This window comes from Streptomyces durhamensis (genome assembly GCF_000725475.1).
In the GTDB taxonomy this organism is placed as follows: Bacteria; Actinomycetota; Actinomycetes; order Streptomycetales; family Streptomycetaceae; genus Streptomyces; species Streptomyces filipinensis.
This window is the reverse complement of record NZ_JNXR01000010.1, coordinates 1-54,487: the sequence shown is the minus strand read 5'-3', so window position 1 is coordinate 54,487 and position 54,487 is coordinate 1. Positions and strand designations below refer to the sequence as shown.

At 70.8% G+C, this 54,487-nt stretch carries 58 protein-coding genes and 5 pseudogenes (1 of these 63 cut by a window edge); 38 read left to right on the top strand and 25 right to left on the bottom strand.

Annotation, left to right across the window (positions count from 1 at the left end; genetic code table 11):
• Nucleotides 1-1,354, top strand: partial view of a sigma-70 family RNA polymerase sigma factor gene (locus IO33_RS0116270; protein ID WP_031165310.1) — the 3' portion only. The gene continues 296 nt to the left of window position 1, outside the view; only the last 1,354 of its 1,650 coding nucleotides appear in the window; the start codon falls outside the window, past its left edge; the stop codon is at nt 1,352-1,354.
• A 136-nt stretch (nt 1,355-1,490) separates the two neighbouring features.
• On the opposite strand, the gene IO33_RS0116265 is transcribed toward IO33_RS0116270, so the two are convergent.
• On the bottom strand, nt 1,491-2,081 hold the full coding sequence (locus IO33_RS0116265; protein ID WP_031165308.1) for a cysteine hydrolase family protein: 591 nt from the start codon (nt 2,079-2,081) through the stop codon (nt 1,491-1,493).
• 237 nt (nt 2,082-2,318) lie between these two features.
• Between IO33_RS0116265 and IO33_RS0116260 the strand changes: the two genes are divergently transcribed.
• Entirely contained in the window at nt 2,319-2,564 is a 246-nt protein-coding gene (locus IO33_RS0116260; RefSeq protein WP_157857864.1) for a hypothetical protein, read from the top strand.
• Nucleotides 2,565-2,870: 306 nt separating this feature from the next.
• On the opposite strand, the gene IO33_RS0116255 is transcribed toward IO33_RS0116260, so the two are convergent.
• From IO33_RS0116255 to IO33_RS0116235, 5 genes are all read right to left on the bottom strand, one after another.
• Nucleotides 2,871-3,827 (bottom strand): CPBP family intramembrane glutamic endopeptidase, encoded by a 957-nt coding sequence (locus IO33_RS0116255; protein WP_209438865.1) that lies wholly within the window; start codon nt 3,825-3,827, stop codon nt 2,871-2,873.
• Between the two features lie 154 nt (nt 3,828-3,981).
• Nucleotides 3,982-4,869 carry a phytoene/squalene synthase family protein gene (locus IO33_RS0116250; protein ID WP_031165300.1) on the bottom strand — a complete coding sequence of 296 codons (888 nt, stop codon included), beginning with the start codon at nt 4,867-4,869 and terminating at the stop codon, nt 3,982-3,984.
• Between the two features lie 92 nt (nt 4,870-4,961).
• A complete protein-coding gene (locus IO33_RS51195; RefSeq protein ID WP_167349453.1) occupies nt 4,962-5,138 on the bottom strand; it encodes a S1 domain-containing protein in 177 nt (58 codons plus the stop codon).
• Nucleotides 5,139-5,312: 174 nt separating this feature from the next.
• Nucleotides 5,313-5,774, bottom strand: a complete 462-nt coding sequence (locus tag IO33_RS0116240) for an SRPBCC family protein (protein WP_031165297.1) — start codon at nt 5,772-5,774, stop codon at nt 5,313-5,315.
• 226 nt (nt 5,775-6,000) lie between these two features.
• The gene (locus tag IO33_RS0116235; RefSeq protein WP_031165295.1) at nt 6,001-6,621 is read right to left on the bottom strand and encodes a cysteine hydrolase family protein; all 621 of its coding nucleotides are present in this window, start codon (nt 6,619-6,621) and stop codon (nt 6,001-6,003) included.
• Between the two features lie 445 nt (nt 6,622-7,066).
• Here IO33_RS0116235 and IO33_RS51710 point away from each other — a divergent pair, with 445 nt between their 5' ends.
• A complete protein-coding gene (locus IO33_RS51710) occupies nt 7,067-7,420 on the top strand; it encodes a hypothetical protein (protein ID WP_209438864.1) in 354 nt (117 codons plus the stop codon).
• Nucleotides 7,421-7,501: 81 nt separating this feature from the next.
• Here IO33_RS51710 and IO33_RS0116225 read toward each other — a convergent pair whose 3' ends face one another.
• From IO33_RS0116225 to IO33_RS50440, 3 genes are all read right to left on the bottom strand, one after another.
• Entirely contained in the window at nt 7,502-9,406 is a 1,905-nt protein-coding gene (locus tag IO33_RS0116225; RefSeq protein WP_031165293.1) for a glycosyltransferase family 39 protein, read from the bottom strand.
• A 565-nt stretch (nt 9,407-9,971) separates the two neighbouring features.
• The gene (locus IO33_RS0116220; RefSeq protein ID WP_245235807.1) at nt 9,972-11,309 is read right to left on the bottom strand and encodes an alpha/beta hydrolase family protein; all 1,338 of its coding nucleotides are present in this window, start codon (nt 11,307-11,309) and stop codon (nt 9,972-9,974) included.
• Nucleotides 11,310-11,462: 153 nt separating this feature from the next.
• Nucleotides 11,463-11,645 (bottom strand): hypothetical protein, encoded by a 183-nt coding sequence (locus tag IO33_RS50440; protein ID WP_157857863.1) that lies wholly within the window; start codon nt 11,643-11,645, stop codon nt 11,463-11,465.
• A gap of 249 nt (nt 11,646-11,894) precedes the next feature.
• Here IO33_RS50440 and IO33_RS44200 point away from each other — a divergent pair.
• The 3 genes and pseudogenes from IO33_RS44200 (at nt 11,895) to IO33_RS0116190 (ending at nt 14,826) form a co-directional block, all read left to right on the top strand.
• Nucleotides 11,895-13,108: pseudogene (locus IO33_RS44200) on the top strand (phosphatase PAP2 family protein).
• Between the two features lie 1,078 nt (nt 13,109-14,186).
• Complete coding sequence (locus IO33_RS0116195) at nt 14,187-14,498, top strand: hypothetical protein (RefSeq protein WP_031165284.1); 312 nt, start codon at nt 14,187-14,189, stop codon at nt 14,496-14,498.
• Between the two features lie 64 nt (nt 14,499-14,562).
• Nucleotides 14,563-14,826, top strand: a complete 264-nt coding sequence (locus IO33_RS0116190; RefSeq protein ID WP_031165281.1) for a hypothetical protein — start codon at nt 14,563-14,565, stop codon at nt 14,824-14,826.
• Between the two features lie 106 nt (nt 14,827-14,932).
• Here IO33_RS0116190 and IO33_RS0116185 read toward each other — a convergent pair whose 3' ends face one another.
• The 3 genes from IO33_RS0116185 to IO33_RS0116175 are packed head-to-tail and all read right to left on the bottom strand — an operon-like array spanning nt 14,933 to nt 17,142.
• Nucleotides 14,933-16,078: an RNA polymerase sigma factor gene (locus tag IO33_RS0116185; protein WP_031165280.1), complete on the bottom strand. Its 1,146-nt coding sequence runs from the start codon at nt 16,076-16,078 to the stop codon at nt 14,933-14,935.
• 8 nt (nt 16,079-16,086) lie between these two features.
• The gene (locus IO33_RS0116180) at nt 16,087-16,494 is read right to left on the bottom strand and encodes a YciI family protein (protein ID WP_031165278.1); all 408 of its coding nucleotides are present in this window, start codon (nt 16,492-16,494) and stop codon (nt 16,087-16,089) included.
• Nucleotides 16,495-16,536: 42 nt separating this feature from the next.
• Nucleotides 16,537-17,142 (bottom strand): GNAT family N-acetyltransferase, encoded by a 606-nt coding sequence (locus IO33_RS0116175; RefSeq protein WP_051926797.1) that lies wholly within the window; start codon nt 17,140-17,142, stop codon nt 16,537-16,539.
• 161 nt (nt 17,143-17,303) lie between these two features.
• Between IO33_RS0116175 and IO33_RS0116170 the strand changes: the two genes are divergently transcribed.
• Both IO33_RS0116170 and IO33_RS0116165 read left to right on the top strand, forming a co-directional pair.
• Nucleotides 17,304-17,732, top strand: a complete 429-nt coding sequence (locus IO33_RS0116170) for a hypothetical protein (RefSeq protein WP_031165274.1) — start codon at nt 17,304-17,306, stop codon at nt 17,730-17,732.
• Between the two features lie 159 nt (nt 17,733-17,891).
• Nucleotides 17,892-18,581: a DUF998 domain-containing protein gene (locus IO33_RS0116165; protein WP_051926795.1), complete on the top strand. Its 690-nt coding sequence runs from the start codon at nt 17,892-17,894 to the stop codon at nt 18,579-18,581.
• Between the two features lie 76 nt (nt 18,582-18,657).
• Here the strand turns inward: IO33_RS0116165 and IO33_RS0116160 are convergent, their stop codons facing one another.
• Nucleotides 18,658-18,858: an ArsR family transcriptional regulator gene (locus IO33_RS0116160; RefSeq protein WP_078963696.1), complete on the bottom strand. Its 201-nt coding sequence runs from the start codon at nt 18,856-18,858 to the stop codon at nt 18,658-18,660.
• 28 nt (nt 18,859-18,886) lie between these two features.
• Between IO33_RS0116160 and IO33_RS44195 the strand changes: the two are divergent.
• The 3 genes and pseudogenes from IO33_RS44195 to IO33_RS0116145 form a co-directional block, all read left to right on the top strand.
• A pseudogene (locus IO33_RS44195) lies at nt 18,887-19,134 on the top strand (mycothiol transferase); the annotation flags it as partial.
• Between the two features lie 265 nt (nt 19,135-19,399).
• Complete coding sequence (locus IO33_RS0116150; protein ID WP_051926793.1) at nt 19,400-20,326, top strand: oxidoreductase; 927 nt, start codon at nt 19,400-19,402, stop codon at nt 20,324-20,326.
• A 327-nt stretch (nt 20,327-20,653) separates the two neighbouring features.
• Nucleotides 20,654-21,517 (top strand): alpha/beta fold hydrolase, encoded by an 864-nt coding sequence (locus IO33_RS0116145; RefSeq protein WP_031165267.1) that lies wholly within the window; start codon nt 20,654-20,656, stop codon nt 21,515-21,517.
• A 228-nt stretch (nt 21,518-21,745) separates the two neighbouring features.
• On the opposite strand, the gene IO33_RS52435 is transcribed toward IO33_RS0116145, so the two are convergent.
• Entirely contained in the window at nt 21,746-22,003 is a 258-nt protein-coding gene (locus tag IO33_RS52435; RefSeq protein WP_245235806.1) for a divergent polysaccharide deacetylase family protein, read from the bottom strand.
• Between the two features lie 630 nt (nt 22,004-22,633).
• Here IO33_RS52435 and IO33_RS0116135 point away from each other — a divergent pair.
• The 3 genes and pseudogenes from IO33_RS0116135 to IO33_RS0116125 form a co-directional block, all read left to right on the top strand.
• Entirely contained in the window at nt 22,634-23,431 is a 798-nt protein-coding gene (locus IO33_RS0116135) for a GNAT family N-acetyltransferase (protein WP_031165264.1), read from the top strand.
• A 119-nt stretch (nt 23,432-23,550) separates the two neighbouring features.
• On the top strand, nt 23,551-23,775 hold the full coding sequence (gene infA / locus IO33_RS0116130; protein WP_031165262.1) for a translation initiation factor IF-1: 225 nt from the start codon (nt 23,551-23,553) through the stop codon (nt 23,773-23,775).
• A 59-nt stretch (nt 23,776-23,834) separates the two neighbouring features.
• A pseudogene (locus tag IO33_RS0116125) lies at nt 23,835-24,170 on the top strand (phosphoketolase family protein); the annotation flags it as partial.
• A 109-nt stretch (nt 24,171-24,279) separates the two neighbouring features.
• Here the strand turns inward: IO33_RS0116125 and IO33_RS0116120 are convergent.
• Nucleotides 24,280-24,741, bottom strand: a complete 462-nt coding sequence (locus tag IO33_RS0116120) for a pyridoxamine 5'-phosphate oxidase family protein (protein WP_031165257.1) — start codon at nt 24,739-24,741, stop codon at nt 24,280-24,282.
• 187 nt (nt 24,742-24,928) lie between these two features.
• Nucleotides 24,929-25,612 (bottom strand): ArsR/SmtB family transcription factor, encoded by a 684-nt coding sequence (locus IO33_RS0116115; protein WP_245235805.1) that lies wholly within the window; start codon nt 25,610-25,612, stop codon nt 24,929-24,931.
• A gap of 362 nt (nt 25,613-25,974) precedes the next feature.
• Here IO33_RS0116115 and IO33_RS0116110 point away from each other — a divergent pair, with 362 nt between their 5' ends.
• On the top strand, nt 25,975-26,328 hold the full coding sequence (locus IO33_RS0116110; RefSeq protein WP_031165253.1) for a hypothetical protein: 354 nt from the start codon (nt 25,975-25,977) through the stop codon (nt 26,326-26,328).
• Between the two features lie 258 nt (nt 26,329-26,586).
• Here IO33_RS0116110 and IO33_RS0116105 read toward each other — a convergent pair whose 3' ends face one another.
• On the bottom strand, nt 26,587-27,285 hold the full coding sequence (locus IO33_RS0116105; RefSeq protein ID WP_031165251.1) for a CBS domain-containing protein: 699 nt from the start codon (nt 27,283-27,285) through the stop codon (nt 26,587-26,589).
• Between the two features lie 215 nt (nt 27,286-27,500).
• Between IO33_RS0116105 and IO33_RS0116100 the strand changes: the two genes are divergently transcribed.
• The gene (locus IO33_RS0116100; RefSeq protein WP_031165249.1) at nt 27,501-28,406 is read left to right on the top strand and encodes a universal stress protein; all 906 of its coding nucleotides are present in this window, start codon (nt 27,501-27,503) and stop codon (nt 28,404-28,406) included.
• 25 nt (nt 28,407-28,431) lie between these two features.
• A pseudogene (locus IO33_RS46635) lies at nt 28,432-29,011 on the top strand (universal stress protein).
• Nucleotides 29,012-29,100: 89 nt separating this feature from the next.
• Here IO33_RS46635 and IO33_RS0116090 read toward each other — a convergent pair.
• A complete protein-coding gene (locus IO33_RS0116090) occupies nt 29,101-29,673 on the bottom strand; it encodes an Rv1733c family protein (protein WP_031165245.1) in 573 nt (190 codons plus the stop codon).
• Between the two features lie 231 nt (nt 29,674-29,904).
• Here IO33_RS0116090 and IO33_RS0116085 point away from each other — a divergent pair, with 231 nt between their 5' ends.
• The 5 genes from IO33_RS0116085 to IO33_RS0116065 all read left to right on the top strand — a co-directional run bounded on the left by IO33_RS0116085 (nt 29,905) and on the right by IO33_RS0116065 (nt 34,457).
• On the top strand, nt 29,905-30,975 hold the full coding sequence (locus IO33_RS0116085; RefSeq protein WP_031165243.1) for a zinc-dependent alcohol dehydrogenase family protein: 1,071 nt from the start codon (nt 29,905-29,907) through the stop codon (nt 30,973-30,975).
• Nucleotides 30,976-31,133: 158 nt separating this feature from the next.
• Nucleotides 31,134-31,427 (top strand): BON domain-containing protein, encoded by a 294-nt coding sequence (locus IO33_RS44185; protein WP_245235804.1) that lies wholly within the window; start codon nt 31,134-31,136, stop codon nt 31,425-31,427.
• 341 nt (nt 31,428-31,768) lie between these two features.
• Nucleotides 31,769-33,319 (top strand): hypothetical protein, encoded by a 1,551-nt coding sequence (locus IO33_RS0116075; RefSeq protein WP_051926788.1) that lies wholly within the window; start codon nt 31,769-31,771, stop codon nt 33,317-33,319.
• Nucleotides 33,316-34,035 (top strand): hypothetical protein, encoded by a 720-nt coding sequence (locus tag IO33_RS50435; RefSeq protein WP_157857861.1) that lies wholly within the window; start codon nt 33,316-33,318, stop codon nt 34,033-34,035. Before IO33_RS0116075 ends, IO33_RS50435 begins: the two co-directional genes overlap by 4 nt.
• Entirely contained in the window at nt 34,032-34,457 is a 426-nt protein-coding gene (locus IO33_RS0116065) for a hypothetical protein (RefSeq protein ID WP_031165236.1), read from the top strand. Before IO33_RS50435 ends, IO33_RS0116065 begins: the two co-directional genes overlap by 4 nt.
• Before the next feature lie 195 nt (nt 34,458-34,652).
• Here the strand turns inward: IO33_RS0116065 and IO33_RS0116060 are convergent, their stop codons facing one another.
• Entirely contained in the window at nt 34,653-35,363 is a 711-nt protein-coding gene (locus tag IO33_RS0116060; RefSeq protein WP_031165234.1) for a hypothetical protein, read from the bottom strand.
• 474 nt (nt 35,364-35,837) lie between these two features.
• On the opposite strand from IO33_RS0116060, the gene IO33_RS0116055 reads away from it, so the two are divergent.
• The 3 genes from IO33_RS0116055 (at nt 35,838) to IO33_RS50425 (ending at nt 36,995) form a co-directional block, all read left to right on the top strand.
• Nucleotides 35,838-36,218 carry a hypothetical protein gene (locus IO33_RS0116055; protein WP_031165232.1) on the top strand — a complete coding sequence of 127 codons (381 nt, stop codon included), beginning with the start codon at nt 35,838-35,840 and terminating at the stop codon, nt 36,216-36,218.
• A gap of 258 nt (nt 36,219-36,476) precedes the next feature.
• Nucleotides 36,477-36,626 carry a hypothetical protein gene (locus IO33_RS50430; RefSeq protein WP_157857860.1) on the top strand — a complete coding sequence of 50 codons (150 nt, stop codon included), beginning with the start codon at nt 36,477-36,479 and terminating at the stop codon, nt 36,624-36,626.
• Nucleotides 36,627-36,836: 210 nt separating this feature from the next.
• Nucleotides 36,837-36,995, top strand: a complete 159-nt coding sequence (locus tag IO33_RS50425; RefSeq protein ID WP_157857859.1) for a hypothetical protein — start codon at nt 36,837-36,839, stop codon at nt 36,993-36,995.
• 258 nt (nt 36,996-37,253) lie between these two features.
• Here the strand turns inward: IO33_RS50425 and IO33_RS0116045 are convergent, their stop codons facing one another.
• Nucleotides 37,254-37,778, bottom strand: coding sequence for a hypothetical protein (locus IO33_RS0116045; RefSeq protein WP_031165230.1), 525 nt, complete (start codon nt 37,776-37,778; stop codon nt 37,254-37,256).
• Between the two features lie 188 nt (nt 37,779-37,966).
• Here IO33_RS0116045 and IO33_RS0116040 point away from each other — a divergent pair, with 188 nt between their 5' ends.
• The 7 genes from IO33_RS0116040 (at nt 37,967) to IO33_RS0116010 (ending at nt 46,153) form a co-directional block, all read left to right on the top strand.
• Complete coding sequence (locus IO33_RS0116040; RefSeq protein WP_245235803.1) at nt 37,967-38,617, top strand: hypothetical protein; 651 nt, start codon at nt 37,967-37,969, stop codon at nt 38,615-38,617.
• Nucleotides 38,618-38,764: 147 nt separating this feature from the next.
• Nucleotides 38,765-41,047 carry an ATP-binding protein gene (locus IO33_RS0116035; RefSeq protein WP_031165225.1) on the top strand — a complete coding sequence of 761 codons (2,283 nt, stop codon included), beginning with the start codon at nt 38,765-38,767 and terminating at the stop codon, nt 41,045-41,047.
• Between the two features lie 169 nt (nt 41,048-41,216).
• Nucleotides 41,217-41,699, top strand: coding sequence for a hypothetical protein (locus tag IO33_RS0116030; RefSeq protein ID WP_031165223.1), 483 nt, complete (start codon nt 41,217-41,219; stop codon nt 41,697-41,699).
• Between the two features lie 94 nt (nt 41,700-41,793).
• The gene (locus IO33_RS0116025; RefSeq protein ID WP_031165220.1) at nt 41,794-43,035 is read left to right on the top strand and encodes a serine hydrolase domain-containing protein; all 1,242 of its coding nucleotides are present in this window, start codon (nt 41,794-41,796) and stop codon (nt 43,033-43,035) included.
• 115 nt (nt 43,036-43,150) lie between these two features.
• Nucleotides 43,151-43,696, top strand: coding sequence for a hypothetical protein (locus IO33_RS0116020; protein ID WP_157857858.1), 546 nt, complete (start codon nt 43,151-43,153; stop codon nt 43,694-43,696).
• Nucleotides 43,697-43,820: 124 nt separating this feature from the next.
• Nucleotides 43,821-45,023 carry a serine hydrolase domain-containing protein gene (locus tag IO33_RS0116015; RefSeq protein WP_037685512.1) on the top strand — a complete coding sequence of 401 codons (1,203 nt, stop codon included), beginning with the start codon at nt 43,821-43,823 and terminating at the stop codon, nt 45,021-45,023.
• A gap of 245 nt (nt 45,024-45,268) precedes the next feature.
• Nucleotides 45,269-46,153: an alkaline phosphatase family protein gene (locus tag IO33_RS0116010; RefSeq protein WP_031165214.1), complete on the top strand. Its 885-nt coding sequence runs from the start codon at nt 45,269-45,271 to the stop codon at nt 46,151-46,153.
• A gap of 237 nt (nt 46,154-46,390) precedes the next feature.
• Here IO33_RS0116010 and IO33_RS0116005 read toward each other — a convergent pair whose 3' ends face one another.
• From IO33_RS0116005 to IO33_RS0115990, 4 genes are all read right to left on the bottom strand, one after another.
• Complete coding sequence (locus tag IO33_RS0116005) at nt 46,391-46,870, bottom strand: HIT family protein (RefSeq protein ID WP_031165213.1); 480 nt, start codon at nt 46,868-46,870, stop codon at nt 46,391-46,393.
• Between the two features lie 111 nt (nt 46,871-46,981).
• Nucleotides 46,982-47,434 carry a hypothetical protein gene (locus IO33_RS0116000; protein WP_051926786.1) on the bottom strand — a complete coding sequence of 151 codons (453 nt, stop codon included), beginning with the start codon at nt 47,432-47,434 and terminating at the stop codon, nt 46,982-46,984.
• Nucleotides 47,435-47,489: 55 nt separating this feature from the next.
• Nucleotides 47,490-48,032 carry a DUF1707 SHOCT-like domain-containing protein gene (locus tag IO33_RS0115995; RefSeq protein WP_031165207.1) on the bottom strand — a complete coding sequence of 181 codons (543 nt, stop codon included), beginning with the start codon at nt 48,030-48,032 and terminating at the stop codon, nt 47,490-47,492.
• 4 nt (nt 48,033-48,036) lie between these two features.
• Nucleotides 48,037-48,804 carry a DUF6348 family protein gene (locus tag IO33_RS0115990; protein ID WP_157857857.1) on the bottom strand — a complete coding sequence of 256 codons (768 nt, stop codon included), beginning with the start codon at nt 48,802-48,804 and terminating at the stop codon, nt 48,037-48,039.
• A 43-nt stretch (nt 48,805-48,847) separates the two neighbouring features.
• Between IO33_RS0115990 and IO33_RS0115985 the strand changes: the two genes are divergently transcribed.
• The 4 genes from IO33_RS0115985 (at nt 48,848) to IO33_RS47365 (ending at nt 52,236) form a co-directional block, all read left to right on the top strand.
• A complete protein-coding gene (locus IO33_RS0115985; RefSeq protein WP_031165202.1) occupies nt 48,848-49,843 on the top strand; it encodes a GNAT family N-acetyltransferase in 996 nt (331 codons plus the stop codon).
• A gap of 728 nt (nt 49,844-50,571) precedes the next feature.
• Nucleotides 50,572-50,880, top strand: coding sequence for an alpha/beta fold hydrolase (locus tag IO33_RS52430; protein WP_245235802.1), 309 nt, complete (start codon nt 50,572-50,574; stop codon nt 50,878-50,880).
• A complete protein-coding gene (locus IO33_RS0115970; protein ID WP_245235801.1) occupies nt 50,877-51,641 on the top strand; it encodes a hypothetical protein in 765 nt (254 codons plus the stop codon). The genes IO33_RS52430 and IO33_RS0115970 overlap by 4 nt, the downstream gene beginning before the upstream one ends.
• Nucleotides 51,628-52,236 (top strand): Fic family protein, encoded by a 609-nt coding sequence (locus IO33_RS47365; protein ID WP_078963674.1) that lies wholly within the window; start codon nt 51,628-51,630, stop codon nt 52,234-52,236. Before IO33_RS0115970 ends, IO33_RS47365 begins: the two co-directional genes overlap by 14 nt.
• A 56-nt stretch (nt 52,237-52,292) precedes the next feature.
• Here the strand turns inward: IO33_RS47365 and IO33_RS0115960 are convergent, their stop codons facing one another.
• Entirely contained in the window at nt 52,293-53,165 is an 873-nt protein-coding gene (locus IO33_RS0115960) for an LLM class F420-dependent oxidoreductase (RefSeq protein ID WP_031165190.1), read from the bottom strand.
• 347 nt (nt 53,166-53,512) lie between these two features.
• Here IO33_RS0115960 and IO33_RS0115955 point away from each other — a divergent pair, with 347 nt between their 5' ends.
• Both IO33_RS0115955 and IO33_RS52425 read left to right on the top strand, forming a co-directional pair.
• Nucleotides 53,513-54,127: a DUF3995 domain-containing protein gene (locus tag IO33_RS0115955; RefSeq protein WP_031165188.1), complete on the top strand. Its 615-nt coding sequence runs from the start codon at nt 53,513-53,515 to the stop codon at nt 54,125-54,127.
• Between the two features lie 171 nt (nt 54,128-54,298).
• A pseudogene (locus tag IO33_RS52425) lies at nt 54,299-54,487 on the top strand (transposase); the annotation flags it as partial.

Here is a 54,487-nt window from a genome sequence, read left to right as displayed (position 1 = left end):
GGAGGAGGCCGAGGACCTGGCCGATCCCGGTGCTGACTTCGTCGACCTGACCGTGGTCCAGCTGCAGCTCGCGGGACAGCGCCAGGAGACGGCGCAGGCGACGCGCTGGCTGGAGCCCGACGACCGGGGACTCCTGTCACTGTGGTGGCTGGAGTGCGCCGGCGAGCTCACCCGGGCCGAGGTCGCCGCGGCCCTGGACCTGTCTCCCGAGCACACAGCGGTCCGGGTACAGCGGATGAAGGCGCAGCTGGAGGCGGCCCGGGTGGTCGTACGAGCGCTGGACGCACGGCCGCTGTGCGAGGAACTCCGGACTGTCCTGGCCGCCTGGGACGGCAGGCCCTCGGCTCTGTGGCGCAAGCGAATAGCCCGGCACGCGCGCGGCTGCCCCCGCTGCAGCGGACTGTGGAGCGGACTGATGCCCGCGGAAGGACTGCTGGCCGGTCTGGCGCTGGTGGCGGTGTCCTCCGCGCTGGTGGCCCGGGGGTTCTCCGCTTCGGGGACGCTTGTCCCGGCCGGTTCCGCCGCACCACTGGAGGGCGCCGACGGCGCCACCCGATCGCGCCCGGGCACCGGACGACGCGGTGGTGGCCGCGACGCGGGCGCCGGCTCGCGCAGCCAGTCCCGTCGACGTCGGCGCACGCGGCGCCGCGCCGTCGGCGGCGCCGTCGTTGCGGCCTGCGTCGCGGGAGGCGGATGGTGGTGGTTCGGTACGGACTCCGGCACCGGCGGCGACCGGACGCACGCCGAACGAAGCGCGGCCGCCCCCGTCCTGGACCTCTCCACACCCAGCGCCGACGCGGTGTCGCCGTCGGCCTCGCCCTCCCCGTCCCCGTCTGCGTCCGCGTCGAAGACGAAGAAGGCGCGCGCTGCCAAGACGACGAGCCCCGCCAAGAAGAGCGGGCCCACTGCCCGGCAGTCCACCCGGCCGGCCCCGGTCCCGGCGAACACACCGCAGGCCGCTTCGACCCCCTCCGACACGGTCGACCAGGTGGTCGCGCTGGTGAACAAGGAGCGGGCCGCTGCCGGCTGTGGTCCGCTCGCCGAGGACCCGCAACTGCAAAAGGCCGCCCAGGCCCATTCCGACGACATGGCCGCTCGGCACTTCTTCGACCACACCAACCCGGACGGCGCCGACCCCGGACAGCGGATCACCGCCGCCGGCTACCGCTGGTCCACGTACGGCGAGAACATAGCTCAGGGTCAGCAGACCGCCGCGGCTGTCATGAACTCCTGGATGAACAGCCCGGGCCACCGGGCGAACATCCTCAACTGCTCCTTCAAGGACATAGGCGTGGGCGTTCACCGGGGCACGGGAGGCCCCTGGTGGACCCAGGACTTCGGCGCCAAGCTGTGACGCACCGCCCCACCTCGGGTGCCGCTCCGACGCGGCCCGACCGGTCGGGGAAAGGGCAGCGTGCCGCTTCGGGGAACGGATCGCGCGGGAGACAAGCGCCGCTCCCCGCAGCGGAGTTCTGAGGTGCTTGCGTCCGTCAGCCCAAGGCGGTGGCGGAGGGAACGACGACGCCGTACAGGTCGGCGACCGTCGCGAGGGCGCTGTGGTGGAGCTGCTCGGCGGACACCTCGGCCACGTCCGTCCGCAGCGAGCGCGTGGCGGTGGCGTCGGCCACCACGGTGGGCCGGTTGCCGCGCAGGAACGCGCCCTGGGCGGTGAACGCGACGCACATGTGCGTCATGAAGCCGGCCAGCACCAGGTCGCTGTTCCCGGCCTCGTCGACCAGCTCGCCGAGGCTGGTGCCGTGGAACGCGTTCGGTGCCTGCTTCGTGACGACCGGCTCGCCCTCAAGGGGCGCGACCCTCTTGTGGATCTGCCCGATCTCGGCGTTCAGGTCGTAAGGGCTGCCCTCGCCGCCGTCGTGCTGGACGTGGATGACCTTGGCGCCGGCCGCGCGGGCCGTCTCCAGCAGTTCCGCCGCGCGGTCGAGAGCCGCCTCCCAGCCCTCCAGCTCCATGACGCCCTGGGTGTAGGTGTTCTGGATGTCGATCAGGATCACCGTCGACTGCCCGATCCGGGCCGGGGTCTGGTCGAGGGCACTGAGGTCACGCAGGGTTTTCGAAGACACAACTGCCCTTTCTCGCAAAGAATTTCGCACGTTGCGGCCATGTGCGGCGGCCGAGACGACCGTACGATCCGGCCCGGTCGGAGGCAATGTGAAAACCTGTGGAAAAGACATGCTGGAGTCACTCCCCGGTATGACCTTCGGGGGCGCGCCGACCGACTCGATCACGATCCTGCGGCGGAGGGATCACGAGCCGCCTCCCGGTGGTGGCCCAGTGCCGGGGTGCGTCGTTGACTGGGTATGAGCGCTGCGACGGAGGACGGAGACAGTGTGGTCTTCGCTCAGCTGACCGACGCCGACCGCGTGGACGACCCGGTGGGGGACTGCCGCTGGTGCCAGGCTCTGTTCGGGCACGGCGACCAGCGGAACGCGTCGGTCCGTGCGGGCCATGACCTCACCGGTCGGCTGGTTCAGCTGCGCGTGGTCATACTGCCGGTCGCCGTACTCACGGTCGTGGCTGCGGTACTGGCGGAGATGCTCGGCTGAACCGTGCCCCGCGTTCCGGTCGGGAGGGCGGCGAACGGCGCGCCCACGGCAGCGACCTCGCCCGGCCTGCCCAGGAGCCCGCGCCGGGCGGGCGCCCGACTCAAGGTCGACGCCGCGGAAACAGCGCGCTGAGTGTCGCGCACACAAGGGCCCCGAGCAGCAACCCGGTCCACGGCACCCCGGCCGACCCATGCGAGACCGCCGCGTAGGCGAACGCGCCGAGGGCGCCGCCTGCCCCGAAGAACACAAAGGTGCGCAGCGCCGACCACCACCTGGGGCGACCTGTCTCTGGAGTCATGCCGGGCATTATCCACGCCGCCGACAGGCCACCGTACGGCCGGTGGGTGCATCGTCAGGAGATGCGGTTCGGGCCGTGTAGAAGGACGGCTGAAGCCGGCCGGTCAGTGCCAGGAAGGCGACGAACACGCCCGTGACGATCCAGCCGGGCCAGCCGGCCATGCCCATGTGCAGGGGATCCAGGGCCGCTTGGGAATCGGCGAACTCCTTGACCATGTCGACACTCATCGAACTCACGAACGCATGGCCGATGACGGCGGGGACGACCGAGCCGGAGCGCAGCCGAAGCCAGGTGAAGACCGGCAGGATGAGGATGCAACTCACCAGCATGGCCGGGACCGACACGTACCAGGGCCGCCCCGGGTACTGTCCGCCCAGCAGCAGCGTGGGCAGGTGCCACAGGGCGAAGGCCGCGCCGGTGGCCACGTACGCCCGTACCAGGCTCCGGGGGCCACCGTCCCGGGTGAGGCGCGGGAAAAGGTAACCCTGCCAGCCCAGTTCCTCGCCGAAGAAGACCGGAACCCACACCAGCATGTTCAGCACAGCTCCGGCAGCCCAGGCGCCGAGCCCGTTCCCGTGCACGCCGCCGAACGGATAGCGGCCGGCGGCGGCGCCGATGACAAGAGCAGCCGTGGTGAGGCCGGCGGGGACGGCGAAGGCCATCAGGCACGCCCGCGCAGCACGCCCCCACGGTTTCGGCCAGCGCAGGGCGAGGGCGTCCCGTACCGGGCCGCTGCGTTCGATACAGCGGACCACGAGGAGGGCGGCGAGGGCGGGGGCCGACATCGCGCCCGCGATACACACCTGCTCCAGCGCACCGGTCGCCTCGCGTGCGCTGCCGCGCCGGTAGCCGTCGGCCAGGAGCGGTGACATGGCCGCCCACATGCCGATGTAGGCGACGCCGAGATAGACGAGCAACCCGCGTCGCCGGTTCGTCCGCGGTAAGGACTGCGTTGAGAGCTCCATGAGGTGGACGCTACGGGCCGGTGTGACGGCGAAGAATCTGGCTGGGTCACGTATCGGGCGTGGCCCTGAAGCCACTTCCCGTGTGGGGATGTCCCCACCTGCCGAGCGGCGGTGCCGATCGTGCGCGCAGGTTCTTCGCCGCCGCGGCGGTGCGTCAGTAGCGGCGCGCGAGAACGCGTAGCGTCCTGCCCAGCGGCGGACTGGCAGAACCCCGCAGCACCTTCGCACCCCGCGCCAACACCGCCTCCGCGGTGAGGAGTTCGATCTCCACCAGCGCACCGGCGAGTCGTCGGCCGGGTGCCGAGGTCAGCGCCGGCAGTTCCCTGGCGGCGAGCAAGGCGGTACGGGCGACCGCGATCTGCTCCGCCACCAGCTCCTCAAGTGCCGTGCCGCCGACGCCGGCCGCCAGGCCGTCCACGGTGACCGAGAAGCGTTTCATCGTGTCGACCGGGATGCCCACGCGTCCTTCCGGCAGGTCCTCGGCGAGGTCGTTGACGAAGTCGAGCCGCTGGCTGCCGTCGATGAAGGTCCGGCACGCGGCCCGGTACCGCGCGTCGTCGCCCTCCGGCGCGAGAAGTCCCGCGACGAGCATGAAGCCCGGGTACGAGTAGGCGTCCACATAGTCCTGGTAGTCGGCCTCGGTGGCGAAGCCCGCGAAGTGCAGTTCGGCCGTCGCGGTCGCCAGGTAGGTCTCCACGGTCTCGCGCAGCCGGGGGTGGGCGGACACGGTGTGTACGAGCGCACGGAGCAGCGGGGTGTCACCCGTCCCCGTCCGCAAGGCCTCGCGCACCTGCCGTTCCCAGGACGCCCACGCCGTCTCGCGCTGCGCGAGGGTTCCCGTGTCCAGCAGATTGTCCCCGTGGTGCATCACAGCGGTCGCCGCCACCACATGGGGGAGCAACTGCGGTGGCAGCAGCAGCCTGGCCGCCAGGTACGCGGTGCGCCGGTAGCGTCGTACCAGCTGCCGTTGGCGGTCGTAGTCCGCACGCAACCGCGGCTCCCGGACGCCTGCCGCGTCCAGGCCTTTGGTCCACCCTCGCATGGGCCGATCCTAGACCGGGACACCTCACCGTATGCGCAGCAGTACGCCCCGCTCCCGATTCTGCCGGGGCGGGGCGGTGGTGAGCGGGTCGGTCACCGGACGGCGATCACGTTCGTCGCCTTGTGGCCGACGATCTCGAAGACCACCCGCTGACCCTCGCGGGTGGTCTGCGTCTCCATGCCGGAGAAGGGACGGCTCTCCCCGTCCTCGTCCGTGATGACGCCCACGCCGTCCGCCCTGTTGTACACGGCGATTGTTCCGAGAGGCATCGTCTTTTCCTCCGTGGGTTGGTGACAACTGATCTCCCCCGGTGAGCAGAGCATCACCCGGCGTGACCAGCGGAGGGAAGGGTGCCTCGGCGCGTCGGCCAGTGTTTGACCGGAAGTCAGCCGTCGTCCCCGTACGCGAAGGGATTCAGGGAGGTCCCGCTCATCGAGGTCCCGCTAATCTCCGGGCCTGATGCGTCCGCGCCACGCGCCGGACTCGTCGCCGCGCTGTTCGATGTACTGCTTGAAGCGCTTCATGTCACCCTTGACGCGACGGTCGAGCGTTCCGAGCAGGTCCGCCACCTTCTCCGCGGCTCCGCTGGGTTCGACATCCATGACGAGTTCCACCCTGGTGTGCATGTCGTCCATGCGCTGGAAGCGAACCGTGCCCTTCTGAGTGGTGTCGCCCGTGGTGGTGCGCCACGTGATGCGCTCGTCGGGAAGCTGGTCGACGATCTCGGTGTCGAATTCCCGCCGGACTCCGCCGATCTTGGTGGTCCAGTGGTTGTGCCGATCGTCCAGTTGCCTGACCTCCTCCACGCCTTCCATGAAGTCCGGAAACGTCTCGAACTGCGTCCACTGGTTGTAGGCGGTGTGGAGCGGCACCTCTACTTCTACCGATTCCTTGACTGTGCTCATCAGTGTGCCTCCGTTGCGTCGGTCTGCTGCTGGAGCCGAGTACCCATGGATCCCCGGCCACCACCACCGACCTCGCGCCGGCGATATCCCCGTCACCATCTGTGAACGCCGCCCCCCTGCCTCAGTCCGGATCGGTGTCTTCGTCGTCCGCCGTGAAGAGCCGGTGCGGCTCTGCGGCGATCGCAGGCTGCCCTGGGCGGTGGCGCCGCGTGAGCCGTGCGCGGGTTCAGCCTGCCAGCGTGTGGACGAGCTCCGCCGTGGTGATGATGGCGTGGGCGTAGGTGGGACCGTTCAGCTCGTGTGCGGCGTGCATCATGTCGGCGCTGTACGCCGCGGTCGCGTCGGTGACGAGGGTGACGTGGTAGCCGAGCTCCATCGCGAAGCGGCCCGTGGACTCGATGCAGGTGTTGGCGAGCAGCCCGATCAGGACGACGTGCGTCACGCCGTGCTGTTTGAGCTGGAAGTCCAGGTCGGTATTGGCGAAGCCGCTCTGAGCCCAGTGCTCCTTGATCAGCAAGTCTCCCAGCTGCGGCTGGAAGTCCGGGTGGAACTCGCCTCCCCAGCTGCCGCGGGCGAAGGTCTGCCCGCGCCGCGTCCGATGCTGGCTGGGATTGGGGTGGTCCCAGCCGACGTAGTCGCCCTCCTCCCAGCGCCGGTGCGGGACGAACGCCATCGTCAGGCTGGCTGTGCGCGCGGCGTCGACGACCATGCGCAGGTTGTGCAGCAGACCCACGTCCGTTGCCACCGGCTCCACGCGCGGCCACAGCTTGCCGCCCTCGGAGAGGAAGTCGTTGTAGGGGTCCACCAGGAGTACCGCCGTGCGGCTGGGGTCGTAACGGTCCGTCATGAGGGCCGCCTCCTGGGTGGATGATGTGCCTGATCCACTATGCGTCCTCGCCCGCAGCACCGAGCTGTGGCTCGCCGTCCGTCACAACGCCTGTCCGCGTGAGGAGGTCTGAGGTCCACGCCCACTTGTAGATCATTCGGGTGGGACTTGACTCTCCCGCGGAGGGAGACAGGAGAGTACGCCGTTGCCCGGCCGGCCCTCGTGCGGACGCTGCGCGAGCTCGGCCTCGGCCTCGACGTGATCCGGCGTGTCACGGATCAGGAGCTCACGCTCAGCGAAGTGGCCGCGGAACATGCCGCCGCCCGGAACGCACGGATCGGCATCCCGCGTCTACGGCAAGCGGTGCTCGCCACCGCGGCCAGACGCGAGCCCACTTCTGGAACTGGCGCAGCTGTCACAGGACGCGGGTTTCCGCGCCGGTGTGCGTCGCGTGGTCGCAGAGCATGTGGCTGAGCGGCCTGATCTGCTTGATGACGCTTCGACACCGCCGCGCCCGGACATCACCGCCGTCGTCCGCGAACTCGTCGAAGAGGCGGTGACGCAGGGCATCAGCCCCGCATCGCCGCGGGCTGATCCCGCGGTCGCGAGGCTCACCGCCCGGTGCGCGCTCGCCGCGGGCCGCCCCGACGACGCCCAGCTGCGGAGCTGGCTGTTGCACCGCCTGGAAGCCGCGAACGATCCGCGCAGGGACCGGTACTTCCAGCTGCTCGCCGTGGTCAACGGCTGGCCGGCCCCGGAACCCGTGGTCCCGGTGATCGACTGGTCCGTCCAAGCCCTGAGGGTACGAACGGCCCGATGACGCACCGGCCCGACGGGCGCAGCCTGCGCTGAAGCGCGCCCCCGGCGCCGTGCCGCAGGCCGGGCTCGCGGTGCCGCCGCTTCAGTGCTTTCCCGCGCAGTCGTACAGGGCGAAGCTGCCCCTCGTACGCCACCCGTAGGCCCGCGAGCGGATACGTGTGCAGTGGGACTTCACCCACGTGGTGGCGGGGGTCGCCGGCCGCCGGGGGGTGAGCAGCACGTAGCGCAGCTGGTGCGTGGTGACGAGCTCGCCGAGCTGCTGGGCGGTGGGGAAGGGGGTCTTGCCGGTGAAGCCGCCCATGACGAGCGTGGGCTGGGAATCGGCGCGCAGAAGGCGCTCCGCGGGGTAGGCGGCCTGCGTGGCCAGCAGGTACTTCTCGCCGTGGCGGTGCGAGATGAGGTAGTCGAGCAGGGCGGTGTCGCGGTCGCTGGGCTGGTCGAGTCCCACCTGGCGGAGCGCGGACCGGTCATGGAGGGCCTTGTGGTAGACCTTGCCGACCGGCCCGGCCGTCGGCGAGGTGGAGGCGCCGGCGTAGAGCGGATCGAGGCTGGAGGCGGCCCAGCCGAGTGGTACGAGCAGGGTGGCCACGACTCCCGCGGCCAGAGACCCTTGGACCAGCAGGTGGGAGGCGTGCGGCCCAGAGATCCACAGACCCAGCGCACCGCCCACGGCCAGGGGCACGGCGAGCACCACCAGCCAGGACACGAACCCGGTCGGCCAGTCGAGCACCAGCGCCCAGGCCACCGTCAGCACGATGGCCGACGGCAGCGCCACGCGTCGCCGCGTGCCCGCCTCGTACTCGGACCGGAAGAGGGCGAGCCCGCCACCGGTCAGCGCGGCGAGCGCCGGGGCGATGACGGCGGTGTAGTAAGGGTGGTTGCCGTTGGAGGTGCTGAACACCATCGCGTGTACGGCCAGCCAGCCGCCCCAGAGCAGGAAACCGGCACGCAGCAGGTCGGTTCGCGGTTCCCGGGCGCGCCAGACGAGGCCCAGCACGGCGGCGAGCACGGCGAGCGGCAGGAACCAGGCGACCTGCGGGCCGATCGTGTGGTTGATCAGCATTCCCCAGCCCGTGTTCCCGTCGGTCCGGCTGGCCGAGGTGCCCGCGACGGCACCGAACGCGGTGGGATCGTCGCTGAAGCGGCTCACGCCGTTGTAGCCGAAGACCAGGCTGAAGGGATTGTTGTTGGAGGTGCCGTCCACGTACGGGCGGTCGGCGGCGGGCGTCACCCAGGCGAGCAGCACCCATGCGCAGGAGACGACCAGTGCGGTCGTGCCGCCCAGCAGCAGGCGCAGAGCCCGCTTCAACGGCGTGCCCGGGGCGACGACTTGGTAGACGACGGCGAACACCGGCAGCACCAGCCACGCCTGCAGCATCTTCGTCTGGAAGGCGAGCCCGACCCAGACACCGCAGGTGATCAGCGGCTGCAGCCGTTCGGTCCGCACCGCCTTCTGCAGGGCCCCGGCGGCCGCCACCAGCAGCAGGGTGAGTGCAGTGTCCGGGATGGTGGCCCGGTTGAGGACCACGGTGACCGGCGTGAAGGTGAGCGTCAGCGCGGCGATCAGCGCGGCGAACGGCCCCGCCCAGTCCCGGACGATCCGGTGGAGCAGCCACACCGTGAGCACGCCCTCGATGACCTGCGGCAGCGCGGCCGCCCACGTGTGCGGGCCGAAGAGCCAGACGCTGGCGGCCTCGGGCCAGAAGGCACCCGGCAGCTTGTCCAGGGTGATCGAACCGCTGGGGTCGAGACCGCCGAAGAAGAAGGCGCGCCAGCTGGTGGCCATCGACCGTATCGCCGCGCTGTAGTAGGGGTGGATCGCGGCGCGCTGCAGGCCCCAGGCGTACAGCACGGTGGCGACCAGCAGGACCGCGGCGAGTGCCGGGCGCTCCCAGCGCAACGGAGCTGCCGGCCCTCCCCCCGGCAGGGGCGATGCCCGGTGTCGGCGGGGGGAGCCGGTGGGCTGGTCGGTGGAGGTGCTGGCCATGGGTGGTCCTCGGATCAGTGGTCAGGCGGTGCGGCGGTGGTACGGGCTGCCGGCGGCTGGGAATCCGCAGGCCCGGCCGTCGGTGTCCCGTCGTACGCGGTGGGGGAGACGCGTTCGTCCGGACGTCGGCCGTGATGCCCTCCGGCAGCCGGATTTCCCGGGGCGCTCCGCTGCTCTGCCGTCAGCGAGGCCTGCGGAACACCCACCGAACCGGGCCCGGGGCTGCCCAGGTCGGTCACGGTGAGGGCGGCCGAGTCCGGCGGCAGCATGACGAGCGGGGCCCTCGGCGGGCGCACCGCCCGGGGAGGGCGGAACGGTCGGGCGGAGGGTGCGGTGTCGGCGCGGCGCCCGGGCGGCGGTGGGCAGAGCAGCGGATCCTTTCTCAACCGGCGACGAGCGCTCGAATGTTCGACAATCGCACACTTTAGCCCCATGGGGTCACGCGACCCGGTACCCCCGTGGCCCTGCGGCATGCCCCTGGGGCGTGTCCTCGCAACGCCAGGGCAGCCGGAGTCGTGGGCCGTGGGACGGACCCTCGTACGAGGCCCGTCCCACGGACGTCCGGTCAACGGACGAAGGAGATCTCCGGGTAACTCCTGGAGGGTCCGTCCATCAGGGTGCTGTGCTGGTGACGCAGCTCCTGGTCGAAGTAGGCGGCGAGGTACACGCGCTGGACCTTGATCGCCCGGTTGGAGTCGATCGTGCCGTACTGCTGCCGCACCTGGTCCGGCGAAAGCCCGAGAAGGGGCGCAACCTGCGGCACGAGCCACTCGTTGTCGCTGAACGACAGGTGCCTCGAACCGTGGAGCTGGATGTCGACCCGGTATCCCTTGAGATGCGGCCACAGCTTGCGCCACGACGAGTCGTTGTTGCGGTTGTGCGTGCCGGAACTGAAGAGCATGAACGGCCGGCTCAGGTCCTTGCCCGGCGCCGTGCCGAAGAACTGGCCGTCCAGGTTGGCCCCGGCGTCGATGCGGTGGTCGAGCTGCATGGCGGTGTCGACCGCGGCGCCGCCCAGCGACCAGCCGAACATCCCGACGCGGGACGTGTCCACGACCTTCGACAGACCGGAGGGGAGCTTCGCGTGGTCGAAGTCCGGGTTGCCGCCCTTGGCGATGGTGCCGAGCTGGTTGATGACGAAGCGGATGTCGGCAGCGCGCACGTTGAGCGTGTCGGAGGAGTGCGCGCCGGCCGGCATGGTGTTGACCTCGAGCCGTCCGCCCGGGAACTCCACTTCGTTGGCGTCGTGCGTGTGATCGACGGCGATGACGATGTAGCCGCGGCTGGCGAGATCCTCGGCCAGGGCGGTGCCCATCGCGCGGTCCGAGTGCAGCCCGGTCGAGTACAGGAGCACGGGCAGCTTGCCGAGCTTGGTGGTGACCGGTGCCAGGACGTGGCTGGCGGTCTGCGGCAGCGTGACCTGCTGCGGCGACAGGCCGCGCGAGGCGAGGAAGTGCGCGCCCGAGATCGACGGCATCCACGGTGCCGACGCGTGTCCGGCCGTGGAGGACGCCGGATACCAGTACGTCACCATCAACTCGCGCGCCCGGTTGCCGGTTACGTACGGGTCCGTGCGGGACTTGTCGACGAGGTGCTGGGTGAAGGTGCCGACCTGGTAGCGCCCGCTCGGCGCGGGAAGCCTGAGCTGGACCGCGGAGGCCCGGCCGCTGCTGAGCGAGGCGGACGGGTGGGCGCCCTTGGGCGGGACCGCGCTGTCGTTCTCGGGCGCCCAGTTCGGGGCTCCCTGGACGGACGACGCCCCGCCGGCCGTGGGCTTGGGGGTGGCCTTCCCGGCCGCCATCGACGGCGTCACCCCGGCACTCAGGGCGACGGCGAGCACACCTGCGGTACCGACCGCTCGGGCTATGAGTCTGCGGCGGTGGCGCGGTCTGCGGTGTTGCATGAAACTCCCCTGGTGATCACAGGCCATCGGCCCGGCGATTGTCAGGGGCACACCGTACCGTTGCTCCCACCGCCCAGCCGACGACTCACGCACGTAGCCGTCCCGGACTGGCGCACCACCCTGAACGGCGTCGACACCAGCGTCGGCTGTCGTCTATTGACGCAGCACACGCGCTCGCAGTTCCAAGAGGTCCACGCACGCGGGCAGGCTCGGTCTCGGCGGTCCGACGAGGCCGAGCATCGTCGCGATCGCCTGTATATGACGACCGGCGGCGATCAGACCGTCGACCTCCGCTCGCGCATCGGGCACCAGACGGCTCCACAAAGATTCGTCCACGCGGACATTGAACTCGGAGACCGTCCCCTGCGGAGTTCCCGTTTCGGGGCACGGGAGCGGGCTCACCTCGCCTTCATGTCACCGTAACCGGCGCAACCCGCCCGCATGGTTCCGATAACATGATCGAACCCACGAACGATCGCCTTGAAATCTGACAAATCGGCTGAAAAATTGATATCCAAAGCGTCGCGGGCATTCTCGCGGAAAAACTACAGAGCTCTTTTCGCCGTGTGGCGTCAACCACGGGCGATCCTGTGGGCTGCGGCAGGTGTGGCGGCCCTCGGGTTCCTCGTCGCGCTGGAGATTGCCGCTCGTCGTTACGGCCTGCCGGGGCCTGTCACCAACCAGGCGCGAGAGGTGATCTTCGCCCCGAAGTCGGGGCCGCTGCTGTATGCCGGCATGGCGTTGATGATGGTCGTGCTCACCTGGCGGCAACGGTTCATCGCGGCGGGTGTCGCGGTCGGCATCGACGTCGTCTTCGTGCTGGTGCGGTGGGCGGTCGGCGCCAAGGTGACCGACGGACACCCCTTTGGAAACGGTGCATTGTGGGTGATTCTGGGCTACGCGGTCATCGCCGTCACCCGTCGCACCGGCGCCGAACGCGTCCTGCTGCTGAAGGGCGTCGGGCTGGGCCTGCTGCTCGTGGCCGGCCGCAAGACCGGCGACACCTGGCTGCTCATCACCTCCAAGACCCGCCCGACGGTACTCGACCAGTACGTGGCCACCGCCGATCACGCGCTGGGCAACCGGTGGCCGCGGTCGTCGTCGCCCTGTACCAGCTGCGCGACGTGGCCGCCGAGCGCCGCTTCCCGAGCCATCACCTGGTGCGCACCTTCCTGGTGATCGGTCTCCTCGGGCCGGGCATCTACATGATCTTCCCAGTGGTCGGGCCGGTCTTCGCCTACGGCCCGGGCGCCTTCGGCACCGGAGGCGAGCACTGGGCGATCGCCAGTCTGTGGCCCCACACGCCACCACCGATCCATCCGCACGCGATGTCGTTCGACGCGCTCACCCCCCGCAACTGCATGCCCAGCCTGCACACAGCCTGGGCCACCGCGATCTTCATTCACACCCGTAAGGGCCCACGGGTTCTTCGTTGGGCAGGCACGTTCTGGCTGATCGCCACGCTCGGGGCGACGCTCGGATTCGGCTACCACTACGGCGTGGACCTCGTTGCGGGCGCGGTGTTCTCGGTCACGGTCGAGGCAGCGCTGCGCTCGCTCGACCGCGGCAGGGACCGGTCGGGAACCCTGTTGGTCGCTTACGGGACAGTGGTCTTCGCCGCGCTCTTGACGTCTTATCGCTTTCTGCCGGTGGAGATGGCCGAACATCCGTGGCTGTGCGGGCCACTTCTCATTCTGGCGATGGCATCGGTGGTCTACGGATTCGTGCGCACCACCAAACAGTGGGAAACGAGCACCGGAACGGTCCAGCGACCGGAGCCGCAACCCGCACTGGCATGAGGCAGGTTGCACCAGGCGCGCGCCGGGCGCTTCCGCCGGCACGCGTCGCGCACGACTGGTCGGACCGGCGCCGCCGGTCACGCCACGCCTCTACCAGATCAGGCACCAATAGCCCCCGGAGTTCCCGATGCCGATGCGCGTGCCTTGCGGGACGAGGCTCGGGTCGGGCCGGCCCACGGCGGCCAGCGAGCACGCGGGGTCCCCGACCGCCCCGGCGGCGGCCATGCGCTGAGCGGCGGCGACCGCCGCGGGGGAGGTGTACCAGGTCGTGGTCGGCGCGCCGGCGCCACTGGCCGTCGGCGTGGCGGTGGGAGTGAGGGACGGCCTGGGGGCCGGCGGCCGCGACTGCGTCGGCGCGGGGGACGTCGGCGGCCGTGAGGACGGTGCCGGGGGCGGGACCGCAGTGGACCGGGCCGGTGCCGGTGTCGCTTGCGGCGGCCGGGGAGTGGGTGTTCGCACTGCTGGCGGGGGAGCGGTCGTGCGGCGGTGGGTCGGCCGGCCGGTCGGTGCCACCGGGTGCGGGGCCGTCGCCGTCGGGGTCGGTGTCGGCCTGGGTACGGCCGTGCCGGTCTGCTTCGGTGCGGGGCTGGACGTTTCCGGCGCCGGGGTCTTGGACGGCAGTGGACGCGACGTCGGCGGGGTCAGGGTCCCCGAGGCTGACGGGTGTGGCCGCGGCGTTCCGCCCTGGGGCATCGCCAGCCATATGCCGAGGCCGCCGAGGATGAGCACGGCAGCACCGGCCGCGATCCACGGGGCCCTCCGGGGAGGGCGCCGGTGACGGCTCATGTCTCCCACTGTCAGCCAGCTCGTCGGGGACTTCAACCGGGGGCCGGACCCCGCGCCTCGACGGGCCTCTGGTGCGCGGCTGACCCACCGGCGCTGACCCGCCGGCCCGCCGGGCGAGCGCGGCCGCATCCAGCCAGGTCATCGTCACGATCGCCGGCACCGCCACGCCGACCTGCGAGAAGGACGGCCGAGTCCAGGCCGGCCGTGATCGAGTTCAGGCCGGCCGTGAAGATCACGAGTCTGCGCCGATATCTCCGCGACTCGGACCCCGTAGCCGTGTCAGCCTGCCGCCATGCCAGCTGAACTGCGAGAACATGCGGGGCGTCACTACGCCGTCCAGTTCCACTACGCCTTGCCCGATGACGCGTGGGCCGTGGAACTGAGCCAGGCCGAGCCGGCGCCCGCAGCGTGGGCCGAGATCCCCGACGCGGAGGAGTACCTGCCTGGCGCCGCCTTTGTGGTGGCGTATGTCCCGGACGAGGATCCGGATCTGGAACCGACCGTTCACATCCACAGCCACGACGAGCATGTCGTCCCGTACGAGATCATGCGCTGGTTCATGGAGCAGGTGACCGAGCAGGTGGAACGCTGCCGCAGCGTGTGACGGCCCTCGCCGTAGGCGCCGAGATCCTGTATTCGCCCTGGCCCGGCGGACGAAGAGAGCTTCCGTGTCCTTCAGCGTCAGGCCGGGGGCGAGCGGTCGCGGCCGGCGCCGGCCGCGACCCTGGCGTCCCCACCGGAACCGTCGGCCGCTGCACGAGCCCACCCACTGCCTCTCCGCGGCCCTGGTCGAGGAGTTGGACCGCGCCCTGGCCGGCTACCAGGGCGTGGTCGCCGTCATCCCCGACCGCCGCATACGGACCCGCTTCACCGGCAGGCACCTGGAACCGAACGCCGGCCGTGTCCCGCAGATCGAGGCCGCGGCCGGCTGAGCCCGCGCACCGTCGTTGTGTCCTCATCCGGCACAGGCCGGCCTGGCAGGGACCAGGGTTCGCCGCGGGGCTCCCCCCAGCACCGTGTGGTTGAGCTGGTCTCACATCAGCGGCGCCGGCGGGCGTTGAGCCGGGCCGCCTGGCGCGTCAAGTGGTCGCGCTCGGCGAGGCTGGGGGCGCCGTGGGCCGCCTCGGCGTACAGCCGTGCCGCCGTCGCCAGGTCGCCGTCACGCTCGTGCAGGTAGGCCGCCACCGCGGCGTGGCGGGGCAGCGAGGCGTCCAGCGCCCCGAGTGCGGCGAGGCCGGCGCGCGGTCCGTCGGCCTCGCCGACGGCCACGGCGCGGTTGAGCCGGACGACCGGGTTGTCGGTCAGACGCGTGAGCTCGTCGTACCACTCCACGATCTGCACCCAGTCGGTCTCCTCGGCGCTGGGCGCGTCGGCGTGGAGGGCCGCGATGGCGGCCTGGGCCTGGAACTCGCCCAGCCGATCGCGGGCGAGGGCCGCCTGCAGGATGGTGACGCCCTCGGCGATCGACCGGGTGTCCCACCGGCCGCGGTCCTGCTCCGCGAGCGGCACCAGGCTGCCGTCGGGCGCGGTCCGGGTGGCGCGCCGGGCGTGGTGGAGCAACATGAGGGCGAGCAGTCCCGCCACCTCGGGGTGGTCGACCGCGGCCGCGAGTTGCCGGGTGAGCCGGATCGCCTCGGCGGCGAGGTCGACATCGCCGGAATAGCCCTCGTTGAAGACCAGGTAGAGGACGCGCAGCACGGTGGCGACGTCGCCGGGCCGGTCGAACCGCACGCCGGAGACGGTGCGCTTGGCCCGGCTGATGCGCTGCGCCATGGTCGCCTCGGGCACCAGGTAGGCCTGCGCGATCTGGCGGGTGGTGAGCCCGCCGACGGCGCGCAGCGTGAGCGCGACCGCGGACGACGGCGTCAGTGAGGGGTGGGCGCACAGGAAGTACAACTGCAGCGTGTCGTCCCCCGCGGGCGTGGGCCCGGGCGCCGGCTCCTGGTCGACGAGGTCCTCACGCCGGCGGCGGGCCACGTCCGCCCGGGTCGCGTCCAGGAACTTGCGCCAGGCAACGGTGACCAGCCAGCCCTTCGGGTCGCGTGGCGGGTCGGCGGGCCAGACGCGGACCGCTTCGAGAAGCGCTTCCTGTACGGCGTCCTCGGCCGCCGCGAAGTCGGCTCCGCGGCGGACGAGGATGGCGAGCACGCCCGGCGTCAGGCTCCTGAGCAGGGCCTCGTTCATCTGCGAGGTCACTCCGTGATGGTGGGCGGCGCGGCCAGGAACGGGCGAACCTCGAGCCACTCGTGGATCGGCTTCCCGCCCGCACCTGGGGCGGCCGACAGTTCCCCGGCCAGCTCGACGGCGCGCTCGTAGCTGTCGACGTCGATCACCATCCAGCCGGCGATGAGGTCCTTCGTCTCGGCGAACGGGCCGTCGGTGACCGGCGGTCGCCCCTCGCCGTCGTACCGGACCCACGCCCCCTCGGGGGCGAGCGCCTGGCCGTCGACGAACTCGCCGGTCTTCTCGAGCCGGGCCGCGAAGTCGTGCATGTACTGCATGTGCGCCGAGATCTCCTCCGGCGTCCACTGGTCCATGGGCACGTCGTTGACCGGTGACGGGGCGCCACGGTAGTGCTTGAGCAGCAGGTACTTGGCCATCGTGTTACTCCTCGGTGCTGATGCGACCCATTGTGGTCGCGTTCACCCCGGGGACGGAGCCCGCCACGGATTCTCGACATCGCCGTCCGGTTTTTTTGGGCTCTCGTCCGATGGGCTCGTGGCCGGGGTGGGCGGCACCGCGAGGGTTTTCTCCAGCAGCGTGAACGACTTGGGGGTGCCGCCCGGCTGGGGCTTGCCTTGCTTGTGGCCGACGACCTGATAGCCGGCGTCCAGGTAGTACGCGGTCAGACGCTCGTTGCCCGCCAGGCAGTCGAGGCGGGTCAGGCCACGGCCCGTCTCGGCCACGCGACGCTCGGCGGCCCGCAGAAGCCGCCGTCCCGTTCCCGGCGGTGCGGCGGCACGGTCCACCATCAGGCGATGCACGTAACCGGCCGTCGGGGGCTGCCGGCCCCAGGCGTCCGGGTCCTCCCACCACAGTTCCCAGGCCCCGACCGTACGGCCGTCCGCCTCCGCGATCCAGACCGCCGCGTCCGCCATGATCCGGTGGAAGTGGTCTTCCCCGAGTTCGCCGGGCTGCCACTGCCCGGTGATGCCCTGGGAGTGCATCCACCGGGCAGCATCGTCACGCAGACGCACGAGGTGGGAGAGATCGGCGCTGCTGGCCGGGCGGAAGCGTAGACCGTTCATCCACCGATCCTCACATGACGGCCCGCTGCTGTCGGCGACTGCTGCGAAGATCACATAGAGTTCAGTCGAATATTGATCAACTGTTGCAGTCGTCCGCCGAATTGGAGATTTCTCCACGTTTCAGACCAAGGGCGACCGCACAGGGGGGAAGGAAGAGAATCATGAAGTCAACCAGCGTACGGCGACGCCTTGCCGGGGCTGCGGCCACCGCCCTGATGGCCGGTGCGGGTGTCCTCGCGGCCGCGCCCATGGCCGCGGCGAAGGCCAACTTGCTGACCATCGACAAGGTGTCGTTCCACAAGCCGGACGTACAGGTGAAGGTCACCTACTCCTGCGACCCGGGCATGGACCGCGAGCTCGTGGCCAACGCCAGGACGCTCGGCACGGGTTCCAATCGTGAGGGGAACGCCGCCGGCACGATCAAGAAGGACAAGCTCGTCTGCGACGCCGGCGACCACACCGCCCAGGTGACCATGCGCCCGGCGCAGGGCTCGTACTTCCTCAAGGGAGACAAGGTCAAGGTCAGCGTCTTCTACTTCGACAACGACGGGTTCAGCTACGCCCGCGAGGCGACCGTCGTCGTTCTGTAAGCAGGTCCGCGTCCGGCGACGCGGCCTCCGAGCCACACGGGTGACCGGGGCGGCGTGGGGTCTGCCCCACCCCGCTCCGGGGGCTCACCGGAGTGCCTGAGGCCCGGGCCGCGTGATCCGCTGGCTCGTACAGAACATCGTGCGACAGAAGGCGGACCGGTGAAGGCTCGGATCGGACACGCCGCGTGGATCGCGGGCGTGGTGCAGTTCTTTGTGATCCACATGATCGTGGAGTCGGCCTGGGCGAGACCGTACAGTTGGGCGCGGAACAACATCAGCGACTTGGGCAACGCTCATTGCGCGATGCAGCAGGAACCTGAGCCCCGGTATGTCTGCTCGCCCGAACACCACCTGATGAGTGTCTCGTTCGTCGTTCTGGGAACGCTGCTCGCCGTCGGCGCCGCCCTGACCGGTCCCACATGGCGTCGAGGGGCGACAGCCACCATGGCCCGGATTCTCTTGGCCTGTGCCGGTCTGGGATGGGTCCTCGCCGGCCTGGCACCCGCGGACGTCCACGAGAACCAGCACGTCCTGGGTGCCCTGCTCATCATGGTCATGGGCAACGTCGGCCTTCTGCCGGCGGGGATCGGCATGGCGAACGATGCTCCGTTCCCACTGCGTTGGGCGACCAGCCTGCTGGGAATCACGGCGATCACGGCATTCGGGCTCTTCCTTTCCCACCACTACCTGGGCCTGGGCATGGGAGGCATGGAGCGGGTCGCGGCATTCCCCCTTCTGGCATGGGCGCTGGTCGTCGGTGCGCGCGGAATGTTCCGCAGGCCAACCCGTCAGCAGAATGCGATGAGTTCCGCGGTGTTCGGGAGCCCCGTACTCAAACGGCGTCCCTAGGGCGCGCTTCGTGTCGTGATCAACGGGTCGTCCGGTGAGGCCGTTGATCCGGACGATCGAGGCTGCGCCCTGGTGGTCAGGGCTGGTGCTGCGCACGGTGCACGAGGAGGTTGCCCAGGAGGGTGCGTTGGTGGCCGACGGCGCGCCCCGCTCGGAACGTGGTGATCAGGCCCGCGCCGCGCAGGGCGGTGGCGTGGGCCGAGGCGGTGGCGTTGCTGACACCGAGCCTCCGGGCCAGGTCGCCGGTGGAGTGCTCGTGAGCGAGGAGCACGAGCATCGCGAAGCGCGTCCGGCCGAGCACCTAGGGCGACTTCGACGGCGCCGGCTCCGACCCCGAGGCCGGCGCGGTGGCCTGGGCGGCCTGGCGCGCCGAAGTCGCCTTCGCGGAAGCGTTCGTCGCCGAGGCTTCGCATCTCGACATCGAGGGCCACGACCCCTGGCGCGGCACGGTCTCCCTGCGCTGGGTGCTCATCCACATGATCGAGGAGTACGCCGTCACAACGGACACGCCGACCTGATCCGCGAGCGCATCGACGGAGCGGTCGGGGTGTGACCCGGGGCGCTTCCACGATCGCCGTATGAGCGACCAGAGTCCGGCAGGCCAAATGCCGGACATGCCTGGAACACCCCCTCGTCGCGGGTCTGACCCGGCCTTCAGCAAGGCTTGGCCGACGCTGTCCCGGTAGGTCCAACGGCTCTGTGCGGACGGTTGGTTCCCCATCGGGATGTGAGGTTTCGCCCGTCCCGTCGGTCTGTCGCTGCACACCCCGGCCGCCCCATACTCCAGACCCTGACGAGCCGACCGACGAGGGAGCACGGTGAGCGCAGGGGCAGCAGGGACCTGGAAGCTCGGGGACCTGGAGGTGAATCGCATCGGATACGGCGCGATGCGACTGACGGGCAACGGCATGATGGGGAACTCCGACGGCACGCCGATCGACCGAGATGTCGCCGTCGGCCTGCTCCACAGCGCGTTCGAGCAGGGCGTCAACCACATCGACACGGCCGCCTTCTACTTTTCGCCACTGCGGTCCGCGAACGAACTCATCAGCCGCGCCCTCTCATCCTGGAACGGCGAGGTGGTCGTCGTGACCAAGGTCGGTCCGGGGCGCGATCCCTCCGGCGAGTGGCTCCCCATGGCCCGCCCCGACCAGCTGCGCGGCCAGGTCGAGGAGAACCTGCGCCAGCTCGGCCGAGACCACCTGGACGTGGTGAACCTACGTCGCAACGGCCCCGGTACGGCCTCGCTCACCGAGTACTTCGGCGCCCTCGCGGAGCTGCGCGAGGCGGGTCTGATCCGGCACCTCGGGCTGTCGAACGTCCGCCCGGAGCACGTGGCCGAGGCTCTGACGATCGCGCCCGTGGTCTGCGTGCAGAACTCCTACGGCCTGGACTGGCGCCGCGCCGACGAGAGCGGGCTGGTGGACCTGTGCCGGGAGCGGGGCATCGCCTTCGTCCCGTTCTTCGCCGTCTCCGGTCTGCGGCGCGAGGCGGCCGCGGTCCAGGAACACGACGCGCGCGTCCATTCCGTGGCGCGCGCCCACGAGGCGACGCCGGCCCAGGTACGACTTGCGTGGACGCTCCACCGCGGTCCGCATGTGCTGGCCATTCCCGGCACCACGAACCCGGCACACCTCGCGGAGAACATCGCCGCGGGAACCCTGCGCCTGACCGAGGAGGAGTTGGCCGTCCTCGACAAGCCGGGAGAGGACACCGCCGGGGCCCCTGCCGAGGATGCTCGATGAAATCCCCGCCCTGTCGAACACCTGACACGAAGGTCCCGTCCGCCGAGGGCGGGGCGGCGCGGGGCGAAGCGCAAACGGAGGGGCTGGTACAGGTAGTGCGGATGATCTTTCGTTGAGTAGGGTGAACCATCGGATACCGGGCAGCCACCCGCGCCGCTGCCCTTGAAACCCCGCGCTTGACCGCGTGGCGCCTGCCACGCCCGAGGACGTCCCTGCGGCGAGGACATGCAGCACGACGGCTCGTTCCACGGCCGAGAGGTGGCCTGTGGTGGCGGGAACGGCGCTGCGCGTGCCGACGCCCGGCGGCAAGAAAGCGAGTACGTACACATGCAACCGACCTTCGTACTGGTTCACGGAGCCTTCGCGAACTCCTTCTCCTTCGCGCCCCTCCAGGCTGAACTCGGCCTCCTCGGACACCGTTCGGTCGCCGTCGACCTGCCCGGCCACGGATTCGGGGCGACCTACCCGCGCGCCTATCAGACGCCGCAGGACCTCGAAGGGCTCGCCACCGCGCCCGGCTCGATCAAGGGCGTCACGCTCGCCGACAACGCCGCCCATCTGATCGGGATCCTGGAGCGGGCAAAGCAGAACGGGCCGGTGATCCTGGTCTCGCACAGCCGCGGCGGCATCACGGCCACCGCCGCGGCCAACGCGCGGCCGGACCTGATCGACCGCATCGTCTACGTCTCGGCCTGGTGCCCGGTCGATCTCGACGTCAACGACTACTACGCCGAGCCGGAGATGGCCACGGTCGACGCTGCCGCCCTGGCGATGGCATTGGCCGGGAACCCGGCCGAACTCGGCCTGCTCCGCGTCAACTTCCGCACCGCGGACCCGGACGCTCTGGCCGCGTTCAAGGCGGCATTCCTCGCCGATGGCACCGACGAGGAGTTCCTGACCTTCCTGAACACCTTCCAGCCTGACGAGAACCTGGACGCCGGCACCTCCGCCGACCGGGCGCAGGCCGCGACCTGGGGCCGCATCCCGAAGACCTTCGTGCGTCTGGCCGACGACGCGAGCCTGCCGCTCGCCATACAGGACCGGCTGATCCGCGAGGGCAACGCACTGACGCCAGAGAACCCGTACGACGTGCGCACCATCGAGGGCAGCCACCTGAAGTGGCTGATCGACCCGGCACCGGCGGCCCGAGTCCTCGGTGAACTCGCCGAGCTCTTCACCCGGTCCGTCTGATCACGGTCGGAGCCGGATGGGGACTGCGGCAGCGGTGACGGCGCCGAGGTAGACGTACCCACGCTCGTCATATCGGGTGGCCCGGCCCGGTGGTCGTGTGGTCACCATCGGCTCCGTCCCCCCACTCCGGGGAAACGGAGCTCGCGGAGCAGCCGAGGCGGCTCCCGATAGCCTGGAATCACACGCCTGCCCAGCAGTGGGGGCCCCGCGGCGCGACCCGGCCCGCGCTCACGGCTCCACGCCCCGGCGGCGCGCGATTGCCGCAAGGCGTTCGAGTTCACGGCGCGCTGCCGCCGGGTGAGCGAGGTCGAGGGCCATCCAAGCGCGGGCCGCGAGGTAGAGGACGTCCTGGCGGGCGGCGACGTCGAGGTCGGGAGCGTTCTTGGAGGCGGCGGCCCGTGACCCGTAGGTGGAGCGCGATGCTGTCGAGTTCCTCGCGCACGTGCAGAGGAAGCACTTGCCGAAGCTCGTCCTTGGCGTAGTCACGCGCCTGCTGATCCGCCTCACAGGCGCTCGGCGACACCGGAGCCCAGGGGAGGCCTGCTTCTCGGGCGTCGTCGTACATGTCCGCGACCAGGCCGCGTGCAGATACGGGATCGTCGGCGGCCGCCGCGCGAGCCGACTCCAAGGTGGAGCGTAGTCGTGCGCGGGCCTCGGGGTCCTCGCCTGTGTGGGCGTTCAGATAGCTGGACCACACGTCGAACGCCTTGCTCAACTCGGCATCCAGCATGACCTCGTACGCGTCCGGCACTCCGGCGTCCCTCCCGTTGAGCCCGTCCGGTGTGGACGGCAGCGGACACGATAGGGCGGACGCTAAGCACACTGCGCGCGATTAACCGGTGCGGCCCAGCCCACAGATGCCTCACGCATCCGCAGGGTTGCCAGGTACCTGGGCTCGACCGGTGAGGAGGCCGGGCCACGTTAAATGGGTTGGGGCGGCCGATCCCCCGCTGGTACCGTCAGGGCAGCCGTGGGAGAACGCGAGGAGGTGAGACCCATGAAGGCTGTATCCCAGTGGGTGCTCCCCCTTTTCGTCACGGTGGGCGATTGACGTTGGTGTCGCCGGGAGCGCCTCGAACAAGGCACTCCTGAAAGGCAACACCTATGAACGCACCTATGAACTCTGTGCACTTCACCTCGGGCACAGGCGACCACGCGGTCGTGGTCACGCGGATTTCGGACACACAGTGGCACGCCCTGGAGGACGACCTGGTGGTCGGCCGCGGTGACGCCTCGCGTCGGCCCGACGGACGGCTGTTCATCAGCATCGACGCCTGGCACGGCGCGGTCTTCGATCGCATCGCCGACGCGATGCGGGCGGACCTGCCGACACCGCTGTACACCGTGGCCGACGAGGCCGACCAGGACTCGACGGCCGCCTGGGAGCGGGCCGGCTTCACCGCCGTACGCCGCGAGTGGGGCTATCGCGTGCCCACCGATCCGCAGGTCACCGGGCTCGGCTCGGTGCGGCCCCCGTCGGGCGTGACGATCGTGCCCGCCGGTGAGGCGGAAGAGGGCCCGCTGCGCGCCCTGGACAGCATCATCCGCGACGAGGTCGAGGCCGCGGTCGGATGGCACACGATGCCGGCCGAGGTGCTGCCCCGCCCCGCGGGGACCAGCGTGCTCGACCCGTCGAAGTACGCGGTGGCACGGCACCTGGGCCAGTACGTGGGACTGGTCCGGGTGGCGCCGCTGACCCGGCAGCCGAGGATCGGGCTGATCGCCGTCCGGGCCGACAGGCACCGCCACGGCATCGCCCGGGCGCTGCTGGCCCACGCGCTGGGCTCGCTGCACCGCTCCGGGACCGCTGCGGCCTGGGCCGAGGTGAACGAGGCCAACGCGGCGGCCACCGCCCTGTTCGAGGGCATCGGCGCCCGGCGGGCGGGCAGCACGGTGGAGTTCGTACGCCGCTGACGCCCCGCCACACCGCACGAGCGACCGACCGAGCCGATTCCGAAACAGGCGCGGTGACCCGCGCACCGCATGCATTCCCGTGCGACTACACCGTCACAAGGACGGAGAAACGAGAGACCATGACGAAAACTTCAGGTGGCGTAGAAGTCGAGGGCACCGTCGTCGAGTGCCTGCGCAATGCCACCTTCAAGGTGGAGCTCCAGAACGGGCACACGGTGCTCGCCCACATCAGCGGGAAGATCCGGAAGAACTACATCAAGATCCTTCCGTACGACCGCGTGCTCGTGGAACTCAGCCCCTACGACCTCACCCGCGGCCGGATCCGCTACCGCTACCGGGCCTAGCGGAAGGGGCTGCCGGGTGAACCCGTAACCGGTGACGCCCAACGGGGGAGGGGAGGGCCGGCCGTCCGTGTGAGACCGCGCTTGTCGGTCGAGGTACCTGGCGCGCGCACCAGGTACCGCTCGCCGGCCCTCGCGGGAATCCGGTGCACCCGAGGCAGTTGGAGCAGTGGATGCGCCCGTACCGGCCCGCGGAACTGCTCGACGCCGACGGACGGCCCGTCGCCGACATCCTGGCCCGCATCCCCGACGGCACCGCATGGCTCGGTTCGATCCCGCACGCCGACGGCGGCCTGCTCCTTCGGGCAATGCACGTCCCCACCCTCGACGGCATCGCCGTACCCGTCGACAAACCGGGCACGACCCACCCCCGGGTCCTCGGTGACCTCCTCACCCGGGATCAACCGCCTCCACAGGTACCGTGCCGTTGCCACGCGATACGACAGACTCATGGTCCGCCACGAGGCGACGATCGGCTGTGACCAGCACATTCCCAGCGGGCCCGGGCTATCCCAGCCACGTCCCGTCGCGCATCACGACCCTGCCGCGCAGTTCCGGTACTCCGCGCCAGGCGCGCACTGTCTGCGGTGTCACGCGCAGGTACAGGAAGGGGGCCTTCTCCATGCGCGGATCCCAGGCGAACTTGTCCGCGAACGCATCTGCGGCATCCTTTGGCACTTCCCGCGCGGGATGGCACGTCGCCTCCCCTTGCAGCAGCACCACGTCGAAGGTATCTGGCAGCGCCAGCCGTACGCGCGGTTCCTTGCGTGCGTTGCGCGCGGTCGCGGAGTCTGCGCCGGTACACAGCCACGCCGCCTGCCCGTCCCACAGGAACCACAGTGGCACCTGATGCGGGCCGTGGTCGGGGTGGGCCGTCGACACCCATATGTCGCGCTCCGAGCTGAGCCTTTCCAGGGTGTCCCGCCTGCGCTCCGCTGTGGTGCGGGGAATGATCTCCATGGCGTGCATGGGTGCCGACCTTAGCCAGCAGGTTCACGGTACGCATGGGGCGCAGGTCCTAGGCCCGGAGGCGGACCGTCGCCCAGGCGCCCATCCGACGCCGGGACATTCGATACACGCTCTTGGCTTGTCGTTTGACCTGCGACGTCGAACGCGGGTCGAACTTGATCAGCATTGGCTCGCCCCGGGGTCGCGGTCACGGCGCCATCGGCGTTTCCGGTTGTGCCAGGTGATATCCCAGGGAGGTGGCGATGTGCTCGACTGCCTGCCCCCTACGCAGGGTTCGGATCAGACCCGCACGCCGTAGCACCGCAGCGTGCCGGCTTGCTGCCGTGTTCGACACGCCGAGCTGTGATGCCAGTTGCCGCCCGGTGACTCCGCCGGACGCGACGATGCACTCCAGCGCTGCCGCTCTCCCGGCGCCCAGTAAGGACCGGAGCGCCGCTTCCTGGCCTGGCTCGGTTCGTGGAGCGGATCCCGCGGGGATCCGGATGGTCAGGTGATCGCCTGCCGGCTCGGCCAGGGTGACCCGTTGGCTGAGGGCGACTGACTGGATCTGCAGCAAGCGCTGGTCGAGTTCAAGGTCCGCGTCGAAGGACGTCGGCAGTTCCAGAACGCCGCGACGGAGACGGATGCCGTGTCCGAGCTGTCGGAGCATCGCCGAGGCTCCGCCGGCGACGTATCGGTGGGACAGGCTGACGGTCCTGGTTGCGACCGCAGACCGGATGCCCGACCGCTGTGGCTCGACGGCGGTGCCGCGCAGGTGGTCGATGGCGTTCGCCAGGGCGCCGCCGGCCCGCTCATCGCCCTCGGCGAGCGCCTTGGTGAAGGGCGTGGGACTGCGGCAGGCGAACAAGTGGGAGAGGTAGAGGGGGCTCACACCCGCAGCTAGATCCGGCGAAACGCTGCGTGCATAGAGCTGCGTCAGCAGGTCCTGAGGCCGGCCGCTGCGGGCGTGAGTCCTCCCGGCTGCCGTGAGTTCGGCGTCGAAGTCCGGGAGGGCGCAGATCCCGACCCGGCCCAAGCCCTCGGACCCGAGATGAATCCGTATCAAAGCCTGCCTCCTCGCACTTGACTTCCCCACCAGGGCTTTTGCGCGTACATGGCGAAAGCTACCCGCGGTCGCGCGCAACCGAAACGATGCGTAGGCACCACGGCACAACACTGCCGAGGGCAAACAAGAACCGGATTTCCTGTCCTGGAGGGCAATTCATGACTCGTTCACTGCGACGAGCTGCGGCGATGTCCATCGGTGCCGGCCTGCTTGCTGTGCTGGGAACGGGGGGCACGGCCTACGCGGGTTCCACCGGCACGGTGACGCTCACTGTCCCCGGGTGTGTGGGCAAGCTGCACCTGGACGGCGGCGGCTCTTCCAACTTGGCAACCGCGACGCTCCAGTCCACCGGCCCCAACACGTGCTGGATGTCGTTCTGGCAGCGCAACGCGACTGGTAACCCGCCGGTCGCTCAAAGCTTCAGCGTCGCTCCGTATTCGAGCGGCTCCGCGGGCTCGCCGTACTACCACGACAGCACGCACCAGGTCGCCATCTCCATCTCCAACGGGAGCATGCAGGTCGGCAGCGCCTGGTACAACTAAACGATTCGGGAAATCCGGAATCCGAGCTCCTCGTTCCGGAGGCAGAGGCCGGCACCCCGACCCGGGTGCCGGCCTTCCCCATGGCACCCAACAGCAGTACACAACGGCGCACAGCGGGGCCGCGAAACCGCGTGTCAGGGCGATCAGGAATACGGCGTTCAGTGGGCCGGAGGCCAGGTCCTGCAGTGAGTGCCCGTGAACAGCGAGAACGCTGATCGAGTTCGACCTGCGCTCGACGTCGCAGGTCAACCGACAAGCTCAGGGCCGACCGGCCCAGTGCCCCCGTGGCGGTGCGCCTTCCGGCCGACGCGTGGTGCTGTCGTGAGCGAGGTCGAACTCCACGTCTACGACCCCTTCGACGGACCTGACCAAGCGCGCCGCGACGGGCACGAGGGCGGTGTCACGGATCCGGCCGGTGAGCGTCACGACACCGTCGTGCACCTCCACACGCACGGCCGACGGCGGCGGGAACAGGAACGACGCGACCTCGCGCCGTACCTCCTCGGCGATGTCCTCGTCATCGCGCAGGAACACCTTGAGCAGGTCGGCCCGGCTGACGACACCCGCCAGCAGCCCTGCGTCGTCCACCACGGGCAGCCTCTTGACCCCTTCGTGCGCCATGATGCGCGCGGCCTCGGCGAGAGTGGCGTCGGCCCGGACCGTGACGGCGGGGGACGACATGAGGTCTCCCGCCGTGAGGGCGGCCGCCCTCGCCACATCGACGGGCTGACGCAGCTGCAGACGGCCACCATCGGGGTCGTCCCGGAGTTCCTCCTTGGGCAGCAGGTCGGCCTCCGAGACCACGCCGACCACCCGGCCCTCGCCCTCGATCACGGGCAGGGCGCTGATCTGCCAGTCCTGCATCAGCTGCACGATCTCCTTGAAGGGGGCCCGACGACCGACGGCGGCGACCGTCTGGGTCATCACGTCAGTGACGAGGTGCGGGGTGCCGTACATGGTGACTCCGTAAGCGCCTTGATGGGTGTCCGGCTCTTCCAGCGTGTGCCGGGAGGCCGGGAAGGTGCCAGGGGCTGCCCGGCCCTCGGACGACACCGATCGGCTTCCGCACGGCAGAGGGTCGGTCGGGCCCCGATGGGGCCGACCGGCCTCTGATCGCGCAGGCCCCGCGGCGCCACCCTGAGGTCGGAACCCTCACCCGGGAGGCGGAGACCATGTCCCGAGCCATCACGGTAGGTGTCGACGACTCGCCCGAGAGCCGGGCGGCAGCCGAGTGGGCTGCGCGCGAAGCGCTGCTGCGCGGTCTGCCCCTGAAGATCGTGCACGTCCAGGAGCCGACGCCCAGGTATGTGGCCCGGACCCCGCTGCTGGACCTGGAGCGATACCAGCACTGGGCCGAGCAGTTGACACACGAGTCGGCGGAAGGGATCCGGCTGCGGCACCCGGGCGTCGAGGTGATCACCGAGCAGCTCACGGGGACCGTGGCCGACGTGCTGTGCGAGGCGGCTGGCTTCGCCGAACTGCTGGTGCTGGGTTCGCGGGCTCTCGGTGGGCTGGCGGGGTTCATGGTCGGCTCGGTGAGTCTGGGCATCGTGGCCCGGGCCGAGCGCCCGGTGGTGCTGGTGCGTGCGGGGGAGCAGGCCGACGACGAGCACAGGACGGACCCGGCGGGGGTGCCGTCCGCTGCGGCGCCGTTGCGGCCCGTCGTGCTCGGCCTCGACCTCGATCACCCGGACGACACGCTGCTGGAGTTCGCCTTCGACGCCGCCGCATGCCGGAAAGCCGCCCTGCGCGCCGTCCACGCCTGGCCCGAGCCGCCGACCTCCTTCTACCGATTCTCCGGCGACGCCGAACTCTACGACTCGCTGGACCGCGGTCAGGCCGCCCTCCTGAGCAAGGTGCTGCGTCCCTGGCGGGAGAAGTTCCCGGACGTCGAGGTCTCCGAGGCGAGCCGGTGCGGAAGCGCACCACAGGTCCTCGTCAACGACTCCCGTGACGCCTCCCTGGTGGTCGTCGGCCGGCGCATCCGCACCAGCCTCTTCGGCCCCCGCATCGGCCATGTCACGCACTCCGCGCTGCACCACATCGCCGCCCCCGTCGCGGTCGTTCCGCACAGCTGACCGGACACCCGAGGAGACGGAGGACATGAGCACACCGGCCGTGCACGACTTCGGCGAGCTCCTGGACCTGCCGGTGGTCGTCGGCGTCGACGGCTCCGGGCCGAGTCCGCGGGCCGTGGACTGGGCTGCCGACCAGGCGGCCCAGCGCGGGGCGTCGCTCCGGTTGGTGTCCGCCCCGCTCTGGGAGCGCTACGAGGACACCTCCGTGGCCTCCGGCCTCGGCAAGCCGTCCCAAGAGGTCGTCCGAGATCGACCACCGGGTGAACCCAGGGGCAAGCGCCCGCATCGTCCTGGGGGTGGGTCACAAGCCGGTGGGCTCGGCCGCCGTACGGATCGCGGTCGAGGAGGCCGTGCTGCGCGGGGGCCCGCAGGAGGCCGTCCCGGCTTGGCGCCGGCCGCTGCACCATCGCTTGCAGACACGGCGGCGACGGTCGAGGGCCACGCCGGCGGTGTTCCGTGAGGCCGACCTGCTCGTCGTCGGCGCCCGGCGGCGCCCGCGCCACTCAGGCCTCCAACGGGGCCGCGTCGCCCGCGGCGTGCTCCACCCCGAGGACTGCCCGGTGGCGGTCGTACCCGAGCCCGCCTGGGAGCCGTACGGGCGGTAGCCACCGCACACGCGCACTCCGTGGTGCGAGTCCACGCGTATCGCCGGCCGGCATGTCCCAGTGCGGGGAACCGGCTCTCGCGCCACGGATCAGCCCGTCTTCGGGCCCCTCCGCCGTCCCACCAGATTCCACTCCTGATCCCAGTGGGCCATGCGGCGCCGGTCGAGCCGCGCTCGTGCGACGGCACCCGCGCCGAAGACCGGTGCCGCGACGGCGAGGGCGGCCGCGGCAGCGAAGAAGGCGGCCTCGGCATGCCCTTCGGTCCGGCCGGTCGGCGGTGTGAGCAGGAGCCGGCCCCGGTCGTCCTGCCAGGCCGCCACCCCGGCCCCGGCCTTCAGGCCGCCGTCCACCAGCGTGAGCCCGCCGCGGGAGGCCCCGTCGGGAGCCGTCCAGCGCACCCGGGCCTGGACACGGCCTTCCGTCGGCCAGTGCCCGGTGACGCCGTGCGGGGCGTCCGAGACCAGGACGGCTCGGACGGGATGCCGGTAGAGGCGCTGCGCCGCGAACTCGCGCTCGGCGCTGCGGGCCGTCACCAGTCCGGCCACCGCCCCACCGATCACCACGACCACCCACACGACCAGGATGATCCAGGCTTCGGCGACGTCCTCGCGCCGACGCAGCGGACTGCTCCGCCACCGCCACAACCACCGGGTGCTGCTCATGACGGGACACCTCCGCGTCGTGACGACTCCTTCGACGGTGACGCCGGCGGAGCGGCGCCCACAGGGGCCGAGGGGCCCCGTGGCAGGCCACCCGGTCCCGGGCGCCCCGCCACCAGGGCCCATCCGGGCCCTGGCCGACAGGGGCCGGACGGCTCAAGCGGCACCCCTCACCCACCGGCCAAGCTGAACGTGCGGGCCGAAGAGGCGTACGACGCAAGGGGTGAGGATCCGATGAAAGGCTTCGTCTTCCACGGTCCCGGACAGGCGTCCTGGCAGGACGTGCCGGACCCGGCCATCAAGGAGCCCACCGATGCGATCGTGAAGGTCGGTGCCGTGACCATCTGTGGCACCGACCTGCATATCCTCAAGGGGGACGTGCCCGAGGTCCGCCCCGGCACCGTGCTGGGCCACGAAGCGGTCGGCGAGATCGTCGGGACCGGCAGCGACGTACGCACCGTACGGCCGGGCGACAGAGTGCTGCTCTCCTGCATCACCGCCTGCGGACGCTGCCGGTTCTGCCGGGAGAGCGCCTACGGTCAGTGCCGTGGCGGCGGAGGCTGGATCCTCGGCCACCTGATCGACGGCACCCAGTCCGAGTACGTCCGCGTCCCCTGCGCCGATCTGTCCGTCCACCCGCTGCCGGGCACCCTCCGCAGCGAGGACGCCGTGCTGCTCGCGGACATCTTTCCGACGTCCTACGAGGTCGGCGTCCTCAACGGGCACGTGCGGCCCGGTGACACCGTGGTCGTCGTCGGCGCCGGACCCATCGGCCTCGCGGTCGTCGTCACGGCGCGCCTGTTCGCGCCCGAGCGGATCATCGCCGTCGACCTGGCTCCGGCTCGGCTGGAGGCCGCCCACCGGCTCGGCGCCGACGCGATCGCGGCCGTCGGCGAGGACCCCGGCACGCTGGTGGCCGACCTGACCGACGGGCTGGGGGCGGACGTGGTGATCGAGGCGGTCGGCGTGCCGGAGAGCTTCGAGCTGTGCACCCGGATGGTCCGCCCCGGCGGCCACGTGGCCAACATCGGCGTGCACGGCAAGCCCGCCACGCTGCACCTCGAAGACCTGTGGATCAAGAACGTGACCATCACGACCGGCCTGGTGGACACCTCCTCCACGCCCACACTGCTGCGGATGGCCGCCGCAGGCCGGCTCCCTACCGGACAGCTGGTCACCCACACCTTCCCGCTGGACCACATGGAAGAGGCGTACGACGTCTTCTCCGGGGCGGCCGACACCGGTGCGCTGAAGGTGGTGCTCGGCGGGGAACAGCACGCGGAAGTCGCCGTACGCGCGGCCTGACCGGGAGGGCCATGCCGGTCATGACCGAAGGCCAGGCTGCCCAAGGAGGAGTACGCCGCGGGTGACCCGGATCGCCACGGACGGGCGCGATACCGCGCCGACGTCCGCAAGGCGGACGCGGTGACCGCCAGTGGCTGATGACGGCTCAGGCCGTCACCGTGGCACCTGACGCCATCCTCGCCCATGCCGCGCGCGCCATGGCCCGCAGCAGGGTCAAGCGGTTGCCGGTCGTCGTACGCCTCTGCGGCACGTCCCTGGCGCCCGTGGGCGTCGAGGTGCACGACGGGGTCGTGACGTTCACCGGCTGCGTGGACGACGGGGCGTTCGTGCCGCTCGCCACTCTGCTCGCGCGGGCGGTACCGGGCGTCGTCGACGTCCACTGCACGCTGACCGGACGCCGTCGTCACCCGGATCCGGACCCGGCGGATCCGCATCACACGCCCTCCGCCTGACGCAGGACGACGGCGGCGTGCACCTGATCGCCGCCCGCCGGCCCGCCCGGGCCGCGGCTGTCGGTGTGCCGCGCGCACCTGCGGTATCTGCGTCGCCCCGGTCGAACGTCCGCTGGCGGGAGGGTTGTTGGTGATCTCGCACAGGGTTGAACCGCTTCGTCGCGGGCATCGTCAGATCCCCACCGATAGGGCCCTTTCGGCCACATCGGACGCTATCCTCTGGATTCGCGCTTCAATCGTGTGTGTCAACTCGCCTCAGCGGCGGGACGGTTATCGCAGGGAGAGGCTCATTGACCCACGCCATGCCACCGCACTGCAGTGAGGCGACCCGGTTGTCGTGCGTGGGTGTCTATGTGGACGACGCGTACCGCGATGCGGTGCTCGACGAGCTGTACGCGCACGACCAACGTGTGATCGCCCCCTCGGCCGGCTTCGACGCCCGACGGGTCCTGATCCATGCCCTACGCGCCCGGCGCATCGGTCTCGCCTGGGCGGCACTGGTGCTGATGGTGTGGCTGGTGGGGTTCTTGCTGACCGGCATGCTCGTGCCGGTCCTGCTCCCTGGCTGTGCCCTGCTCGCCGCCCGCAGCCGCAGGGGCCGGGGCGCGGTGCTGCGCTGGGCCGGCAGAACCGCGTTCGGGGCCGGGCTCTACACCGTCGCGTACGTCGCGTTCTTCGGCCCTGCGCAGACCTCGTACGGCTCGTACGGTCACGACGACTCGACCCTGCTCCCGTGGGACGCCTTGGACGGCTGGATCGCGTTGTGCTGTCTGGCGGTGACGGCTTGTTGCGTCGTGCTGCGGCAGAGGCACCTGGACCGGGTGCTGCGCGGCGACCTCGCTCCGGAGGTGTTCGCCGACCCGGCGCGCGACCCCGCGGAACATGTCACTTCCGCCCGTCTGCAGTGGATCGGGGATCGCATCCGGCGGGAGCAGCACTCGCCCCTGATCCTGTACGACATGGCCGATCCGTTCCGGGGGATGGGCACCCTGCAGGAGGCGTGGACGCTGACGGTGGAGCTGCGAGCCGCTCCGGGCGCTCGTACGGCACCGCTCGATCCTGAAGAACCCCTGGGCAACGGCTGGCTGCTGGACCACATCGAGACCCAGCTGGCGACGCTGCGCCACCCGGCGCAACCGGGTTCGTCGAAGGCCGCGCAGGCGCGCCTCGACCGGCTGCGGCAGGTGGAGATCGACGAATGCGTGTTCCTTCCCGCGGAGGGACTGCTCAGCCGGGAGCAGGTACCGCACGGCCCGGACGTCTTCGAGGAGCACCGGCGCGCAGCCGTGGAGGAGAGCGGCGAGGCGCGCCGCCACTTCCTGCGGGTCCGGGTGGGCGCCTGGCAGGAGGAAGTCGTCACGACCGTGTTCGTACGAGCGCACACACAAGGGGGGATGGTCACCCTGGAAATCGTCTCGTACGTCCTGAACCCGGTGCGGACCGACTTCCACTCCGCGGACCGGGCAGCCCGCCTCCCCGGGTCCGCTGCCCTGTGGGGCGGGATCGGCCGGGCGCTCGTCAGGACGCCGGCGGTGGCCGGTTCCGCACTGGTCGACGTGTGGCAGACGGTCGGCTGGTTCCTGTTGGTGGCTGTGAACGGAGGGGGAAGGCGGCCGGCTCAGGGACCTGCTCTCTCGATCCGGGAAGTCGGGGCCGAGAGCCACGCTTCGATGTTTCAGGAACTCGACGCCAGAAGGTATATCGGGACCATCCGGGAACGAGTCCTGAACGCTGTGCGCATTGCGCTGATGGAACGTGGCTGGGACACCTCCGAACTCGACGCGCGGGCGGTGCTTCTGCGGGGCGACGGAGTGCGCGTCGAGCGTTCCTCCGGCCCGGTACGCGGCGTGGCCGCGGGACATGGCGGCCTCGCGCCGAGGAGACCCGCATGAGCGGGACGACGGCGCCCTGGGACCCGCAGCTGCAGCGATGGCGTGTCGGCCACGGCCCGATCGCCCCGGCGAAGCCCCGGCGAACGGGCCCGGTCAGGACGACACCCTCCTTGTGGCGGCGTCCGTCCGGCTCGGGGGAAGCCGACGCCGAGGGGGCGGTGCCCTGGGACAGAGTGCGGCAGAGCTGGGCACACGAGGCCAGGGAGGCGTGGGAGGCATCCGCACCTGACGCATCCGGCCGCCGAGCGGGTGCCCTGCCGCGGCGCACGGTGGTCCGGCTGTGCGCGCTCGCCTTCTCCACGGTCCTGGCCGTGTTCGGACACTGGTGGGCGGGGTGCGTCACCCTCGTCTGGACGGCACTGGTGGTCAGGGGCGTACGAGCGGTGCGGCGCACGGCGGCCGAGGAGCGGGCGGTCGGTGTGAAGGGTGCCGCGTCGCCGGCCGTACCGTCACCGGAACCAGACCCCGTGTCTCCCGGCCGGGCCTTCGCCCAGGGAGTCGCGCAGGTCCTGGGCCTACCCGCCCTGTTCGCTCCCGGAAGCGCACGGCCTGCGCATGAGCCGCATGGACGGACCCGGCCGCCGGAGCCCTCGCGAGAGCGCAGTCGACGGTACGTCGCCGAGGAACTGCTGCGCGCCCACGCCGAACTCGGCCTGCCGCTGCCGGGGGAGCTCGGTGTACGGGGGAGAGGCAAGGACACGGGGGGCGCACCATGACGAGTCCGAGCCCCGATCCGGTGACCCCCGAGGCCGGGGACGGCGACGCGGATGTGCGGACTCCTGCCGGTGGGGCCTGGGAACTGCCGTCTGCGGCGGACATCCAGAAGTACGACACGATGCTCGGCGGAGGCGCCGCGGAACGCGCACTGTCCCTCGTGGAGAAGCGGTTCGCTCTGGAAGTCGAGGACCAGTATCAGCGTCGGCTCGACGCCGAACACCGGCGCCGCCTCGACATGATCAACGTGCGCTTCCGTATCGCTGGTGTGGTGGTGGGCGCCAGCGGATTCGGCGGATGTCTGTGGATCGCCAAGGACTTCGTGGACCGCGGTGCCACGACACAAGCAGCCGGTCTGCTCGGCGGCATGGCCGCGGCACTGAGCGCGATCTTCCTGGGAACCCGGTCCCGGACACCGCGTTGACCGCCCGGCTCGACTCGCTCGGTCGTCGGCGGGTCGGGCTGTGCTGTGCCTCGGGGACGTCGGCCACTCGTGTGCGTCCGAGGTGGTGCAGAGGACGGATGTGCCTCGCCCGGTGCGCTGGGCCCACCCTGGCGGTCACGTCCTCCTTGGGGGCGGAGCTCGCGAACGGCGGACCCGGACCGCGGTGGAGCCGCTCTATCCGTGCAGCCAGATCCGCAGTGGACCGACCGGCTCGAAGCCGTGGCGCACGGCGGCCTCCAGGCCGTCACCGTGCTCGTAGCCGACCGCCGGCAAGGTCGGGAACAGGCGGTGCACCGCCTCCAGTACGACCGGCCAGGCCGCGTCGGGGCCACCGTCCGATGCGAAGACGTTGGAGATTCCGACCACTTGGTCGCCGCGGCTCGCCACCGCTCCGGCGACCACCCGGCCGTCCGGAGACCGTCCGGCGAGCACGAAGGTGGCCGGGTCGTCGAGCAGTTCGGGCCGGAACAGGTCCGCGTTGCCTTCCCCGTCGTCCCAGGCCAGTGCCCAGGCCCGCAGCGTGTCCGGGGTGCCCGCCACGTCCCAGGCAAGGCCCGGTGCGACGGCGGGTGCACTCGCCGGCCGCTCGATCCACTGCGCCTCGAACAGGACGTGGAAGCCGGCCTCCGTCAGGTCGAGGTCGGCGAAGCAGTCCTTGACGGAGGCGCCGGGCGCCGTGGTGTCGATCCGCTTCGCCAGCGCGGCCGGGTCGACACCCGGCACGAGGGTCACCGCGTCGGGGTAGTACAGCGGCGTGCGAGCCGGGGCTGCCCAAGCCTGCGGGCCGAACTCGCTCGTCAGGCCGTGCGATCGGCTCATCGCTGCGCACCACTCGGCGTTGTTGTGCGCGGCGGCCCGTACGATGCGCGGCTTCAGCGTTGTCATGACTGGATCATGCCCTGGCCCTGGCCCGGGAGTCGAACGCGGGCCGGTCGCCTCGGCGGACTCGTCTCCGGGCGGCAGGGTCCGCAGCGACTGGCCGGACCTGCTCGTCCGGTGGCAACAGGCGCCGTCGGTCTGAAGCGGCACCGACGGCCCGTCACTCTATTATGACCCCTAACGGATGTTAGGGGCTCTAGCGGTTGTCGGCTCTGGGGGTCAGCACCCAGTGCTGGGACGAAGGGGGACGGGAACCGCCATGGGGTCCTTGAACCCTTCTCCGCGGACCAGGCCCGCGGTCTGCTGGCCGCGGCACAGATCCGGCCCGAGCTGCGCGACCGGGTACTCCGCTTCGCCGGAGGCAATCCGCCGGCCCTGTCCCTCGCCGCGGCCGCCGGATCGACCGGCTGCGGCAGCGAGGAGATCTGGGCCCCCTCGGCCGACATCCTGCGAACCCTGTGGGCGGGACTGATCGGTGAGGTGCCCACGGCCGCGCACCGCCGTGCCCTGGAGGTGGCCGCACAGTCCTACTCGACCTCCGAGGAACTCCTGACCGCGGTGCTGCCCGAGGAGGACGCCCATCTCCTCTTCTCCTGGCTGAGGGACCTGCCCTTCATGGAGTCCACCCATCGAGGACTCCACCCTCACGACACCGCACGCGAGACGCTCGCCGCCGACCTTCGCCGGCGGGCGCCCGACGCCCTCGTGACGATGCGTCAGCGCCTGGCGGACGTATACCTGCGCCTGTTGCGCGAGGCACCGAGGAGCGGGTATGGACCGTCACCGACGAACTCTTCCACCTCCTCCGGGAGGGCGAGACCCTGGCACGGCTGCGCACCTGGTCCCGTGAGGACGAGGTAGACGACCGTCCCCTGCACCCCGAGGACATCGAAGTCGTCCTGCGCATGACGGAGGAGACCGAGGGGGTCGCCTCCGCGGAACTGGTCCGCTACTGGACGCGGCGCCATCCGCACGCCTTCAGCGTCTACCGTCTCGTCAGCACCGGCCGCATCATGGCGTTCACGGCCCGGCTCGCCCTGCCGGCCCCACCCGACCCCAGGACCTGGCCACCGATCCCGTCGTCGCCGCAGGTGGGAGCACACCGACGCCACTTGACCGGTGTGCCCCGGCGAACGCATCGGCATAAGCCGCTTCTCGGTCGACCCCGCGCGCTACCAGATCCCCTCGCGCGTCATCGACCTGAGCAGCTCCCGCGCCCAGGCGGAGTCCGCCCGCGCCCGCGGCCGCGCCTACGGCTCCGCCGTCTGACGGGATGCCGGGACCTGGGCCGAACGCGTCAGGGGCACCCTCAGCGACACCGGTGCGCGACCGCGCGTCGGTGACCACACCTACGGTCTGTTCAGCGTCGACTGGCGCCAGGTCCCCGTCGAGGTCTGGCTCGGCCGCTTCATATCGGCCCCCGAGATCCCCGCCCCGCCCGGGCCGCCGGCCTTCTCTCGTACCGCGTTCGGCCAGGCCGTGCGTGAAGCGCTGACCCACTGGCGCAACGCCCGTGCCTTCGCCGCCTGTGCCCTGATGCGCGCCCGTCTCGCCGCCGACCTCAGCGATCCGTCGAGGAATTGCGCGCTCCGCTGCGCGGGGCCGTCGACGACCTCGCCCGTGACCCGCGCGCAGTGAGGGCCCGCGAGGCCCTGACGGCGGGCTACTTCTCCGGCGCGCCCACCCAGGAGGCCGCCGCCCGCCGTATCGGCCTTCCGTACGCACCTACCGTCGCCATCTGCTCCAGGGCCTGGACCAGCGTGCGAGGCCCTGTGGCAGAGGGAACTGCACGGCTCCCTCGAAACCACACGGCAGACAACGCGCACCGCCTCACCCCATAGCACCCGGTGCGGCGACTCCCCACCTGAGCAGCACGCTGGTCAGGTGCCGAGCCGGTCACCCATCGGCTTCCTCCTCCTCCGGCCCTGGTGCGTCACCGATGGCGACGCGCAGGTCGTGCATGCCCTGGAGGATGTCGATGAGGGCTTCTTCCGCCCCGCTCAGAGCACGCCGGGTGCCCTCCGTGTCGCCGCGTTCGGCGTGCAGCTGGGCGCTGAGCGCGTACACCGCTGTCATGACGGCGGCGAAGGCGGCCTCCCGGCCGGGTGGCAGCTCTTCCTCCTCGGGTTCGGAGACCTGCAGCGCGGTGCGCTGCAGCCTGTTCGTCAGGACGTTGACCGCGATGTCGGCATCCCCTCCCAGCTGCTCCCCCCAGCCGTGCAACGTCTCAAGGACGTCCTCGATCTCCTCCTCCTCGGACAGACGGGTCGCCGCGGTGATCTCGAGCTCCGTTTTCGCCAGCAGACTGCCCAGCAGGTACAGGCGGTCCTCTTCCTGCGGCCCAGCGGGTCGTTTCTGCGGGTCTGCCGCCGGCTCAGCCGCCAGAGCGGCCAGCGCGGCGTAGATCCGCTCAGCACTCACCGGGCGCTCGCTCCTGATACTCACCCCTTCAGCTTCACCCACCGCAGGCGTACCCGCTCGCCCAAGGCACCCTGTGAGCCCCGGGCCGGATCTCCAGCGGCCCCTGCCGCAGGCGCGCAGCGCCCGGCTGCTCAAGTCGCGGGCGGCGAACCCGGCCCCGACGATGGGAGAACAGAACCATCACTCCCTTGGACGGCAGCATGTCCGTGAGACGACTCCCAGGCTCTGCGAGGCGCCGGCGCTGGATCCTGCTGGGCAGTGCCCTCGGCGGTTCTCTCCTCGCCGGCGCACTCGCCGGCTGCGGCAGCGGAACCGGTAACAACGCCGGTACCTCACCCCAGCCGAGCCCTCCGAGTACGCCGAATGCCTCATCCTTCTCGGGTACGCCGCCGTCGGCGCTGGCTTCCTCGGCCTCCGCGGCTGTCAGCTCGGCCCGGGCCTCCGCATCCGCGGCGGCGTCGTCCGCGTCGGCACGCGCCTCCGAGTTCGAGGCATCGGTGGACGCCGCGACCCAGCGCAGAAGCGCGGCAGCGGAAAAGGAACTGAAGAACGTCCAGGGCCGAGGCAACGCGCTCTCCGAGGTCTCCATGACGGGCATGCCGCGAGCTCAGACCGGCGGAGTGCTCGCCGCCCTGGTCACGATCACCAACAAGACCGGTAGCGAAGCCTCCTACGCCGTGCAGATCGACTTCAAGAACGCGCACGGCAAGGTGATCGAGACACGGTACGTCGGCGCGGAACATCTCCAGCCCGGGAAGAAGGAACAGTCGATCGCCTTCAGCCACGAGCCACCGGAACCGAAGCTGACGCCGTTTCTGGCGAAGGCTCAGCGTTACTGACAGTGACTCCTTGGCCGACCTGCGCCGGGCCGGCTTCCCCGACGCAGGGGAACGCCCGCGAGCTGCGCGCGGCCGCCCTCCGCCCAGCCTTGGCCCACTTCACTGCATCTAGGATCAGCGCGGGAAGCTGGACACAAGGGGGCAAGGGTGCGCGAGGAGTTGGCGGGGCGGCTGGGACAGCTGCGTGACCTGACCGGACGGAGCCTGCGCGAGCTCGCCCGAGACATCCACGTCAGCAGTTCCTCGCTGTCGCGCTATTTCTCCGGCCAGGCCGTTCCACCCTGGCCGACGGTGGTGGCGCTGTGCAAGGCAGCCGGTCGTGACCCCAGGCCCCTGCGTGAGGTGTGGGAGCGGGCCAAGGACGGGCCCCAGACGAACACGGTTGCCCCTCCGCCCGTGCGCAATGACCTGCCCCACGACATCACCGCCTTCACCGGGCGCCGGGCGGAGTTGCACGCCCTGCTCGGCGCCGCCCGCAACTCGTCGGTGGTGGCGATCGACGGCATGGGCGGGGTGGGTAAGTCCGCGTTGGCCGTACACGCCGCGCATCTGCTGACCGCCGACTTCCCCGGTGGCCAGCTCTATCTGGACCTGCACGGGTTCACTCCGGGCCGGGAGCGGGTCGAGCCCGCAGAGGCGCTGCGTGTGCTGCTGGCCGCGCTCGGGCTGCCACCCGGCAGGATTCCCGACGGGGTCACCGAGCGCGCCGCGCTGTGGCGGTCGGAGCTGGCGACGCGGCGCGCGATCGTCCTGCTGGACAACGCCGCCGACGCCGGTCACGTGCGCGATCTGCTGCCCGGCGCAGGCCGGTGCTTCGTCGTGATCACCAGTCGTCGCCGGATGGTGGAGCTGGACGGCGTGCAGCCGATCTCACTGGACGTCCTGCCGACCGAGGAGGCGGCGGAGCTGTTCGTCGCATCCGCGGGCGGGGCCCGGCCCGGTGACGTCGGCGAGGTGCTGCGCCGCTGTGGGAACCTGCCGCTGGCCATCCGGGTGGCCGCCGCACGTCTGCGGCACCGGCCCGCGTGGACGCTGGACACCCTGGTGGAACGGATGCGCGAGGGCGAGCTGGCGGTGTCGGACGTGTTCGAGATGTCGCTACGGCAGCTCGACCCGGCCCAGCGGCGGATGTTCGGGCTGCTGGGGCTGGTGCCGGGAGAGGACATCGACGCGTACGGTGCGGCCGCCCTGGCCGGGATTCCGCTGGCCAACGCCCGTTCCCTGCTTGAGGACCTGGTCGACGTCCATCTGCTCCAGGAGCCGGCGGCGGGCCGCTACCGGATGCACGACCTGCTGCGGCAGGCCGCCCGCGCCGACGACGCCGCAGCCGACCCGGTACCGGCGATCGCCCGGCTGGGCGACTACTACCTCAGCGGCATGCTGGCCGTGAAAAAGCTGGTCGAGGTCGTCATCTCCCTGCCGGTCATCGTGTCGCAGCCACCTCCCGCGCTTCCCGACCTCGCCGACCACGACGCGGCCGTCGACTGGATGGACACGGAGTGGTCCAACCTCACCGCGACGTTCTCGCTCGCCGTTCAGCTGCGCATCGACGCGCCGGCGGTCGGGCTCGGACAGCTTGCGTTGATCTCCCACGCGCGACGCGGCGGCATGGCGCAGCTGCGCCGGGGGCTCGAAGTCAGCATGGCCGCCGCCGAGCGGCTCGGCGAGCGCCGCATGCTGGCCTCGCACCGGTACCTGCTGGGCGCTTCGCTGATGCGCGAAGGCCGGCTGGAGGAGGCGGTGCCGGAGCTCGAGGCGGCCCGCGTGCTGATGACCGCGGAGGGCGACGTCGTCGGCGAGGCCATCACCCTCGAACAGCTGGCGGAGATGCGGCTGTACGCCGACGACGCCGAAGGCGCCGTCGAACTCCTGCGCCAAGTGGCCGTACTGCTGCCCCCTGGAGAGGCCGCCGCCGGCGTGCGCGTGCGTGCCTGTCTCGGCCAGGCCCTGGTGCAGTCGGGCAAGTACGGCGAGGCCCGCGAGGTCGTCTCGCAGGTGATCGAGACCGCGCGCGGGCTGGACCGGCAAAAGGAGCGCATGTGCCTGGACGTGCTCGGACGGGCGGCACTCGGCCTCGGTGACGCCGAGACCGCCCTCGGCCTCGCCGAGCGGGCCGTCGCGCTCAACCGGGCGACCCGCCATCCGGTCTTCGAGGCGGCCAGCCTCACGGACACCGCCGTCGCCCTGCGCCATCTCGGTCGCACCGAGGAGGCGACGGCCCGGCACTCCGAGGCCATGCGGATCCTCGAACGGGCCGGTGAGCCGCACCGGATGGTGCGCAGCCTGCTGCCGTACGCGCAGGCCTGTCTGGCCACGGGCGATCCGGACACGGCGGCGCGGCACTTCCGGGCGGCGCTGGAGATCTCCACCGCGAACGGCCTCACCTATCTGGTGTCGGCGGGGCGTGCGGGTCTGGCACGGGTGTCCTGAACCTGTCCCAGGAGTGACGCGGGTGTCCCGTCCCGTCCCGGGACACCCGCGCAGCAGCCGTCCGCTGGAGTGACAGCGCAGGTCAGCCGGGTGTCGGAGGGATGTCCCGTGTCCCGGAAGGCGCGGCATGGGTGGTCCAGGACAGGCCGCCGCGTGGAGGCTGTTCGTCATGAACACAACGCCTTCCCTGCTCGCCGAACTGGACGCGCTGCCCGCCCGGTGGGAAGTGCGAGGGACGCTCGCCGCGCCCGTCGCAGCGGTCGCCCCTTTTCTGCTCACCGTCGCCGAGGGGCGGGTCGGCGATGACAACCTGCTGGTGCTGGCCAGAGCTTCGGCGGCTCGGCAGGGAGCGATGACCGCCGTGGCCGGGTCCGGCACCGGCGTCTACCACGCGGAGCTCGACGGTCCGCTGGAGCCGGTGCGGATCCAGGTGGACCGGGCCCGGTCCAGGGTGGCGGTGCAGAGCTGGTACGCCGGGGTGCACACCGTCACCGCCTGCCCGGAAGGCACCTGGGTGACGCATCGCGTCCACCGCGTCCACCCCGAGCATCCGGGGTTCGCGGCCGGGATCGCGGAAATCGGCCTGCGCGCCCGCATGGCACGCGATCTGCGCCAAGTGCTGGATGTGATCGCCGACCGGCTCGGCTGCTGACAGCCCGCTCGTCCGATCTGGGCACTCCGGTATCCCCGGCGCCCACAAGACCGCATTTCACCCTCAGTCCGTTCGACAGAAGGAGCACACCACCATGTCCACCACCCTCACCGGCCGGCGCGGCGACTTCTCCACGAAGGGGCTGCAGAGAGTGCGCGACGTGCTGGCACGGCATGTCGAGTCCGGGAGGATTCCCGGTGTCGTCGCGCTGTTCGGCCGGGGCGGTGAGACGCACGTCGAAGCGATCGGCACGATGCGCCATGACGGCGGCGCGCCGATGCGCCGGGACACGATCTTCCGCATGGCCTCGACGTCCAAGCCGGTCGCGGTCTCGGCGGCGATGGTGCTGCTCGACGAGTGCAGGCTCCGCCTCGACGACCCGGTGCAGGAGTGGCTGCCCGAACTCGCCGACCGCCAGGTGCTCAAGCGGATCGACGGCCCGCTGGACGACACCGTGCCGGCGCGGCGGCCGATCACCGTACGAGACGTGCTGACCTCCACGTTCGGGCTCGGGATGGACATGACGTCGCTGGGCACTCCGATCATGGGCGTGGTCTTCGAGCAGGGGCTCACGCCCAACCTGCCCACACCGATGCCCGAGCCGGACGAGTGGCTGCGCCGCCTGGGCGAACTTCCGCTGATGCACCAGCCCGGAGAACGCTGGCAGTACCACATCGCCAGCGACCTGCTCGGCGTGCTCGTCGCCCGGGTCACGGGCCAGTCGTACGAGTCGTTCCTGCGCGAGCGCATCTTCGACCCGCTGGGGATGAAGGACACCGGTTTCCACGTGCCCGGCGACCAGATGGACCGGCTGCCGCCGCTGTACGCCCCCGACCCGCAGACCGGGGAGTTCCTCGTGTGGGACGAGGCCGAAGGGGGACGCCACAGCGCGCCTCCCGCGTTCCAGAGCGGCGGCGGTGGACTGAACTCCACCGCGGACGACTACCACGCCTACTTCCGGATGCTCCTCAACGGCGGGATGCACGGCGGCGAACGGATCCTGTCCCGGGCCGCCGTCGAGCTGATGACCACGAACCGGCTCACGCCCGAACAGCAAGCCGCCCGACAGGAGTTGGCCACCCGCAACGTCCACATCTCCTTCGGACAAGGACAGCACGGCGGCTGGGGCTTCGGGATGGCGGTGCGCACCTACCGCGGCGACTACGCGCCCATCGGCCAGTTCGGCTGGGACGGCGGAAGCGGCGCCTCGACCTACGCCGACCCGGAGAACCAGCTCACCGGAATCCTGCTCACCCAGGTCGGGGCGTCCGTCCCGGATCCGGTGCGGCTCATGCACGACTTCTGGACCACGCTGTACCAGGCCCTCGACGCCTGACACCGGGCCCACCGGGGGGCGAGCCCCCCTCGGTGGGCTTCCCGGCCCGGTCACGCCGGCGATACGCGCCGCACCGCCGACCACAACTCTCGGCGTCCGTGGCATGCTCGTGTCCATGATCCAGGGCCCTGAAGAAGACTGGTCCTTCGCCACGGCGCGGCAGCCGGCCCGGTTCGGCGCGGGTGAGCGCCGCGGAGGTCCGGCCGGCGAGCACGCGATGACGGACAGCGGAACGCTCTGTGGCATCCCCGAGAGTCACATCACTCGCTATCGGCACCTGTTCGTGTCCCAGGACCCTCAGGCGTGCCCACGCTGCCGGCAAGGGGCCGCCGCCGCACCGCTGCAGCCGAGCGCCCAGGAACGACTGCACCACCTCGTCCGAACCGCCGTTGCCGGAAGCGCCCGTGACGACCTCCTCGCCGCACTTGAGAAGGGCGCGCGGGTGGCCCTGTGGCTGCGTGGCCCGACCGCGACACTGTCCCAGCACTACGCACAGCTCGGCACCCTCACCGAGGGCGCGGAGCACGCCGGCACGGCATTCGACGCCGCCCCCACGATAGGTTTGGCCCGCGTCCAAGACGACTCCTGGACGTACCTCGTCGTCCTGCCCGAAGACGAAGGCCGCCCACTCGTCGCACGCGGACCACGAAGCCCTGCATGAAGGCGTGGCGCCGCGGGGGCCAGCCCTACCCGGCGGCCGGGTGGCAGCTCCCTCGACCGGAACAGGGGCGGCGAGTTGACTGACACCGGCAGCAGAGCGTCGGACCGATCACAGAGGTGACAGCATGACGGGGAAGCGTACGGCGGTCGTGGCGTGCATGGCGGCACTCGTGGCCTGCGGGGTGGGGGATCTGCCCGCCGGAGCGCAGGCGACAGGCGGCGGCTATGCGGCAGGGGACCTGAGACGGGATCTGGCAGCGGTACGGGCCGCCGCCGGGGGTGACGTCAACGTGGTGGCCCGGGTGGATGAAGAGCACGGCGCCGTACTGCGGGCGCGGTACGGGACCGCGGGCGTGGGCTCGACCGCGCCCGTGCCATGGGACCCGGAGTTCCGGGTGGCAAGCACGACCAAGACGTTCACGGCGGTGGTGGTGCTCCAACTCGCCGAAGAGGGACGGCTTTCGCTGGACGACACGGTGGAACGGTGGCTGCCCGGCGTGGTCCGCGGACATGGCAACGACGGCTCGCGGATCACCGTACGCGACCTGCTCCAGCACACCAGCGGGATCTACGACTACATCACCGACCCCGGCGTACAGGACAAGCTGCTGAACCACTTCGACGACAACCGGTACGACGCCACCCCGCCGTCCCAACTCGTCGCCACAGCCATGCGACACGCCCCGCTCTTCACCCCGCCGCCCAACGGGTCCCCGAGGCGGTGGGCATACTCCAACACCAACTACCTGCTCGCGGCGATGATCGCGGAGAAGGCAGGCGGTGCGGACTGGCGGGAACTGGTCGAGCACCGGATCATCGCGCCGCTGGGGCTGCGGCACACCTACATCCCCGGCGAGAACCCGTATCTGATCGGCCCCCACGAGCGGGTCACCATCGACGGGCCCGGCGGCGCACCGGTGGACCTGACCGAGGAGAGTTTCCAGCACACCGCGGACTCCGGGGTGGTGAGCACACCGTCGGACCTCGACACGTTCTTCCGAGCCCTGGCCGGCGGCCGGCTGCTGCCCGCCAAGCAGTGGGCGCTGATGCGGCAGACGCTCCCCTACAACGACCTGCCGGTACCTCCAGCGGGCAAGCAGGGCGGATACGGACTCGGACTGCGTGTCGTCCCTCTGACCTGCGGGGGCGACTTCTACATGCACGAGGGTGATGGCTTCGGAGTGTACGGGCGGCCGGCGGTCAGCGCGGACGGCCGACGGGCGGTGACCGTGTCGGTGACGTCGACCACCGCGCTCGTCGACGAGGACCGGCTCAACAAGGCGGTGCAGACCCTGACCGACCATGCGCTGTGCGCGGACCGGCGCTGAAGGATCACCGTGCCCGTGGCATCCGCGTCGCCCCCCGCGACGACGGCCCGGACGTCCAGGGCAACCCTCCTGAAGGTGAACACGGGGGAGCGCTGAGCCCTGGGCAACCGACGGCTGTTCGGCGGGACTTCACTGCCCGTCACCTGAAGACCCGGACCCCGCCGCCCTAGTCTCCTACCGCCTGATCAGAAAGGACCTGATCAGTGGGCAACCTCCCCGCTCTCCGCACACACAGGAGGTCCACCGTGTCCTTGCTGTCCCGCATCAAGCGCTCACGCCGCGCGCTCCCCCTCGTCACCGCCCTCCCCGCCGCCCTGGTCGGGGTGTGGGTCGCCGCCCCGGCCGCGCAGGCCGCCGCGCTTCCCGCCCCCGACCACGTGGTCGTGGTGGTGTTCGAGAACCACTCCTACGAGCAGGTCATCGGCAGCACGAGCGCCCCGTACCTGAACAACACGCTGAAGGCCGGCGGCGGCAACCTCACCAACTCGTTCGCCATCACCCACCCCAGCCAGCCGAACTACCTGGACCTGTACTCAGGCAACAACCAGGGCATCACCAACGACAACTGCTACACCCCGCAGTTCAGCAGCGCCGCGAACCTCGGCTCCGAGCTCATCGCCGCCGGCAGGACCTGGGGCAGCTACAACGAGGGCCTGCCCTCCGAGGGCTCCACGGTGTGCACCAACTCCGCCACCAAGTACGCGCGGAAGCACAACCCGTGGTTCGCCTTCAACAACGTCCCGCTGAACACGGCGCACACGTTCGCGCAGTTCCCGACGGACTACACGACCCTGCCGAAGGAATCGTTCGTCGTCCCGAACCTGTGCGACGACATGCACGACTGCTCCATCACGACGGGCGACACGTGGCTGAAGAACAACCTCGGCGCCTACGCCACCTGGGCCACGACGCACAACAGCATCCTCGCCGTCACCTTCGACGAGGACGACAGCTCGCACAGCAACCACATCGCCACCGTGTTCTACGGCGCGCACGTCGCACCGGGCAGCTCCACCTCGACGCACTACAACCACTACGACACGCTGCGCACCCTTGAGGACCTGGCCGGCCTGACGACCCACGCGGGGGCCGCGGCCAGCGCCTCCGACATCACCGGTATCTGGAACTGACGACGCTGAATCGGCATCAAGGCCGCCGCCTCGCAGGAGGCGGCGGCCCTGGCCCTGCAGGTGGCCGCCGCGTCCGGCCGCAGGAACACGGAAGAGACTCCGCCGTTCACGGCAGCGGGACCTCTCGACGAGGTGTGGCGGGATGCCCAACTGGCCGTCGGGACAACAGCGCCGGAGCCGACACGTATGCGTCGCGGACGCGCCAGTGACCCCGGCGATTTCCTTCGTCGCTCGCCGTCAGTGCGCCGAGCGGAGACGGTCCAACTCCTCCTCGATTGCCTTGCGCAGCGGGTCATGCTGCGGACCGAGCGCGAACTGATCGTCCGTCCATCTGTCACGGGGATACAGCCACACCGGCTTGCTGACCAAGTCGGTTGGCTCCCACCCAAAGCGCGGCCATACGTGTGCATGCAGGAACCCATCGGTGTTGCCCAGGATCTCCAGATTGACCCTTCGGAAGGCTGCGTCCATGCGACGGGATACTCGCTCGACTGCTTCTCCGAGAGTGTCCATGTCGGACAGAAACGACAGCCGCCTGGCCTTGGGCAGTTCCGACAGTCTCTCCACCTTGGGGTCGTCCACCAGGAGCACCGAGTAGCCCGGCAGGAACTGCACATCGCCGATCACCGCGAATCCTGCGTCCAAGCGCCGCAGCACGGCCGGGTTTTCACCTCGCAGAGCACTCCCGATCCGGTCCATCCGCCAGTCATCGACCATGACCAGAACCTATCTGATGGCGCCCGCCCGACCCTCGGTCAGCGTCTCGGAGCACCGCGCTCGACCGGTACTTCGTAGTTCGGAAGACGTGCCCTGGCCGACCGCAGCCGTTCATGCGCTGGCAGCGTCTCTGTACCCCGTGTACGCCTGGTCCCAAGCGGTTGCGTCCGCTGTGAGGCGGCCCCTGGCCATCCATTCCAGCTGCCAGACCGCTTCGTTCAGCCGGCGGACGGCTGCGGCTGTCGCTGGATCGGCCAGCAGCCGGAGGGGCTCGGTCATGGCAGTGCGTCGCGCCTCCGCCCGCGCTGCCTGATCCAGCGCGTCTGCCGTGGGTTCCCGTGGTGTCGGATGCTGCGCCAGGCCTTGCTGGGCCGCGAGCCGCTGGTAGGCGATCACGCATTCCTTGATGGCCTGGCCGTAGTCGCTGTAAGCCTGCAGGAGCAGCCCGTCCCACCGGGCTCCCTGCTCTCTCCGCCAGCGTGCGCGATCGTTCAACATCGTGACCAGGTACGACAAGGCCGCGCCCAGCGTGACGCCGATCAGAGCCGATAGCTGACTGCCCACAGTTCCCCCCGACCAGCGCCTTCTTCCCCATACGGCCCGTGGAGCGATCGTGGCGTCAACGCCGGGCGTGGCGGATCCTCAACCGTCCGAATCCCATGCTCCCAGAGATCCGAATCCTCGGCCCGCCGGAGCGGGAACGCCGCGGGGCCCTGTAGCGCAGGTCCTTCCACTCGGTGTGCAAACCCTTGGCGTCAACGACCGCGTCGCGTGGCACCGTGATCCTGGCCCCGCCGGTTCCGAGCTCCAGCTCTATGTCGACGACCGGATACTCGATGACCGCCCGGGACAGATCCAGGCGCACTCGTCCGTAGGCGGACCGGACCTTGAGGATCCGGGGCACGTGCCAGGCGCCGCGTCGGCGGATCCGCCCGCTGGCGGCGGCGATCGTCGACGTGGTGCCCGGGTGCTCCTGGGGGAGCGAGGTCAGAGCCGACGCGAGCTGGCTGGACGTCCTGGCGGCGAGCGCCAGGTCGAGACGTTCGTCCATCTCCTCGTGCGAGATGCGCTCATCGGCGTATGCCTTGTGCAGGCGCTCCACGGCCGCCTCGCGGTCGTCCTCGTTGACCAGCGGTAACGGATCTTCCTGCGGTGAGGTCACCGTCTCACTTCAGTGCCGCGCCCACGGGGTGGCTCGTCTGCGCGTCGGCAGCCGGCACCGGGAGCAACAGGGCGTAGTAGCGAACTGCCGTGAACACACTCGGCTCGGGCAGGTTCAGCGTCGTCATCGCGGCCGAGGCGGCTTCGTGGCGCTCCCCGTTGACCCGGATCTCGACCTTCATCGCGCCGGGTCGCCCGCCGTAGAAGACCTTGACCCCGCTGAAGTACGGCGACTCCAGATCCGCGGTGAAGGTGTCCGCGATGCGGTGGAGCACGTTCGCGTCGAGCAGAGCCGACTGCAAGCGATGGTTCTCGGCGGTGTCGAGCCCGAAGCCGACCGTGCCGGAGGTGATCGAGTGCCAGCCGGCAACGCCGCGCTCGTGAGCGGGTCCGGCGTGGTCCGCGAAGCGCCCGCGCAGGTCGAGGAGTTCAAGCATGCACGCGCCCGCCGTCTGCACCCACGCGTCGGCCGCCTTGCGGGGATCGCCGGACATCGTCACGACACAGTCCATGAAGCACGGCACGTCCGGCTGGATACTCACGTCCGGCAGCGCGACGAGGTCGTAATGGCGGGCGCCCCCGTGGCGGCGCGGAGCCACGCCCACCGCCCATCCCTGCGGGCTGCTCAGCGAATTACCCTTGAGCCCGGCACCCCGCGTCACACCGGGTGCGTACTCCTCAAGGCTCGCTTTCACGAGGGCGAGGAACGCGAGGTCGGGCAGCCGCTCCTCGGCCGACCGGGCCTCGCGCGCACGCCGTCGTATCCAAGGCATGCGGTGGATCTTACAGAGCCCGCAACGACAGGAGAGGGTTGATGTGGGAGTGACCAGCGGCGGCGGCCGTGCAACGCCGGGGCGGCTGCCTGGCTATGTCTTCCGGCCCTACCGTGGCCACACCGATCACGGCGCGATGGCCGCGGTGCGGCTCGGGTGTGCGGAGCGGGATCGAGTCGACCCCGGATCGGTCGTGGAGGGGCTTCCGACAGCGACGGAGATCGCGGAATCGTGCGCCGCGCTGGACGATCCGTCCGAGAACCAGGTGTTGGTGGAGCACAACGGTGGCGTCGTGGGCTACTCGACGATCAGGTGGTGGCAGGAGAGGGACGGAACATGGTTGTACCTGCACCGTGGCCATCTGCTGCCGGGACACCGCGGCAGGGGCGTCGGCTCGGCCATGCTCACCTGGGCCGAAAACCGCATCCGCCGGCTCGTGCAGCAGCAGGGAACGGCACGGACAGCCGTGCTCGGCGCGAATGCCATGGCCTGTGAAGAGGACGCGACGGCGTTGCTGCTCGAAAGCGGCTACCGGCGTGTCTTCAGCCTGGTGGAGCTGCAACTGCCCGATCTCCGGCGGCTACCCGAGGGCGGGCAGGTGCCAGAACGCGTCCGCATCGGGGCCGTCGGGCCGAGCGGCTACCGCGCGGCCTGGCAGACGGTCGTAGATTCATATGCGGATGCCGCCTTCACGCCGGAGTGGACGTTCGAGAGATTCGTTGCCACGGCCGACCCGACCTGTTGGCGGGCGGCCTGGGACGGTGAACACATGGCCGGCGTCGCCTTGTGCTCCATCCGTCGCCAGGACCGCACCGTGGGCGAAGTCGAAGAACTCAGCGTGCGGTCGGAATCGAGGCGGCTGGGACTTGGGCGGGCCCTGCTCCTGGACGGGCTGCGATGCCTCCGCGAGCACAGTGCGGTGACCGCCCGCCTGTACACCGGAACGGCGAATCCGCACCGGTCCTACGATCTGTACGAGAGCGTGGGCTTCCGGCGCAAGAGCGAGTATGTGCGCTACCGCAAGCCGATCGACGCCTGATCGGACGACCGCTTCCAGGCCGTCTCCCCTGCAGCCGTGGCGTGCGGGCGCAGGCGCCCCGATGAGGGCACCGATATCGCCCGCCTCCCACGCCCGCTTGAGGTCGCTGACGACGGCGGCGTTCCGGGCTGCCGGCATGGTGACCCTGTGTGGCGCGGGCCGGGCGCTGTTGCGGTCGGATGAGCCTTCAGGGTCTGTTCGTTCTACGCTGTTGCGGCGGCGGTCCTCGTCGCTGCGCCGCCCGCTTCACCCCCGGCCCCGACAGGTCTTGGGGCGGGTCGGGGCGGGGGCCGTGTATGCCACCCCAGGGCGCGGCGACGGGGAGGACCAGGTGCTTATCGCCTGCCTTCGGCCAGTACGGCTGCAAGGAGTCCGGGGAAGCGGGCGTCGACATCGGCGCGGCGCAGAGCCATCAGACGAGCCTTTCCAGCCGCAGATGCCGGCCGCACGCAAAGCCGAGGGCCTGGCCGGTGTTGTCTTGGTGGCGCCTGTGCCGCCCACGCCGGTCGGGGTGACCGAGCAGGTGCGGGAGACGGTCTCCCACGCCTACGACGACGAGGAGGCGGTCCTGCAGAGCATCGACCTGATGCTGACCCACGGCGGACTGCCCCCCGAGCTGCGCCGGCAGGTGGTCGAGGACGGTCTGCGCGCCGGCGACCAGGCCCCGTCTCGCGTGGCCGGGCCAGGGCCTGCTCCAGGACGTGTCAGCCGGTGTCGGGGACATCGGGGTGCCGGTGCTCGTTCTCGCGGGCGGCCACGGCAAGGTCGACCCGCCGACCGTGGTCACCGATCACCTGCTGCCCCTGATCCCGACCGCTTCGCTGACCGTCCTGGAGGGCACCGGCCGCCTCTCGCCCCTTGAGGTGCCCGACCAAGTCGCCGGGCACGTCGGTGCGTTCGTCGCCCCGCGGGCACAGCCCGACTGCCCTCGCCCGGCAGCCGGACCGGCTGTGTCCCGGTCCAGAAAAGCGTTCGACAACCCGTTTGTGACGACCCAGACTGATGGCCCCGCAGCAGCGAACAGAAGAACGGTGTGACTCTGGCATACAACCTGGACACCCTGCCCTTCCCCGAGAACCGTGTACCCCGCGCCAGGCCGCTGACGAACTGGGACGACGTCGACCCGTCCCGACACCCCTTCACCTGGGACGAGGACGAAGAAGCTCACCTCCGCGCGCTGGTCCGCGAGTGGGTACCACCCGTGCTCTCCGGCAGGGAAGGCCGGTGGCAGGGCGAACGCTGGTGTGAACGCCAGGTGGACGCACTCATCCGAGAGCGCTACGGGAGCTGGGCCCAGGGATGGAACTGGTGCTACCGGTACGGCGGGGTCATCGGCAGCTGGGTCACCGCGGTGACCTCGGTGACCACGCCCGACGAGACCGCGGCCCGCGTCGTCACCGCGCTGCTCGAGTGGCGGGCCTGGCTGGAAAGGCTGGCGCAGCGCTTCGCGGAACTGGCGCCGCCACCGGATGCCTCCCCCGGGGATCGCAGCTGGCATCTGGAGCGGGCCTGCGTCCGGCTTGTCACACTGGCGCTGGACTCAGGCGCGGAAGGCGGTTGGCACGGGCAGGCGGCGTTGGTCCTGCGCTGGTTCCTCACCACCACCGGCATGGACCAGGCCGAAGCAGGTCAGGCGGTGGAGGCCGCGATCGGCGGCCGGTTCGAGAGCTGGGTGACTCCCGCGCACACGCTGATCGAATCGGTCGGTGAGGACCTCGCCGTCGGCCTCACCGGCCGTGCCCCCTACCGGGACCACCGCGAGTGGAGCGCCGTGGAGGAGTTCCATGACCGCCACTGACAGCCTCGAGACCTGGCTGCGCGTGCGCCGCGAGACCGACTGGGGCCATGCCCCCGCCCTGCGGCGGGAACGGCCCGCGCGGGACGGGTTCCGGGCTTGGTGCGCAGGGCCCGTCCACCGCCGCGACGCGATCCGTGCCCAACGCCTGCTCTCCGCCTACGACCTGGCCCGCGCCGATGCCGCACACCGCGCCCCGCTGGACTTCGCGCTGCTGGCCCGCTGGCAGTGTGAAGTCCTTGGCGCAGCAAGGGCGTTGTTCCGTAGGGGCGACGCCTACGCGAAGAACGGCAGCGAGCGATACGGCCTGACCGCCCGCACCCAGGCCGACTTCACCGCCTGCCTGCGGGAGGCCACCGACCCGGAGACGCCGCTCGCGGCCCGCGCGGCCCGTGTCTACCTCGACGTGGCGTTCTTCCACCCCTTCACCGACGGCAACGCCCGTGCGGCCCTGCTGTGCCTGGTGCACGTCCTGGCCCGTGAGGACATCGTCCTTCCAGAGGTGGGCCCGCTCCAGACCACCCGCTATGCGGACGACCCCGCAGGGGCCGCCGATCTGGCCACTCTGATCGGCGTACTCAACCGCAGACGACACTGAAGCCCTCAGCGAAGGCCGGCGGTGCTCGCTCGCCACACCGGTCGACGCACCACCCCTCAGACACCGGTGCGGTTGATCCACCGGCCGGCGAGACGGGCGACCCAGCGCCCGGCCTCGTCCGGTGTGCCGGGCGGTGCGCCGACGACGACCAGCTCCGTGACACCGGCTCGTGCCAGCTCGGGCAGCAGGGCGGGGGTACCGTCGGTCAGGGCGACCGCCACGGTCAGTTCGTCCAGGCGACGGTGCCGCTCGGCGCAGTGCCCGGCCAGCACGCGGACACGCTCCAGGGCCCGGGCCGCGGAGAGGTTGAAGCCGTACCACCCGTCGGCGGTCGTCGCGGCCCGGCGCAGAGCCGCGTCACCGTTACCGCCCATCACGACGGGGATCCGCCGGTCCCGCACCGGTTTCGGGTTGACCCGGACCTCATGGAAACGGGTGAAGTCACCCTCGAACGTGGCCACGTCCTCCTGCCACACCGTGCGCATCGCGGCGAGGTACTCCTCCGTACGCCGGCCACGCCCCGCGAACGGGACGCCGAGCGCGGCGAACTCGTCGGCCGACCAGCCGATGCCGACCCCGAGGGTGAGCCGCCCGGCCGACAGCACATCCAGCGTCGCCGCCTGCTTGGCCACCACGACAGGATGGTGCTCGGGCAGCAGCAGCACACCTGTGGCGAGACCGATCGTCTCGGTCACCGCCGCCGCGAAGCTCAACGCCAGCAGAGGATCGAGCCAGTCGGCGTCGGGCGGAACGGCGATGCGGCCGTCCTCGGAGTAGGGGTACCGCGAGACCGGTGAGTCGACCAGCACAACGTGCTCACCCGCCCAGAGCCGGGCGAATCCGTGCGCCTCGGCGGCCTGCGCGACCGCCCGGACCACCTCCGGGCGGGCCCCGTACCCGATGCCCAGGGCATGCAGCCCCACCTGCATACGCCGCCTCCCCACACCCCAGCCGCCCACGCGATCGGACGGCTGTGAGGTGATCGCACGCTGGTCCCGTCACGCCTTCGTCGGCCCTGCAGGCACACGGCCGGCGGGCTGATGAAGGTGGACCGACCGTAGCAGCGGCTTCCGCACGCGCCCGTGCGACGTGCCGGGCCGGTGGAGTGCCCACGGCGTCGTGCGACCCGACGGGACGCATGCACGGGCCGCGCCGCCACGGATCGGGCCCGTCGGACCGTGCGCAGAACAGGCGCGTCGCGAGGTAGCTCTCGCGGGGGAGGCGGATCCTCCCTGGAGATGAGGCACCTCGTCGCGGCTCGGACCATGATCGAGCCATGTCGATCACGCGTTCACCGGACGGCACGGTGCGTTCTGTCCCGCGCCGGGCAGCCCGCCTTCATCTGAGCAAAGGGCCTGGATACGCCGCTGCGGCATGGGGGTTCTTGTTCGCGGTACCCAGTTTCGTCTGGGCGACGGGCAGCACCTTCGGCGCGCGGTCGACGGTGTCGCCGTCGTTGGTGAAGCTCGCTCACGACGGAGCGCCGTGGTTCCTGGCCGTCCTGGTGACAACCGGCTTCCTGAAGCTCTTCGGTGCACTGGTCGGTGTCGGCCTGACACGACCGCTGGGCTCGCGGATCGGCCGCCTGACCGTGTTCTGCGGTGGCGGCGCGGCCACCCTGCTCACTTGGCACGGGGGTCTCTTCGTCGTGCACGGTGTGCTGGTCGGTGCCGGGGCCGTCTCTGTCGAGCCGGATCTGGCTGCGCTCACCGGCTGGTATCTCTACCTGTGGGGGCCGTGGTTCATCGTCGGTGGTCTGGCCTTCGCCTGGGCCACCGCGCTGTATGTCCGCCGGCGTGATGACTCGCGCACGCTGCGGCTCCACGGCGTTGTGGGCGCACTCGGTGCCCTGGTCCTGTCCGTGGCCTCGACCGCCACCGGGATCGGTTGAGAGCACTCACATGACAGCTGGTCGCGGCGGAGATGCTCACGCGGCGGTTCATATATAGAGGTGTACCTCGCACTTGGCACCCGTCCGAAGTAACTTGCCCGGTCGGCCGGATCCGGCGTGCGCGGGAAGTCCGGGAAGCGTCAGTCGCGGCCGTGGATCGTGTCGGACGAACTGTGGTCGCTCATTGACCCGTTGCTGCCCGAGCCGGGGCCGAAGCTGGTCGCGGGCCAGCCGCGAGTGCCGGACCGGCAGGCGCTGTGCCCTGTTCGTGCTGCACACCGGGATCCAGTGGGAGTACCTGCCCCAGGAACTGGGCTTCGGCTCCGGGATGACCTGCTGGCGGCGCCTGGCCGAGTGGAA

Excerpts from the sequence above, each read along its gene's own strand:
- IO33_RS0115960 (WP_031165190.1), bottom strand. The coding sequence starts at position 53,165 with ATGCAGGTGGGGCTGCATGCCCTGGGCATCGGGTACGGGGCCCGCCCG.
- IO33_RS0116025 (WP_031165220.1), top strand. The coding sequence starts at position 41,794 with ATGTCCACCACCCTCACCGGCCGGCGCGGCGACTTCTCCACGAAGGGG.
- IO33_RS0116020 (WP_157857858.1), top strand. The coding sequence starts at position 43,151 with ATGATCCAGGGCCCTGAAGAAGACTGGTCCTTCGCCACGGCGCGGCAG.
- IO33_RS0116160 (WP_078963696.1), bottom strand. The coding sequence starts at position 18,858 with ATGCTCGTGCTCCTCGCTCACGAGCACTCCACCGGCGACCTGGCCCGG.
- IO33_RS51195 (WP_167349453.1), bottom strand. The coding sequence starts at position 5,138 with ATGCCTCTCGGAACAATCGCCGTGTACAACAGGGCGGACGGCGTGGGC.
- IO33_RS0116180 (WP_031165278.1), bottom strand. The coding sequence starts at position 16,494 with ATGGCCAAGTACCTGCTGCTCAAGCACTACCGTGGCGCCCCGTCACCG.
- IO33_RS0116090 (WP_031165245.1), bottom strand. The coding sequence starts at position 29,673 with ATGAGCAGCACCCGGTGGTTGTGGCGGTGGCGGAGCAGTCCGCTGCGT.
- IO33_RS0116085 (WP_031165243.1), top strand. The coding sequence starts at position 29,905 with ATGAAAGGCTTCGTCTTCCACGGTCCCGGACAGGCGTCCTGGCAGGAC.
- IO33_RS0116030 (WP_031165223.1), top strand. The coding sequence starts at position 41,217 with ATGAACACAACGCCTTCCCTGCTCGCCGAACTGGACGCGCTGCCCGCC.
- IO33_RS47365 (WP_078963674.1), top strand. The coding sequence starts at position 51,628 with ATGACCGCCACTGACAGCCTCGAGACCTGGCTGCGCGTGCGCCGCGAG.
- IO33_RS0116225 (WP_031165293.1), bottom strand. The coding sequence starts at position 9,406 with ATGGCCAGCACCTCCACCGACCAGCCCACCGGCTCCCCCCGCCGACAC.
- IO33_RS0116175 (WP_051926797.1), bottom strand. The coding sequence starts at position 17,142 with ATGAACGGTCTACGCTTCCGCCCGGCCAGCAGCGCCGATCTCTCCCAC.
- infA (WP_031165262.1), top strand. The coding sequence starts at position 23,551 with ATGACGAAAACTTCAGGTGGCGTAGAAGTCGAGGGCACCGTCGTCGAG.
- IO33_RS0116060 (WP_031165234.1), bottom strand. The coding sequence starts at position 35,363 with ATGACAACGCTGAAGCCGCGCATCGTACGGGCCGCCGCGCACAACAAC.
- IO33_RS0116220 (WP_245235807.1), bottom strand. The coding sequence starts at position 11,309 with ATGCAACACCGCAGACCGCGCCACCGCCGCAGACTCATAGCCCGAGCG.
- IO33_RS50435 (WP_157857861.1), top strand. The coding sequence starts at position 33,316 with ATGAGCGGGACGACGGCGCCCTGGGACCCGCAGCTGCAGCGATGGCGT.
- IO33_RS0115990 (WP_157857857.1), bottom strand. The coding sequence starts at position 48,804 with ATGCCTTGGATACGACGGCGTGCGCGCGAGGCCCGGTCGGCCGAGGAG.
- IO33_RS0116110 (WP_031165253.1), top strand. The coding sequence starts at position 25,975 with ATGTCCATCGGTGCCGGCCTGCTTGCTGTGCTGGGAACGGGGGGCACG.
- IO33_RS0116250 (WP_031165300.1), bottom strand. The coding sequence starts at position 4,869 with ATGCGAGGGTGGACCAAAGGCCTGGACGCGGCAGGCGTCCGGGAGCCG.
- IO33_RS0116005 (WP_031165213.1), bottom strand. The coding sequence starts at position 46,870 with ATGGTCGATGACTGGCGGATGGACCGGATCGGGAGTGCTCTGCGAGGT.
- IO33_RS0116185 (WP_031165280.1), bottom strand. The coding sequence starts at position 16,078 with ATGAACGAGGCCCTGCTCAGGAGCCTGACGCCGGGCGTGCTCGCCATC.
- IO33_RS0116235 (WP_031165295.1), bottom strand. The coding sequence starts at position 6,621 with ATGACGGACCGTTACGACCCCAGCCGCACGGCGGTACTCCTGGTGGAC.
- IO33_RS0116195 (WP_031165284.1), top strand. The coding sequence starts at position 14,187 with ATGCCAGCTGAACTGCGAGAACATGCGGGGCGTCACTACGCCGTCCAG.
- IO33_RS0116135 (WP_031165264.1), top strand. The coding sequence starts at position 22,634 with ATGAACTCTGTGCACTTCACCTCGGGCACAGGCGACCACGCGGTCGTG.
- IO33_RS0116015 (WP_037685512.1), top strand. The coding sequence starts at position 43,821 with ATGACGGGGAAGCGTACGGCGGTCGTGGCGTGCATGGCGGCACTCGTG.
- IO33_RS0116255 (WP_209438865.1), bottom strand. The coding sequence starts at position 3,827 with ATGGAGCTCTCAACGCAGTCCTTACCGCGGACGAACCGGCGACGCGGG.
- IO33_RS0116170 (WP_031165274.1), top strand. The coding sequence starts at position 17,304 with ATGAAGTCAACCAGCGTACGGCGACGCCTTGCCGGGGCTGCGGCCACC.
- IO33_RS0116145 (WP_031165267.1), top strand. The coding sequence starts at position 20,654 with ATGCAACCGACCTTCGTACTGGTTCACGGAGCCTTCGCGAACTCCTTC.
- IO33_RS0116105 (WP_031165251.1), bottom strand. The coding sequence starts at position 27,285 with ATGTACGGCACCCCGCACCTCGTCACTGACGTGATGACCCAGACGGTC.
- IO33_RS0116260 (WP_157857864.1), top strand. The coding sequence starts at position 2,319 with ATGAGCGCTGCGACGGAGGACGGAGACAGTGTGGTCTTCGCTCAGCTG.
- IO33_RS0116065 (WP_031165236.1), top strand. The coding sequence starts at position 34,032 with ATGACGAGTCCGAGCCCCGATCCGGTGACCCCCGAGGCCGGGGACGGC.
- IO33_RS0116240 (WP_031165297.1), bottom strand. The coding sequence starts at position 5,774 with ATGAGCACAGTCAAGGAATCGGTAGAAGTAGAGGTGCCGCTCCACACC.
- IO33_RS0116120 (WP_031165257.1), bottom strand. The coding sequence starts at position 24,741 with ATGCACGCCATGGAGATCATTCCCCGCACCACAGCGGAGCGCAGGCGG.
- IO33_RS0115955 (WP_031165188.1), top strand. The coding sequence starts at position 53,513 with ATGTCGATCACGCGTTCACCGGACGGCACGGTGCGTTCTGTCCCGCGC.
- IO33_RS0116100 (WP_031165249.1), top strand. The coding sequence starts at position 27,501 with ATGTCCCGAGCCATCACGGTAGGTGTCGACGACTCGCCCGAGAGCCGG.